51 protein-coding genes and 2 tRNA genes (2 of these 53 running past the window's edge) are annotated in these 57671 nt (G+C 55.4%); 17 read left to right on the forward strand and 36 right to left on the reverse strand.

What is annotated here, in order from left to right:
- From ACFPM8_RS09505 to ACFPM8_RS09525, 5 genes are all read right to left on the reverse strand, one after another.
- Positions 1 to 2001 carry the 5' portion of a putative bifunctional diguanylate cyclase/phosphodiesterase gene (locus ACFPM8_RS09505; RefSeq protein WP_378997262.1) on the reverse strand. The gene continues 975 nt to the left of window position 1, outside the view, so only the first 2001 of its 2976 coding nucleotides appear in the window; the start codon lies at positions 1999 to 2001; the stop codon falls past the left edge of the window.
- A gap of 238 nt (positions 2002 to 2239) precedes the next feature.
- Entirely contained in the window at positions 2240 to 3631 is a 1392-nt protein-coding gene (locus tag ACFPM8_RS09510; protein ID WP_378997263.1) for a 4Fe-4S binding protein, read from the reverse strand.
- Positions 3632 to 3635: 4 nt separating this feature from the next.
- Complete coding sequence (locus tag ACFPM8_RS09515) at positions 3636 to 4466, reverse strand: FTR1 family iron permease (protein WP_378997264.1); 831 nt, start codon at positions 4464 to 4466, stop codon at positions 3636 to 3638.
- Between the two features lie 136 nt (positions 4467 to 4602).
- Complete coding sequence (locus ACFPM8_RS09520) at positions 4603 to 4926, reverse strand: cupredoxin domain-containing protein (RefSeq protein WP_378997446.1); 324 nt, start codon at positions 4924 to 4926, stop codon at positions 4603 to 4605.
- Between the two features lie 75 nt (positions 4927 to 5001).
- Positions 5002 to 5544 carry an iron transporter gene (locus tag ACFPM8_RS09525; protein ID WP_378997265.1) on the reverse strand — a complete coding sequence of 181 codons (543 nt, stop codon included), beginning with the start codon at positions 5542 to 5544 and terminating at the stop codon, positions 5002 to 5004.
- A 174-nt stretch (positions 5545 to 5718) separates the two neighbouring features.
- Between ACFPM8_RS09525 and ACFPM8_RS09530 the strand changes: the two genes are divergently transcribed.
- Together ACFPM8_RS09530 and ACFPM8_RS09535 are read left to right on the forward strand one after the other, a co-directional pair.
- Positions 5719 to 5795 (forward strand) — tRNA-Arg (locus ACFPM8_RS09530).
- A 212-nt stretch (positions 5796 to 6007) separates the two neighbouring features.
- A tRNA-Arg gene (locus ACFPM8_RS09535) sits at positions 6008 to 6084 on the forward strand.
- Between the two features lie 204 nt (positions 6085 to 6288).
- On the opposite strand, the gene ACFPM8_RS09540 is transcribed toward ACFPM8_RS09535, so the two are convergent.
- On the reverse strand, positions 6289 to 6588 hold the full coding sequence (locus ACFPM8_RS09540) for a hypothetical protein (RefSeq protein WP_378997266.1): 300 nt from the start codon (positions 6586 to 6588) through the stop codon (positions 6289 to 6291).
- A gap of 170 nt (positions 6589 to 6758) precedes the next feature.
- Here ACFPM8_RS09540 and ompR point away from each other — a divergent pair, with 170 nt between their 5' ends.
- Together ompR and ACFPM8_RS09550 are read left to right on the forward strand one after the other, a co-directional pair.
- Positions 6759 to 7514 (forward strand): osmolarity response regulator transcription factor OmpR, encoded by a 756-nt coding sequence (gene ompR / locus ACFPM8_RS09545; RefSeq protein ID WP_378997267.1) that lies wholly within the window; start codon positions 6759 to 6761, stop codon positions 7512 to 7514.
- Between the two features lie 55 nt (positions 7515 to 7569).
- Positions 7570 to 8922, forward strand: a complete 1353-nt coding sequence (locus ACFPM8_RS09550) for a sensor histidine kinase (RefSeq protein WP_378997268.1) — start codon at positions 7570 to 7572, stop codon at positions 8920 to 8922.
- A gap of 108 nt (positions 8923 to 9030) precedes the next feature.
- Here ACFPM8_RS09550 and ispF read toward each other — a convergent pair whose 3' ends face one another.
- Entirely contained in the window at positions 9031 to 9522 is a 492-nt protein-coding gene (ispF, locus tag ACFPM8_RS09555; protein WP_378997269.1) for a 2-C-methyl-D-erythritol 2,4-cyclodiphosphate synthase, read from the reverse strand.
- Complete coding sequence (gene ispD, locus ACFPM8_RS09560) at positions 9519 to 10217, reverse strand: 2-C-methyl-D-erythritol 4-phosphate cytidylyltransferase (RefSeq protein ID WP_378997270.1); 699 nt, start codon at positions 10215 to 10217, stop codon at positions 9519 to 9521. Before ispD ends, ispF begins: the two co-directional genes overlap by 4 nt.
- A 254-nt stretch (positions 10218 to 10471) precedes the next feature.
- On the opposite strand from ispD, the gene mfd reads away from it, so the two are divergent.
- From mfd to ACFPM8_RS09580, 4 genes are read left to right on the forward strand one after another with little or no spacing between them, the layout of a single operon-like run.
- Positions 10472 to 13918, forward strand: a complete 3447-nt coding sequence (gene mfd / locus ACFPM8_RS09565) for a transcription-repair coupling factor (RefSeq protein ID WP_378997271.1) — start codon at positions 10472 to 10474, stop codon at positions 13916 to 13918.
- Between the two features lie 47 nt (positions 13919 to 13965).
- The gene (gene serB / locus ACFPM8_RS09570; protein ID WP_378997272.1) at positions 13966 to 14814 is read left to right on the forward strand and encodes a phosphoserine phosphatase SerB; all 849 of its coding nucleotides are present in this window, start codon (positions 13966 to 13968) and stop codon (positions 14812 to 14814) included.
- Positions 14815 to 14865: 51 nt separating this feature from the next.
- Positions 14866 to 15228: a DUF4870 family protein gene (locus ACFPM8_RS09575; RefSeq protein ID WP_378997273.1), complete on the forward strand. Its 363-nt coding sequence runs from the start codon at positions 14866 to 14868 to the stop codon at positions 15226 to 15228.
- A complete protein-coding gene (locus ACFPM8_RS09580) occupies positions 15225 to 15815 on the forward strand; it encodes a GNAT family N-acetyltransferase (RefSeq protein WP_378997274.1) in 591 nt (196 codons plus the stop codon). Before ACFPM8_RS09575 ends, ACFPM8_RS09580 begins: the two co-directional genes overlap by 4 nt.
- An 84-nt stretch (positions 15816 to 15899) precedes the next feature.
- Here ACFPM8_RS09580 and ACFPM8_RS09585 read toward each other — a convergent pair whose 3' ends face one another.
- The 6 genes from ACFPM8_RS09585 to ACFPM8_RS09610 form a co-directional block, all read right to left on the reverse strand.
- Positions 15900 to 17063 (reverse strand): cystathionine beta-lyase, encoded by a 1164-nt coding sequence (locus ACFPM8_RS09585; protein WP_378997275.1) that lies wholly within the window; start codon positions 17061 to 17063, stop codon positions 15900 to 15902.
- 103 nt (positions 17064 to 17166) lie between these two features.
- Complete coding sequence (locus ACFPM8_RS09590; RefSeq protein ID WP_378997277.1) at positions 17167 to 17622, reverse strand: hypothetical protein; 456 nt, start codon at positions 17620 to 17622, stop codon at positions 17167 to 17169.
- Complete coding sequence (rimO, locus tag ACFPM8_RS09595; RefSeq protein ID WP_378997278.1) at positions 17619 to 19001, reverse strand: 30S ribosomal protein S12 methylthiotransferase RimO; 1383 nt, start codon at positions 18999 to 19001, stop codon at positions 17619 to 17621. The genes ACFPM8_RS09590 and rimO overlap by 4 nt, the downstream gene beginning before the upstream one ends.
- 206 nt (positions 19002 to 19207) lie before the next feature.
- Positions 19208 to 19768 (reverse strand): polyhydroxyalkanoate synthesis repressor PhaR, encoded by a 561-nt coding sequence (gene phaR, locus ACFPM8_RS09600; RefSeq protein ID WP_378997279.1) that lies wholly within the window; start codon positions 19766 to 19768, stop codon positions 19208 to 19210.
- A 260-nt stretch (positions 19769 to 20028) separates the two neighbouring features.
- Positions 20029 to 20769: a 3-ketoacyl-ACP reductase gene (locus ACFPM8_RS09605; RefSeq protein WP_378997280.1), complete on the reverse strand. Its 741-nt coding sequence runs from the start codon at positions 20767 to 20769 to the stop codon at positions 20029 to 20031.
- Positions 20770 to 20844: 75 nt separating this feature from the next.
- Complete coding sequence (locus tag ACFPM8_RS09610; protein ID WP_378997281.1) at positions 20845 to 22515, reverse strand: PHA/PHB synthase family protein; 1671 nt, start codon at positions 22513 to 22515, stop codon at positions 20845 to 20847.
- A gap of 163 nt (positions 22516 to 22678) precedes the next feature.
- Between ACFPM8_RS09610 and ACFPM8_RS09615 the strand changes: the two genes are divergently transcribed.
- The gene (locus tag ACFPM8_RS09615; RefSeq protein WP_378997282.1) at positions 22679 to 22936 is read left to right on the forward strand and encodes a hypothetical protein; all 258 of its coding nucleotides are present in this window, start codon (positions 22679 to 22681) and stop codon (positions 22934 to 22936) included.
- A gap of 16 nt (positions 22937 to 22952) precedes the next feature.
- On the opposite strand, the gene pgeF is transcribed toward ACFPM8_RS09615, so the two are convergent.
- Both pgeF and ACFPM8_RS09625 read right to left on the reverse strand, forming a co-directional pair.
- Positions 22953 to 23732, reverse strand: a complete 780-nt coding sequence (gene pgeF, locus ACFPM8_RS09620) for a peptidoglycan editing factor PgeF (RefSeq protein WP_378997283.1) — start codon at positions 23730 to 23732, stop codon at positions 22953 to 22955.
- A gap of 69 nt (positions 23733 to 23801) precedes the next feature.
- Positions 23802 to 24842, reverse strand: coding sequence for an RluA family pseudouridine synthase (locus ACFPM8_RS09625; RefSeq protein WP_378997284.1), 1041 nt, complete (start codon positions 24840 to 24842; stop codon positions 23802 to 23804).
- 45 nt (positions 24843 to 24887) lie between these two features.
- On the opposite strand from ACFPM8_RS09625, the gene ACFPM8_RS09630 reads away from it, so the two are divergent.
- Positions 24888 to 25685 (forward strand): outer membrane protein assembly factor BamD, encoded by a 798-nt coding sequence (locus ACFPM8_RS09630; protein WP_378997285.1) that lies wholly within the window; start codon positions 24888 to 24890, stop codon positions 25683 to 25685.
- A 73-nt stretch (positions 25686 to 25758) separates the two neighbouring features.
- Here ACFPM8_RS09630 and ACFPM8_RS09635 read toward each other — a convergent pair whose 3' ends face one another.
- The 4 genes from ACFPM8_RS09635 to ACFPM8_RS09650 form a co-directional block, all read right to left on the reverse strand.
- Entirely contained in the window at positions 25759 to 26796 is a 1038-nt protein-coding gene (locus ACFPM8_RS09635; RefSeq protein ID WP_378997286.1) for a glycosyltransferase family 4 protein, read from the reverse strand.
- On the reverse strand, positions 26778 to 27638 hold the full coding sequence (locus tag ACFPM8_RS09640; protein ID WP_378997287.1) for a UDP-2,3-diacylglucosamine diphosphatase: 861 nt from the start codon (positions 27636 to 27638) through the stop codon (positions 26778 to 26780). The genes ACFPM8_RS09635 and ACFPM8_RS09640 overlap by 19 nt, the downstream gene beginning before the upstream one ends.
- Entirely contained in the window at positions 27635 to 28402 is a 768-nt protein-coding gene (locus ACFPM8_RS09645) for a GNAT family N-acetyltransferase (protein ID WP_378997288.1), read from the reverse strand. Before ACFPM8_RS09645 ends, ACFPM8_RS09640 begins: the two co-directional genes overlap by 4 nt.
- 195 nt (positions 28403 to 28597) lie before the next feature.
- Positions 28598 to 29056 carry a hypothetical protein gene (locus ACFPM8_RS09650; protein ID WP_378997289.1) on the reverse strand — a complete coding sequence of 153 codons (459 nt, stop codon included), beginning with the start codon at positions 29054 to 29056 and terminating at the stop codon, positions 28598 to 28600.
- A gap of 153 nt (positions 29057 to 29209) precedes the next feature.
- Between ACFPM8_RS09650 and ACFPM8_RS09655 the strand changes: the two genes are divergently transcribed.
- A complete protein-coding gene (locus ACFPM8_RS09655) occupies positions 29210 to 30334 on the forward strand; it encodes an ABC transporter substrate-binding protein (RefSeq protein WP_378997290.1) in 1125 nt (374 codons plus the stop codon).
- 23 nt (positions 30335 to 30357) lie between these two features.
- Here ACFPM8_RS09655 and ACFPM8_RS09660 read toward each other — a convergent pair whose 3' ends face one another.
- From ACFPM8_RS09660 to ACFPM8_RS09670, 3 genes are all read right to left on the reverse strand, one after another.
- Entirely contained in the window at positions 30358 to 31812 is a 1455-nt protein-coding gene (locus ACFPM8_RS09660; protein WP_378997291.1) for a Ppx/GppA phosphatase family protein, read from the reverse strand.
- A gap of 287 nt (positions 31813 to 32099) precedes the next feature.
- Complete coding sequence (locus tag ACFPM8_RS09665) at positions 32100 to 34145, reverse strand: ATP-dependent DNA helicase (RefSeq protein WP_378997292.1); 2046 nt, start codon at positions 34143 to 34145, stop codon at positions 32100 to 32102.
- 190 nt (positions 34146 to 34335) lie between these two features.
- Positions 34336 to 34542 carry a YdcH family protein gene (locus tag ACFPM8_RS09670; protein ID WP_378997293.1) on the reverse strand — a complete coding sequence of 69 codons (207 nt, stop codon included), beginning with the start codon at positions 34540 to 34542 and terminating at the stop codon, positions 34336 to 34338.
- Between the two features lie 239 nt (positions 34543 to 34781).
- On the opposite strand from ACFPM8_RS09670, the gene ACFPM8_RS09675 reads away from it, so the two are divergent.
- Positions 34782 to 35588, forward strand: coding sequence for a PP2C family protein-serine/threonine phosphatase (locus ACFPM8_RS09675; protein WP_378997294.1), 807 nt, complete (start codon positions 34782 to 34784; stop codon positions 35586 to 35588).
- Positions 35589 to 35647: 59 nt separating this feature from the next.
- On the opposite strand, the gene ACFPM8_RS09680 is transcribed toward ACFPM8_RS09675, so the two are convergent.
- The 13 genes from ACFPM8_RS09680 to ACFPM8_RS09740 form a co-directional block, all read right to left on the reverse strand.
- On the reverse strand, positions 35648 to 36502 hold the full coding sequence (locus ACFPM8_RS09680) for a hypothetical protein (RefSeq protein ID WP_378997296.1): 855 nt from the start codon (positions 36500 to 36502) through the stop codon (positions 35648 to 35650).
- Between the two features lie 66 nt (positions 36503 to 36568).
- Entirely contained in the window at positions 36569 to 37666 is a 1098-nt protein-coding gene (zapE, locus tag ACFPM8_RS09685) for a cell division protein ZapE (RefSeq protein WP_378997297.1), read from the reverse strand.
- 258 nt (positions 37667 to 37924) lie between these two features.
- The gene (locus ACFPM8_RS09690) at positions 37925 to 38329 is read right to left on the reverse strand and encodes a hypothetical protein (protein ID WP_378997298.1); all 405 of its coding nucleotides are present in this window, start codon (positions 38327 to 38329) and stop codon (positions 37925 to 37927) included.
- 12 nt (positions 38330 to 38341) lie between these two features.
- Positions 38342 to 39769, reverse strand: a complete 1428-nt coding sequence (gene lpdA, locus ACFPM8_RS09695) for a dihydrolipoyl dehydrogenase (RefSeq protein ID WP_378997299.1) — start codon at positions 39767 to 39769, stop codon at positions 38342 to 38344.
- A gap of 197 nt (positions 39770 to 39966) precedes the next feature.
- Positions 39967 to 41229 (reverse strand): 2-oxoglutarate dehydrogenase complex dihydrolipoyllysine-residue succinyltransferase, encoded by a 1263-nt coding sequence (odhB, locus tag ACFPM8_RS09700; RefSeq protein ID WP_378997300.1) that lies wholly within the window; start codon positions 41227 to 41229, stop codon positions 39967 to 39969.
- Between the two features lie 102 nt (positions 41230 to 41331).
- On the reverse strand, positions 41332 to 44187 hold the full coding sequence (locus ACFPM8_RS09705; protein ID WP_378997301.1) for a 2-oxoglutarate dehydrogenase E1 component: 2856 nt from the start codon (positions 44185 to 44187) through the stop codon (positions 41332 to 41334).
- A 325-nt stretch (positions 44188 to 44512) separates the two neighbouring features.
- The gene (gene gltA / locus ACFPM8_RS09710) at positions 44513 to 45817 is read right to left on the reverse strand and encodes a citrate synthase (protein WP_378997302.1); all 1305 of its coding nucleotides are present in this window, start codon (positions 45815 to 45817) and stop codon (positions 44513 to 44515) included.
- A 133-nt stretch (positions 45818 to 45950) separates the two neighbouring features.
- Entirely contained in the window at positions 45951 to 46220 is a 270-nt protein-coding gene (locus ACFPM8_RS09715; protein WP_378997303.1) for an FAD assembly factor SdhE, read from the reverse strand.
- A gap of 177 nt (positions 46221 to 46397) precedes the next feature.
- Positions 46398 to 47108 carry a succinate dehydrogenase iron-sulfur subunit gene (locus tag ACFPM8_RS09720; protein WP_378997304.1) on the reverse strand — a complete coding sequence of 237 codons (711 nt, stop codon included), beginning with the start codon at positions 47106 to 47108 and terminating at the stop codon, positions 46398 to 46400.
- 108 nt (positions 47109 to 47216) lie between these two features.
- Complete coding sequence (gene sdhA / locus ACFPM8_RS09725) at positions 47217 to 48995, reverse strand: succinate dehydrogenase flavoprotein subunit (RefSeq protein WP_378997305.1); 1779 nt, start codon at positions 48993 to 48995, stop codon at positions 47217 to 47219.
- A 2-nt stretch (positions 48996 to 48997) separates the two neighbouring features.
- The gene (sdhD, locus tag ACFPM8_RS09730; protein WP_378997306.1) at positions 48998 to 49366 is read right to left on the reverse strand and encodes a succinate dehydrogenase, hydrophobic membrane anchor protein; all 369 of its coding nucleotides are present in this window, start codon (positions 49364 to 49366) and stop codon (positions 48998 to 49000) included.
- Positions 49367 to 49777: a succinate dehydrogenase, cytochrome b556 subunit gene (gene sdhC / locus ACFPM8_RS09735; RefSeq protein WP_378997307.1), complete on the reverse strand. Its 411-nt coding sequence runs from the start codon at positions 49775 to 49777 to the stop codon at positions 49367 to 49369.
- Between the two features lie 158 nt (positions 49778 to 49935).
- A complete protein-coding gene (locus ACFPM8_RS09740; protein WP_378997308.1) occupies positions 49936 to 50718 on the reverse strand; it encodes a GntR family transcriptional regulator in 783 nt (260 codons plus the stop codon).
- A gap of 318 nt (positions 50719 to 51036) precedes the next feature.
- Here ACFPM8_RS09740 and ACFPM8_RS09745 point away from each other — a divergent pair, with 318 nt between their 5' ends.
- The 5 genes from ACFPM8_RS09745 to ACFPM8_RS09765 form a co-directional block, all read left to right on the forward strand.
- A complete protein-coding gene (locus ACFPM8_RS09745) occupies positions 51037 to 52026 on the forward strand; it encodes a malate dehydrogenase (RefSeq protein ID WP_378997309.1) in 990 nt (329 codons plus the stop codon).
- A 219-nt stretch (positions 52027 to 52245) separates the two neighbouring features.
- Complete coding sequence (locus ACFPM8_RS09750) at positions 52246 to 53217, forward strand: HpcH/HpaI aldolase/citrate lyase family protein (RefSeq protein ID WP_378997310.1); 972 nt, start codon at positions 52246 to 52248, stop codon at positions 53215 to 53217.
- A gap of 65 nt (positions 53218 to 53282) precedes the next feature.
- Entirely contained in the window at positions 53283 to 53783 is a 501-nt protein-coding gene (locus ACFPM8_RS09755) for a hypothetical protein (RefSeq protein ID WP_378997311.1), read from the forward strand.
- Between the two features lie 188 nt (positions 53784 to 53971).
- Positions 53972 to 56707: an aconitate hydratase AcnA gene (acnA, locus tag ACFPM8_RS09760; protein WP_378997312.1), complete on the forward strand. Its 2736-nt coding sequence runs from the start codon at positions 53972 to 53974 to the stop codon at positions 56705 to 56707.
- Between the two features lie 266 nt (positions 56708 to 56973).
- On the forward strand, positions 56974 to 57671 hold the 5' portion of the coding sequence (locus ACFPM8_RS09765; protein ID WP_378997313.1) for a DUF2863 family protein. Its footprint extends 553 nt past the window's final position; only the first 698 of its 1251 coding nucleotides appear in the window; its start codon is at positions 56974 to 56976; its stop codon lies beyond the right edge, outside the window.

The following is a 57671-nucleotide window of genomic DNA, read 5'->3' on the forward strand; positions in this document are numbered from 1 at the left end:
GGCGTCTTGCGCACGCATCCCTGCGTCCACTTCAATCAGGCCGATCGAACCCTTTACATGAAATGCGCGGGTCCCGATGTGATACGGCTGGCTGCTTATTTGCTGAATGATGGCACTGCAGATATCGGTGGCATCGGCGATCTCGACGTCCTGGAACAGGATGATGAATTCGTCGCCGCCAATCCGGCCAATTTGCTTGTTGTCGGCCAGGAACGACTGAATGCGGGCACAGAGTTGCTTCAACACTTCGTCGCCGGATTGATGCCCGAACAAGTCATTGATCAATTTGAAGCGATCCAGGTCGAGATAGGCCAGCGCCAGGGGCCGGCTGTCGCTTTGTTGCTGAATCGCCTGCTCCAGCATTTTCTCTATGCCGCGCCGATTCAACACTTCCGTCAGCGGGTCATTCTCCGCCAAAAACTGCAGCCGTTGCAGCGCCTTCGAGCGATCGGTTATATCTTGCAGCGAGCCTTCGATGCGGCCATGGGCTTTGGTCGCCGTGACCAGGTAAAAATTCGGCTCGCCATCGCCGGTGTCTATCCCCCTCAGCTCTGCTTCGTTGCCTCCTTTGCCTGACACAATATGCAGCAACTTGGCCCAAGCGCCGGATTCAAAGTAAGCACTCCATTTTTTCATCTGGCAGGTCACAGGATCGAGCCCCAGAATTTTCTCCAGTGCGGGATTGGTCCGGACAAAGCTGCCGTCGGCATCAAGGGTAAACAAGCCGATCGGCGTCACTTCATAGGTACTTCGCAGCTCGGCCTGAACCAGTGCCAGCTCTTTCCTTTCCGCCCGCATCTGCTCGGCGAAAGCCAACGACGCCATCAAGCTCGCCAGCAAAGCCGCAGTCACGCTGTTGAACACATTGTTCAAGGCCTTGAAGCCAAATGCGGCAGCAATCACTTCATCGAAAGTCGCCAGCAGCACGATGACCAAAGAAGCGCAGTACCAGAGCGCGACTCGGGTTTGCGTCAACACCAGGATACGCACCAGCAAAAACACGACAATCACCATCCCGACCGGGGCCACACACCATAAGACAGGGAGGAAGCGGGCATACGGCAGCAGCAGCGCGGCGCCGAGCAGAAACAGTCCTAGCCATTGCAGCAACTTGAGCATCCAGCCGAACCCGATCAGTTTCAACTCATTCTTGAACAGCGCACCGAACAAGGCATACGTCACGATGTAGTAGGTTGCGAACGTCAGCTTGCGCAGTAAAGGCATCCACTGATACGGGATGGTCAATGACAGCCAATGATCGTCCCATCCCATCGAATTGGCGCCCAGACGCAAGTTGCCCAGCAGCCAGACCGCGAATAACACGTACATCCATTCGCGATTGATCAGCGCCGCTACCAGCACGAACAAGGTCAGTATCAGCAACCCGCCTTCCAGCAAACCGATACCGCGCTGAAATTCGTCTATCGAGCGATCGAGATCGGCGCTGCGCCATTGTTGGCCCGAAATCCGCGCCGGCCCGGAGTAGGTCCCCTTGCACACCACCGTCATTGGCGCGGCAAGGGTTCCCGGCGACAAGGTAAAACCTGTCTTTTCCGCACTCAGAAGCCCTTCTTCCTTATTGCGGCTGGCAGCACCCAGCAAGCGTTTGCCGGCGCCCTCCCAACACATGACCTGTTGTGCATGACGCGACGGCAACTCGATTTCGGTACGGTCATTCTTGACAGTTGCCGGCACCACAAATGAAAACCAGAATGGCGTTTCCAGCAAATGGGTATCGCGATATATGGTCAGCGGGGTCGCAGCCAGCTCCCGAAATGCCTGGGCGGGAGTCAGGCGTTGTTCAGGATCACTGAGGACATGCAATTGCAGCGGTACCGGATAGCCTCGCGATTCGTCGCGCTTGAGCATGGCGAACGCGCTTATCGTCAACACGATAATCAGCAAAGGCACCAATCCGATCGAAAAGCAAAACAATAACCAGCCTAGAAAATCCGGGCCATTGATACGGCCTTTCGGCTTATTTGCATGAAACCACGACATGAGTGCCGATCCATAAATACGATGTGGAGGCTCTACTGTACTGTAAAAAAATGCAAACTACATTTCCAATAATCAATATTATTGGTCTTGACGCGCAGATATTCTCGCCCCGACCTTGGGCTGCTCGCTGCGGTTTTTAGAGGCGCCCTGAATTAAGGCGATGGAGAACAGCGCCGCTTTCCCGGAAACCGGTCAAGTGACGCTGCAATGAAGGAATGAAAACCAGGGAAAGGTGGACTTACCACCGCCAGAACATTAGCAGCCACGCATAGTTGACCAGCCCCAAGCCTGCAATAACGGGCGCCATGCCTGATAAGCGACGGCCAAACGACGGCGTATGACGCCCGGTGACGCGCCAGGCCAGCCAGACACTCCACAAGCTGGTGCCGATCAGAAGTATGGCGCGCAAATCGTTCGCCCAAAATACCGGCAAATGTTCACCGCGCAGCAGGCTGACGGTGGTGGCAGACAGGCCCACGAATACGCCGCAACCAGCCAGCGGGATCGTTGCCTGCACCAAATGATTAAAACGCTTGCGGTCCCATCCGCCAAGCAGACGGCTGCTCAAGGCGAACAACACGGTCAGCGCCGTCCCCAATACCAGGCCTGTGGTCAGGATATAGGCGATCACCAAGCCGCCATCGAGCCAGCTGAACACATCGTTCTGCGCCGGATAATTGGTAAATATCCACCACGGCGCCTGGGTGCCGAATGGCCACATGATGTCGCGCTCGATCAACCAGGTCGCAAGCGCCTGCTTGATTTGAATAAACCAGGGACTGGCCGACCAATGGAATGCGCCGATCGCGATTCCCATCAATCCATATAAAGCCAGTGCGCTTTCCCACAGACTATTGTGCTGCTGACCGTGCTCGACAATTTCCTGGGTCGGCGCGCGCCAGGTCAATTCAATCGCATCGCGATGACCGCTGCAACGCCCGCACATGTGGCAATCGGCAGCGCCCTTCATTGCTCGCAAAGGTACCAGCGGCGCGCAATTGATCGCAATCGTCTTGCGCCCGCCAGTGTTGTAGGAGGCACGCCACGCGTTCTCATTCACTTTGTAATGGAATGGTGCCAGCTTCGCCAGCAAGCCGAACACGCCATTGACGGGACACAGATATTTGCACCAGACCCGTTTGTCGCGGCCGTAAAGATAACCGACGATCATCGCTCCAACAGTAGAGCCGCCCAACACCAGCAGCACCGCTTTCGGATATTGATAGACGCTGACCATCTGGCCGTAAATCGTGGTCAGCGCGAACGCCACAAAAGGCCAGCCGCCCCAACGCATCCAATGCGGAATAGCCTTGCCCAGACCATGCCGGCTGGCGAATTCGGTCAACGCTCCTTCAGGACACAACACCCCGCACCAGACGCGCCCCATCAGCACCATGCTGATCAACACAAACGGCCACCATATGCCCCAGAACGCAAACTGGGCAATCAGCGTCAGGTTCGACCAGATATGCGCCGTCTCATCCGGCAGCGGCAAAAAAATCGGCACCAGAATCAGGAAGCCGTATAACAGCACGATCCCCCATTGCACCCAGCGAATCAGCCTGGCGTGATCCCGCATCCAATCGGCGGCGCGGGAAAGTCGCGTCTGTGGAACAGCACAAGTATTCATTGGATTATGCCGCTGGCTTTGCCTGCGGTTTGGCTCGTTTCAGGAACAACAAGACGCACGTCCAATATCCAGCATAGACCAGCAAGCTCATCAGTGCAGGCTGCGCACGATAGCCGGTCAGCACGGAGACCAGATTGCCAAACGAAGTCGTGTCATCCAGCAAGCGCGAGCTATCCCAGATTGGATCGACCAGTGTTGGCACGATATCCAGCGACATCAGGCGTTCAATGCCGGTCAGCAGCAGGCCCGCCGCCAGGAATAGCAAAATAATTTCGGTGACTTGAAAAAAGCGGCGCCAGGAGAAAAACTTGCCGCCGAGTTGCAATAGATAAAAGGTCAGGAACGCCAGCGCAAAGCCGATCGCTACGACCAATGTCATCGAACCCATGCTGCCGTCTTGCTGCCCCAAACCGAGACCATAAAGGAAGATCACGGTTTCACTGCCCTCGCGCGCGATCGCCAGCGCAGCCAATGCAAATACGCCCCACCAGTTGGCGCTCTGCAGATTGCTGTTCAACGAGGTTTCCATTTCGCGCTTGAGCGTGCGGCCGTGTTTGCGCATCCAGAACACCATCTGTACGATCAATACGGCTGCCAGCAGCACCATCACGATTTGAAAGTAATCTTGCGCGTTGCCGGACAACAGCTCGCTGAAGCCAAGTAGCGCGCCACCCAGGCCAATGGCTGCCAGCACGCCCACCCCGACGCCGCCCCACAGATAAGGCAAGCCGCGACGGGCAGCTTCACCGCCGTTCTTTAACCATGCGTGCAAAATACCGACTACTAGCAAAGCCTCGACGCTCTCGCGCCAGACGATGAACAAAACCTGACCCATCGCTTATCTCTCCGTCACTGCGTTTCTATTATTCTTTTCCGGATCAATCGTGAACACGAAGGTGGATCGCAAACAGTACCCGATGCAGGTCCTGCGGGCGAAGTCGACACAGTGCACGTTTGATTTGGACATGGAATTATTTGGCGACAATCACACCCTGTGCTGTGTCGATATGGAAATCATCAAAAAACTTGTATTCACCCGGCTCTAGCGGAGCAATCACGACAAATGACTGCGCACCCGGGCCCAGCACCTTTTCTTTGCGGAACTGGACGCTCTCGAACTCGGCTGCAGACTTACCGACATTGTAAATTTCAATTTTTATTTTCCGGCCCGCCGGCACCTCGATCCGTGCCGGATTAAGGACGCCGTCTTTCATTTCGAGCCTGAAAGTAGGCAGGTCGGCGGCGAACGACGTGGCTGCCACAAAAAACAATCCCACACTAAACAAGCCACGCATTTTACGTACACCCATCAATCCTGCTCCCAAGCATCAATCCGAAATAAAATCTGCACGCGCAACGCCACAGAGAATTTAATACCCGCCCTTTTTACCGACACCGGCGAAAACAAATTCATTGACGACCTCAAACGGCTTGAACCACGCGCCGACACCGGTTTCCTTGTCCACATGGCGACCGAAATGTGTCGCGGCATTGGCGGAAGGTGGGGAGATCATCAATTTCAATGTGTATTTACCCGGACCGGCCAACTTGACGTTGTCGCCATAATGCGGACCGTCGCTCGCCACCATAGGCATCATGTCGCCCTTGATGACTTGTTTGGAGCCGGCTTTGGTCAATTGGTAAGAGACCACCAGATTCGGCATCCAGTCGCCTTCGGCAAAGCCGTTCGGATTGTTTTTTACTGCACGGATATCGGCTTCGATATGAATGTCGGACTCTTCCGCCTTGCGCATCATCCCTTCGGGTTCCATCTTTACTGGCTGCAAGTAAACCGCAGCAATTTCAAGACCGTTCATGATTTGTTGCTTCCCGATCGGATACTCGGCCGCCAACGCATTGCCCGCAAAACCTAACGCCAAAATCGCGGACATCGCGAATACTTTTACATTCATGTCATCAACCTCTCTCAAGCTACAAATGATAATGATTACTGTTTGATTGTATCATTGCAGACCTTCCTGACCAGCACAAACTTGCCGACAACCCCCTACCGCCCAAGGCAAAACTAAAATGCGAATTAATACTTCCAAATTAAAAATAGTTATGTCAGAATAGCGGCCTTGTTCGCGGCTGTAGCTCAGCTGGATAGAGTACTTGGCTACGAACCAAGGGGTCGTGGGTTCGATTCCTGCCAGCCGCACCAGTGTTACAAGGGGTTGCAAGAGAAATCTTGCAACCCCTTTCTGGTTTACGTCGTGGAATTTTACAAGCAGCGCAAAGTCGTCAAAATGCCCTGCAACGCAGCCGCAATAAAACAGGAGAGGCAATTAGCTTCTGCCCGAAATAAGAAATATTAATGCATTACATATTTCCCTCTTCCAAATTTAACAAAGCTCAGATATAATTTTGTTTTTCGCGGCTGTAGCTCAGCTGGATAGAGTACTTGGCTACGAACCAAGGGGTCGTGGGTTCGATTCCTGCCAGCCGCACCAGTGTTACGAGGGGTTGCAAGAGAAATCTTGCAACCCCTTTCTGGTTTACGTCGCCGAATTAACAGCTCACATTGAATAGCCCACATAAAATTTAACGACTCGCACAAAGTCGTCAAATATCCTGCAACGCAAATCCTGACGCTCAATAAAAAAAACCGGGATCTTCATCGCCGGTTTTTCTTTAACGTTACACACCTTGAGTCATCAACGCCGAGGCGGATAAATATCTCGACCGGCCTCATTGATTTGCTGCCGCAGCGCTCGCCGTTCATCCGGCGACATTTTCCCGCGACCATTTCCTTCGCTTTGCTCAACGTTGCGGCCGCGGTTATTTTGCCAGTCCTGATTAGGTGCCCCGCCGCCACGTCGCGCATCATATTGAGACGGCGGAGGCGCCTCGCGCTCCGGACGCTCTTCACGCACACGATCGGACCGAGCGTATACGCTCATCATTGTTGCCAGCAACAACAGACAGACACTGATTTTCCGGAACATCATAATCATAAGGACTTCTTCTGTGATTTCAGGATAGCGGTTAAGATTTAACAGCCTCGAATTAAGTGTAAGCCGCACCACTTATCGCCATAAGACGTTTTTGGTAAAGTTTGTAACACTTTGTAATCCAACCACGTCAACTATATTTTTGATGTGCACTCTGAAGTTACCATACGACTATGAACACGATCAACACCCCAACACAATCAACCAATGTCCATCAACATAAAATCCTGGTGGTGGATGACGACATTCGGCTGAGAGATCTACTTAGACGTTATTTGACCGAGCAAGGCTTCCAGGTTGTCACAGCGGAAAATGCCCAGGCGATGAATAAGCTGTGGATTCGCGAACGTTACGATCTATTGGTGCTCGATCTGATGTTGCCGGGTGAAGATGGTCTGGCGATCTGCCGACGATTGCGCGGCGCCGGCGACCAGACGCCGATCATCATGCTGACCGCCAAAGGCGAAGATGTTGATCGTATCGTCGGCCTGGAAATGGGCGCCGACGATTATTTGCCCAAGCCATTCAATCCGCGCGAACTGGTGGCACGCATCGGTGCGGTGCTACGCCGCAAGGGACCCGACGAATTGCCTGGCGCGCCGTCGGAAACGCCGCAGACTTTCGAGTTCGGCGAATTCATACTCGACCTCGGCACACGCACGCTGAAAAAAAACGGCGAGTCGATTCCACTGACTACCGGCGAATTTTCCGTGCTCAAGGTATTTGCCCGCCATGCGCGACAACCATTGTCCCGTGAAAAATTGATGGAACTGGCACGCGGCAGGGAATATGAAGTATTCGATCGCAGCCTGGACGTACAGATTTCGCGTCTGCGCAAACTGATCGAACCCGATCCGGCCAGCCCGCTGTATATCCAGACCGTGTGGGGACTCGGTTACGTGTTCATTCCGGAAGGTCAGCCGCGTTGATGCCCGTCACTGTATCGCTAGCCTTTTTTAGCGTAACGCATTGCATCGTAATTCTATGACCGCAGCCAACCGCCTGGCATGGCTGAAAAGCGGCCTGCTGTGGCGGACGTTTTTTCTACTGGCATTCCTGATCACCGTCAGCATGGGAACCTGGGTCGCCAGCTTCAGAATCGTCGAGCGCGGCCCGCGCGCGCAACAAGTTGCCGCGCAAATCATCTCAATCGTCGCCATCACGCGCGCCGCCCTGACCCACTCGGCACCGGACTTAAGGCGGGAATTGCTGTTTGACCTGGCCAGTGACGAGGGCATCCGCATTTACCCACTGGAAGACACAGATAAAATCGAGCCGCCGCCCGACACCGCGCTGATGCCAGAACTGGAAAAAGAAGTGCGCGCGCGGCTCGGCAACAACACCAAATTTTCGTCGAAGGTCAATGACATAGGCGGCTTCTGGGTGAGTTTCAAGATCGATGGCGATGAATATTGGCTGATGCTGGATCGCGATCGGGTTGATCGCAATTCCGGCATTCAATGGCTGCAATGGGCCAGCGTCGCGCTGCTGTTGTCGCTGCTGGGAGCCATGTTTATCTCGACGCTGATCAATCAGCCGCTCGCGCGCCTGACCGCTGCCACGCGCGCCGTCGCGAAAGGCCAGCAACCTGAGCCGTTGCCGGAAACCGGACCGACCGAGATCGAAGAAGCCAATCGCAGCTTCAACCAGATGGTGAGCGATTTGCAGCGCATCGAATCTGATCGGGCGATTATTCTGGCGGGCATCTCGCATGATCTGCGCACACCGTTGGCGCGCATGCTGCTCGAAGTCGAAATGGCGAAGTTATCGGATGAAGCCCGGATCGGCATGCAATCCGACCTGGCCCAAATGGATGCCATCATCGGTCAATTTTTACACTACGCAAAACCCAGCGACACCAGCAGTTTTTTACCGATCAATCTGAGCGATCTGATCCATAACATCGCGCAGAACGCAGCACGTCAAAGCGATGTGCTGATTCAAACGGATATTGCGCCGGATGTGTACGTATCCGGCAACGAAACCGAGCTGATACGGGTATTCGACAACTTGCTCGAGAACGCCCGTCGCTATGGGAAAAAGGACGACGCCGACATCGTCGAGATCGACCTCGATTGCCACGTCCGGCAAGACAAGGTCCTGATCGAGGTGGCCGATCGCGGCCCGGGCGTACCTGACAGCGAAATGGATCGATTGTTGCGACCATTCACGCGCCTGGATGTGGCTCGTGGGCAAGCCAACGGCTCAGGCCTGGGACTCGCCATCATCAGCCGAATCATCAAACAGCATGGCGGCAAACTGCGCCTGCGCAATCGCGAAGGCGGCGGCTTGGCGGTGCAAATTGCATTGTCGGCGAGCCGCGATATCGGTAGATAGATATCAGCAAATAAGCTGACGACGACAGCGGGGCACCTCTAAAAACCTACTGCGCGTCCCAATCTCGGAGCTGCGATGCTCGCTACGTTTTTTAGAGGTGCCCGTGAATTACAGGTGGAACAGCAAGGCCACGGCTTCCGCCGCGATCCCCTCTTCCCTTCCCAAGTAACCGAGTTTTTCGTTGGTCTTGGCTTTGACATTCACCTGGCCGACGGCAATTCCGCAGTCGGCGGCAATGTGCTCGACCATCTGCTGAATATGCGGCGCCATTTTCGGTGCTTGCGCAATGATGGTTGAATCGATATTCCCTATGCCGTAACCAGCCGCGCCAAGCAACCTGACTGCCTCGCGCAATAACTTCCGTGAATTCGCGCCGGCGAACTGCGCATCCGTATCGGAGAAATGGCGGCCGATATCTCCCAGGCCGGCAGCGCCGAACAGGGCGTCGATAATCGCATGCAACAATACGTCCGCATCCGAATGCCCCAGCAAACCGGTGGCGTGAGGAATCGTCACTCCGCCAATAATCAATGGCCGGCCCGATACCAGCGCGTGGCAATCGTAACCCTGGCCGATACGAATTCCTGGATGTTTGTTCATGAATAGTCCTTCAAAAAAATCTCTGCCAATGCGACGTCATGTGGCAAGGTCACCTTGAAATTACGCGGGCTGCCTTCGACCAGACGCGGCTGCAAGCCCAGCATCTCAATCGCGCTAGCCTCATCGGTAACAGATTCCGCGCGCGTCAATCCAGTTTGCAATAAGCCATAGCGGAACATCTGAGGCGTCTGCGCGGCCCACAATGCTGTGCGCGGAACGGTTTCCGCCACCCGCTGATTCTGATCGCAGCGCTTCAGCGTATCCACCACCGGCAACGCCAGCAGCCCTCCCACGGCGTCGTCTCGCAGTGCCTCAATCAAATGTTCGATCAAGCCGCTGGTCAAACCCGGCCGTGCCGCATCGTGCACCAGCACCCAGTCGTCGTCCCCGACTTGATCTCGCATTGCATGCAAGCCGTTCAACACCGATTCATGACGGCTCGCGCCTCCGCAATACAGCAGCGTTACCCGGCCTTGCAACTGCGGCGCCGCAGTCATCAACTCGCCGATATAAGAGTCATCGGCGCTGATCACGACGAAGGTATGCGCGATAGCAGCGGTCGCGGCAAAGGTGTCCAGTACGTGCATCAGCATCGGCTTGCCGGCAAGCGGCATATATTGCTTGGGGAACTCGGCTCCCATCCGGGCGCCAATGCCGGCGGCGGGAATCAGGGCGAAATGACGTGGGGGATTCATGCGTTGCTACTCGGCAGAAAACTTTGAGAAAAAATCATGGCGGGCTTATGAAAATTTGCTGCATGCATCCTGCAGCGCTTGACCAAACAAAATCATGCAATTCGGCACTTAAGCTCGTAGTTTATAATGTTGCTCCGGATTTTAACTGTCAAATCAGGCGCTTTGCAGCTTTTTTACCTCCCATCGGATGCCGCCGACCAGGACCGGTTGTAAGATCTGGCACAGACTCTCACACATTGATGCACCACACCTTAATGTCCTTTGATCTAGAAAAATCTCTTCCCAAGCCGGGATTGCGTTTTGCGCTGCCTGCCGTGCATGGTTCAGCCGATGCCTATGCGCTGGCGCAGGCCGCACTTGCGTTGAAGTCGCGGCGGCAAATGCTGGTGGTGGTGGTTGCCAATGCCACCGATGCGCAACGGCTGCTGGCTGAAATCCCCTGGTTTCAAGCCAAGCAACAAGATGACAAGCAGGATATGCTGCGCTGCCATTTGCTGCCCGACTGGGAAACCCTGCCCTACGACGCCTTCTCGCCGCATCAGGATCTGGTGTCGGAACGGCTGGCTACCTTGTATGAAGTGCAGAACGGCCAGTGCGACGTGTTGCTGGTGCCGGCCACCACCGCGCTGGTACGGATGGCGCCGCCGTCGTTCCTGGCTGGCTATACCTTCTTTTTCAAGCAAGGCGAGACGCTGGATGAAGCGCGCCTGAAGTCGCAATTGACGCTGGCCGGTTACAGTCACGTCAATCAAGTCATGTCGCCTGGCGAATATTCGGTGCGGGGTGGCCTGATCGATATTTTCCCTATGGGTTCGGTGCTGCCGTACCGTCTCGATCTGTTCGGCGACACCATCGAAACGATACGCACCTTCGACGCCGATACCCAGCGCTCTTTATACCCGGTCAAGGAAGTCCGCTTGCTGCCCGGCCGCGAGTTCCCGATGGACGAGGCGGCGCGCTCGGCCTTTCGCAGCCGCTGGCGCGAAATGTTCGAAGGCGATCCGTCGCGCTCGGCGATTTATAAAGACATCGGCAACGGCATCGCCTCGGCCGGCATCGAGTATTACCTGCCGCTTTTTTTTGACGAAACCGCCACCCTGTTCCAGTATCTGCCGGCCGACACCACGTTCGCGCTGGTCGGCGATATTGAGGGCGCCATCCAGCGCTTCTGGAGCGACACCAAATCCCGCTATAAATTTTTAAGAGCGGATCGGGAACGCCCATTGCTGGCGCCGGAAGCCTTGTTCCTGACCGACGAAGATTTTTTTACCCTTGCCAAGCCGCACGGCCGCTGGATCATTCAAAGCAGCGATGCAGCATCTGAATTGTCGGCACCGATTCCCAACATCGCGGTCAATCGACGGGTCGAAGACCCGCTGACGAATTTACGCTCCTACCTGCTGCAAACCGATCGCCGCGTCATGATTTGCGCCGAATCAAACGGCCGCCGCGAAACCTTGCAGCAATATTTCAGCGAATACGATCTGCCGCTCGCCCTGTGCGACGGCTACACGGATTTTGCCACCTCGACGGCAAAATTGATGCTGGGCGTAGCGCCGTTGCACGCCGGGTTTGAATTGACGCAATTTGTCTTCATCACTGAAACCGAATTGTATGCAGGCACCGGCCGCCGCATAGGCAAGAAGAAGCAGGAAGGCGCGACCCAGGTCGAGTCGATGGTGCGCGACCTGTCCGAACTCAAGATCGGCGACCCGGTGGTGCACGTCAACCATGGCATCGGTCGCTACATGGGCTTGCTCAGCATGGATCTGGGTGAAGGCGAAACGGAATTCCTGCATCTTGAATACGCCAAGGACACCAAGCTATATGTACCGGTTTCGCAGCTGCATGTGATCTCGCGTTATTCCGGCGCGTCGCCGGAGGATGCGCCGCTGCACGCGCTCGGCTCAGGGCAATGGGAAAAAGCCAAACGCAAGGCCGCGCAACAGGTGCGCGACACCGCCGCCGAATTATTGAATCTGTATGCGCGGCGCGCGCTGCGGCAAGGGCATGCTTTCGAGTATTCCGCGCGTGATTATGAAGCGTTCGCCGACAGTTTCGGCTTTGAGGAAACCGCCGACCAAGCCGCCGCCATCAACGCCGTCATCAAGGACATGACCGGCGGCAAACCGATGGATCGCCTGATCTGCGGCGATGTCGGCTTCGGCAAGACCGAGGTCGCGTTGCGCGCCGCGTTTGTCGCCGTCATGGGCGGCAAACAGGTCGCGATCCTGGCCCCGACCACTTTGCTGGCAGAGCAGCATGCGCAGACTTTCGCCGACCGTTTTGCCGACTGGCCGGTCAAGATTGCCGAACTGTCGCGCTTCCGCTCCGGCAAGGAAATCACGCAAGCAATCAAGGGCATGGCCGACGGCACCCTGGATATCGTGATCGGCACCCACAAATTATTGTCCGATGACATCAAGTTTTCTCGTCTCGGCCTGGTGATTATTGATGAGGAACATCGCTTTGGCGTGCGCCAAAAAGAAGCGCTCAAAGCCTTGCGCTCCGAAGTCGACGTTCTGACGCTGACCGCCACGCCGATCCCGCGCACGCTGGGCATGGCGCTGGAAGGATTGCGCGAATTTTCCATCATTGCCACCGCGCCGCAAAAACGACTGGCCATCAAAACCTTCGTCCGCAGCGAAGGAGAATCCACCATCCGCGAGGCTTGCCTGCGCGAGTTGAAGCGCGGCGGTCAAGTCTACTTCCTGCACAACGAAGTGGAGACCATCCAGAACCGCAAAGCCATGCTGGAAGCGTTGCTGCCGGAGGCCCGCATCGCCGTCGCCCACGGCCAGATGCACGAGCGCGATCTGGAAAAAGTGATGCGCGATTTTGTCGCACAGCGCTTCAACATCCTGCTGTGCACCACCATTATCGAAACCGGGATCGACGTCCCGACCGCCAATACCATCATCATGCATCGCGCCGACAAGTTCGGCCTGGCGCAGCTGCACCAGTTGCGCGGCCGGGTCGGTCGCTCGCATCATCAGGCTTATGCCTATTTGCTGGTGCATGACGTGCAGGGATTGAGCAAGCTGGCGCAGCGCCGCCTCGACGCGATTCAGCAGATGGAAGAACTCGGCAGCGGCTTCTATCTCGCCATGCATGACCTGGAAATCCGCGGCGCCGGCGAAGTGCTGGGCGAAAATCAATCCGGCGAAATGCAGGAGATCGGCTTCCAACTGTATTCCGACATGCTGAACGAAGCCGTCCGCTCATTGAAAAACGGCAAGGAACCTGACCTGGCCGCACCGCTGTCGACCACTACCGAAATCAACCTGCATGTCCCGGCCCTGCTGCCCAACGAATATTGCGGCGATGTGCATGAGAGACTGTCACTGTATAAGCGACTGGCCAACTGCAAAGCGCAGGACAAGATTGACGACTTACAGGAAGAATTGATCGACCGTTTTGGCAAATTGCCCGATCCCGCCAAGGCACTGATTGAAACTCACCGCCTGCGGATTGCGGCGGACCCGGTCGGCATCATCAAGATCGACGCTCATGCCGAAGCGGCGCTATTGCAATTCATCCCCAATCCACCGATCGATGCGATGCGCATCATCGAACTAATTCAAAAGAATCGCCACATCAAATTAAACGGCCAGGACAAGCTGCGCATCACCGTCAACATGCCCGATCTGGCGGCGCGCCTGACCCAGATCAAAGCCACGATCAAAGCCTTGGCCGGATAATATCGCGGCGCTACTGACTACAACCTTCAATAAAAGATTACCGACTCATGAATCTCACCCTGCAAAGCCTGAACGCAGAACGCAGCACTGTTGACCGCATTGCCCTGATGGTCGGCGCCCCGGCGATCGACATCGGCGACGCCGACCACTATGCTTGGCGCTGCCGGGGGATCAGCTATTCCGAAGCACTGAAAGTCGAACTTGATCGCATCTGTTATGAGGCGGGAATCGACTATGCATTCAGCGCGCCCTCCGCCGCATTGAGCGACTTCAAGCTGCTTGCGATGGATATGGATTCAACCCTGATCACGATCGAATGCATCGACGAAATCGCCGATATGCAAGGATTGAAACCGCAGGTCGCGGCGATTACGGAAGCCGCAATGCGCGGCGAACTGGAGTTCGATGAAAGCCTGATCCAGCGCGTGGCCTTGTTAAAAGGCCTGGATGCGAGCGCGCTGCAACGGGTCTACGACGAAAGAGTGCAATTGTCGCCGGGCGCCGAAAACATGCTGACGGCAATCAAGGCTGCCGGGCTCAAGACCTTGCTGGTGTCCGGCGGTTTTACCTTTTTTACCGATCGCATCAAAACTCGACTTGGACTCGATGTCACGCACGCCAATGAGCTCGAGATTGTCGACGGCAAACTGACCGGCAAGGTACTGGGCGGCATCGTCAACGCCGAAGAAAAGAAACTCACCGTCCAGCGTGTCTGCGCCGACCTCGGCATCAGCCCTGCCCAAGCCATTGTCATGGGCGATGGCGCCAACGACTTGAAAATGATGGATATCGCCGGCCTGTCAGTCGCCTTCCGCGCCAAACCCATCGTCCGCGCACAAGCCGGCGTGGCCTTGAATTTTGTTGGATTGGATGGCATCTTGCCGATATTCGCCTGAGGGTGCCCCTGAAATCAACACCAATTTTTCCTCAACCCCTGAAGGATATTCATGACACAAGAACTGGTTTTCGATAGCAAACTGCACTCACTCAAAAACCTCGCCTGGTGGCTGTATCTTTTTCATGGCGCCAGCCTGGTATTTTCTCTGGGCGCGTTTTCCTGGATTCCGCTGATCATCAGCTATCTGAAGCGAGAAGATGCGTCCGGCACTTTCGTTTATAGCCATCACACTTGGCAAATTACGTCGTTCTGGTGGTATCTGCTCTGGATGGTTGTCGGCGGCGCCTTGTTTGTGACGGTCATCGGCATTCCCCTCGCATTTTTGGTGTGGGGTGTTGCCTGGCTCTGGAAAGCCTATCGTTTGATCAAAGGCTTGGTGGACTTGAACGACAACAAGGCGATGCCGGTTTGATTGGACAGATTCAAGCAATCTCGCCGGCAAACCACTCGGGCATCAGCGCTACCCACGCCGCGCATTCAATCCGGTTGATGTCCGGCGACGACATACCAGTGCTGATGACCATTCAGGCCGAATGCTATCCGCCGCACATGCTGGAGTCTGAGGCCGTGTTCCGCAGCCGCCTGGATGCCGCACCGAGTACCTGCTGGGTATTGACTGAACATCAAGACCAGGATCAGCGCCCTGCCGCTTATCTATTCAGTTATCCATCAAGCAAAGGTGCGATAACGGCGCTCGACGCGCCATTTAAGATTGCGTCGACGCCGGATTGTTTGTATTTGCATGATCTTGCCGTCGCACCGCATATGCGCGGCAAAAAGGCCGCCAATGCACTGGTTTCCGCCGCTCTGAAGCGTGCACGTGAAGACGGTCTGGGCTGGAGCGCTTTGGTATCCGTCCAGCACTCCCAGCCATTCTGGATGGCACAAGGTTATGTGCCGGTCGAGATTCAGCATTCCCCTGCCAGGGAAAATCTCGACAGCTACCAGGCGTCAGCCAATCACGGGCCAGCGATTTACATGCTGCAGCGCCTGATTTGAGTCGCTCTTTGCCAATAAAAAACGCCGATCTTTTTGGATCGGCGTTTTTTTTCGGAAGCTTTCGGCCGCGACTGATATCGACAACTACATGGCAGCGAAGGCTTGTTCGATATCCGCGATCAGGTCCTGCGGATCTTCCAGGCCGATATTGAAACGCACCAGCGTGCCTTTGTCCTGCCAGTTCTTGCGGATCGCCTGGATGCGGTAAGGAACGCACAGACTATTCGTGCCGCCCCAGCTGTAACCGATCTTGAACAATTTCAGGCTATCGACGAAGCGATCGGTTTGTTCCTCGCTGTAGCGTGCATCGAACAGCACCGAGAACAAGCCGGCCGCACCGGTAAAATCGCGTTTCCAGATCTCGTGCCCAGGACAATCGGCAAATGCCGGATGCAGCACTTTGGCAATTTCCGGCCGCCCTTTCAGCCAAGCGGCGACGCTGCGAGCGGCAGCATCATGCGCTTCAAAGCGCAGCTTCATCGTCGGCAAGCTGCGCAGCACAAGATAGGCATCGTCCATGCCAACGCCGAATCCAAGCCGCATGTGCGCCTTTTGCAGCCTGGCGTTCAATTCCTTGTCCCGCGTAATCACCGCTCCCATCAGCACATCGGAGCCGCCCGATTGATATTTGGTCAGCGCCTGCATCACGATATCGACGCCAAGATCGAAGGCCCGCAATGCCAGGCCTGCCGACCAGGTATTGTCGATTGCGACCAGCACGTCTTTGGCGTGTGCGGCCGCGCAAATTGCCGGAAGATCCGGCACTTCCATCGACACCGAACCCGGCGCTTCGGTCCAGATCAATCGCGTATTGGGCTGAATCAGATCAGCGATTCCGGCACCGATCAACGGATCGTAATAGCGCGCCGTGATGCCGAAATCCTTGCTCAGCCAATCACCCAAATCACGGTTCGGGTTATACACATTATCAGGAAGCAGTACATCGTCGCCGCTTTTCAGCAACGCAAAATCAACCATGGCGATTGCCGCCAAGCCGCTCGGCGCCAATAGGCAATATTGGCCGCCCTCGATCTCGGCCAGCCGTGCTTCCAGCGTGAAGCTGGTCGGGGTGCCGTGCAGGCCGTAGGTGTAGCCGCTCTTTTCCTGCCAAGTGCGGGCCCGCATCGCGGCTACGTTGTTGAACAATACGGTCGAGGCATGATGGATCGCGACCGGAAACGCGTCAAAACCCTTTGGCGCCGTGTAATCACTGTGCATCAATGCAGTTTGAGGATTCTTTTTCTTCATCTTGCGTCGCCTATTCAGTGTGTTCAGTCCGTATCCAAACTTAGCACGGCAATCCGACGGCTTATCGCGTGCTTGACGACATGCCGCCGGGTATCCTTGCTGATTACTTGGCCGATTTGATTGCCCGTACTTTTAGTACGAATGGCTTGGTCACCGCATCGTCGGTGGTGGACCAAGTGCCGCTAAATGTATCGCCGACCAATTTCCCCGCCCATTCGCCAGAAACATCCTTGCCGTTGATGGACTCTTCCAGCAAGACGTCGGTATTTTCCGACTCGCCGGCCAGCAGGATTTTGGCGGTCTGGCCAGCGAAAGAATAAGTGCCCTGAATACCTTCGGTAGGATCGGCCTTGAGTTGCAAGTGCATTTCAATCCGCGCATCGCCCAGCGTGCCGCTTAAGGTCATTGGCTTGACAAACAAATTGACCGTCGTCGCGGCGATCCCGCCAGCAACAGTTTCATGATCAGCGGCAGATGCCGCCGTGCCTGGACCCGAGGCAAGTGCAAGGCAAACGCCAGACAGCAGCGCCAGCGCAATAACGCGTTTTCGCAGCATCATGCGGCAGCCCACAAATCATGTGCATCGGAGGCGGTAATCGTGACATCGACGAACTGGCCCACGACCAATTTCTTGTGCGGCTCATACGGCGGCTTGACATACACGACGCCATCGATTTCTGGCGCATCGGCGCTGGAACGAGCAACGCCGCCATTGCGATCGACCGAATCGATCAGGACGCGCATGGTTTTGCCGACCTTGGCTTGCAAGCGTTTCTTCGAAATTTCTTCCTGCAGTTGCATGACGCGGCCACGCCGCTCTTCGCGCAGCTCTTCAGGCACCGGATTGTCCAATGCATTGGCAGTCGCGCCCTCCACCGGAGAATAGGCGAAGCAACCCAGGCGGTCGATTTGAGCTTCTTTCAGGAAATCCAGCAGATATTCGAATTCCGCTTCGGTTTCGCCAGGGAAGCCGGCGATGAAGGTCGAACGAATCGTCAGGTCGGGACACATCGCGCGCCAGGCTTGAATCCGTTCGATATTCTTTTCGCCGCTGGCCGGACGCTTCATCCGCTTCAGCACGTCGGGGTGAGCGTGTTGCAGCGGAACGTCCAGATATGGCAGCACCTTGCCTTCCGCCATCAGCGGAATGATCTGATCGACGTGCGGATAAGGATAAACGTAGTGCAAGCGGACCCATGCGCCATATTGCGCGGCCAGTTCGCCCAGCGCCGTCACCAGCTGCGTCATGTGCGTCTTGACCGGCTTGCCATTCCAGAAGCCCATGCGGAACTTGACATCCACGCCGTAGGCGCTGGTATCTTGTGAAATAACCAGCAATTCCTTGACCCCGGCCTTGAACAGATTTTCTGCTTCCAGCATCACGTCAGCGATCGGACGGGAAACCAGATCGCCGCGCATCGAAGGAATAATGCAAAAGCTGCAACGGTGATTGCAGCCTTCGGAGATTTTCAGGTAAGCGAAATGTTTGGGCGTCAGTTTGATGCCCTGCGCCGGGATCAGGTCGATGAACGGCGCATGTGGCTTCGGCAGATGTTTATGCACTTCGAACATGACTTCGCCGACGGCATGCGGGCCTGTGACGGCCAATACCTTAGGGTGAACTTTTTGGATAATGTCGTCGCCGGCGGCATCTTTTTTCGCGCCCAGGCAACCGGTTACGATGACCTTGCCGTTCTCGTTGAGCGCCTCGCCGATTGCATCCAGCGACTCTTGCACGGCGGCATCAATAAAACCGCAGGTATTGACGATCACCAGGTCGGCGCCGTCATAGGATTTGGCGGTTTCGTATCCTTCGGCGCGCAGTTGGGTCAGGATTTGCTCGGAATCGACCAGTGCCTTGGGGCAACCCAAGGAGACGAAGCCGACTTTAGGTGCAGGAGTTGTTGCGGCAGGCGCTACAGGAGAGACATTGGACATGGCGGAATAGAGGGGGACAAAGCAAAGCCGCTATTGTACCCCCTCCGCTGCCATGGTTACCTTGTAGGCACCTCGAAAAACCTACTGCGCATCCCAATCTCAGGGCTGCGATGCTCGCCGTACCTCCGTACGGCTGCGCTTCTCTCCCTGACCTTGGGCCGCTCGCTACAGTTTTTCGAGGTGCCCTGGCGTTGCACGGTGAAGGATTATTTTTTGGTTTTATCGAACGGTGGAGCAAATGGGAATGTGCCGAACATGTTCTTGGTCTGGCTCTGCATTTGTTCCTGCATCTGGATGAAGAGACCTTTACTTTGCTCGATGTAATTACTCATCATGCCCTGCATCATCGGCCCCTGGACGTTCATGAACTGAGTCCACATTTCCGGGCTGAACGGTTTTCCTTCGTAAAAGCCTTTTGAGTTTTCTGCGAGCTTGTTCTGGATGTCGATGAAAGCCTGGATATTTTTCTCCAGGTAGGAACCCATCATCCCCTGCATGGTGTGACCGTAGTAGCGAATAATCTGCGACAGCGCTGCGCTGGAAAACATCGGCGTACCGTTGGATTCCTCTTCCAGAATGATTTGCAACAGAATGCTGCGGGTCAGGTCCTCGTCGGTCTTGGCATCGAACACCACGAATTCTTCATTCTCCAATACCAATTGCTTGACATCGGTTAACGTGATGTAAGAGCTAGTCTGAGTATCGTACAAGCGACGATTCGGATATTTTTTGATCAAACGCTCAGAATTTTTTTTTGTAGTAGTCATTTCAGTCCCAGGTAACTGCACCGTAACGCATTCTAAGCGGTTGCATTACGAATCTCCATTCGCTACGGTACGTCCCATTATATTGCGCATTGTGGTCAACAAACAATTCAGACAATGAATAGATGCATTGCAATTAAAACCACAAACATCATCTGCAAAATAGCATGGGTAGCTCTTGATAATCGTCCATGAGCCGCCCATGCTATCGCGCCTGTGCTACTAGTGTCCTAAGTTAGTAACTCAGGACACTAGATAATCACTTACCCCATGTGCAGACCGCCATTCAGCGAGAAGTCCGAGCCGGTTGCATAACCGCCCTCTTCCGACGCGATCCAGGAGATGATCGAGGCAATCTCTTCCGGCTGGCCAAGGCGTTTTACCGGAATCTCGGCGATAATTTTTTCCAGCACTTCCGGCCTGATCGCGCGCACCATTTCCGTTCCAACATAGCCGGGCGAAACCGTATTGACGGTAACGCCTTTGGTCGCGACTTCCTGCGCCAGCGCCATCGTAAAGCCGTGAATCCCGGCCTTGGCTGTCGAGTAATTGGTCTGCCCGAACTGCCCCTTTTGGCCATTCACTGAGGAAATATTGACGATCCTGCCCCAACCGCGATCAGCCATGCCATCGATCACCTGCTTGGTGACGTTGAACAGGGAATTCAGATTGGTATCGATCACCGCATCCCAATCGGCTTTGGACATCTTGCGAAACTGACAGTCGCGGGTAATCCCGGCGTTGTTGATCAGGATATCAATTTCGCCGATTTCGGCCTTCACTTTATCGAAGGCAGATTTTGTCGATTCCCAGTCCGCCACGTTTCCTTCCGACGCATGAATATCAAAACCCTTCGCACGCATGTCGGCCAGCCATTTATCTTTACGCGCCGAATTCGGCCCGCAACCTGCCACAACGGTGAAACCATCGGTGCAAAGACGAGTACAAATTGGGGTGCCGATTCCACCCATGCCGCCTGTCACATAAACGATACGCTTTGCCATCTCTTGTCTCCTTAAAAAAACAATGCAAAAAATCGATACGTTATTTGTCCATTTACTTCAAGCAGTCTGCCAATTTCATTCAGCTCTTACCTTGACATAGCTTCCAGGCGCCGGCTCGATCATTTTACGCGTCGCACTCCCCAATTTACGTGGCGCCGCCACTTGCTTGCCCGCGTGCTCCGACAGAAACGCCGTCCATTCGGACCACCAGCTTCCAGGGTGTTCAACCGCGCCGGCGAGCCAGGTCTCGGCATCCACTCCCGACTGTTGATTGAGCCAGTAACTGCGTTTGTTCTTTGACGGCGGATTAATAACGCCCGCGATATGGCCGGAAGCTCCGAGCACAAAGCGATTGCGTTCCGGCTTTTTCGGGTTGAGCAAGGAAGTCGAAGCATAGGCCGAAGTCCATGGGACGATATGATCTTCGCGCGAGGCATATATGAAGGTCGGCGCTTCGATCTTGCCGAGATCGATTTCCTGACCGGCCACGGCCAACTTTCCGGGCTCCTTCAATGCATTGTCGAGGTACATATTGCGCAGGTAATAGCAAAACATCGGCCCCGGCAAATTGGTGCTGTCGGCGTTCCAATACAGCAGATCGAAAGGAGTCGGATCCTCGCCTTTCAGGTAATTCGATTCGACGTAATTCCATAAAAGATCGTTCGGACGCAAGCTCGAAAATGCCGAAGCAAATTCACGTGCCGGCATCAAGCCGCCGCGCCCGATCGCCTGCTCGCGAAGCCGGATCTGCATATCGTCGATATACACGTCCAAAATGCCAGTGTCGGTAAAATCCAAAAATGAAGTCAGCAAAGTCAGGCTGGCAACCGGATGCACTCCCGCTCCGGCCATTTTTGCCAACGCTGTCGACAACAAGGTGCCGCCGACGCAGAAGCCAAGCGCATTGATCTTGTCCTGCTTGGAAATCTCCTGAACGAGGTCGATTGCTTGAATCACCGCCTCGTCAATATATTGATCCCAGGTGGCGTGCGCCATTGACTCATCGGCATTGCGCCACGAAATCAAGAACACGGTATGCCCTTGTTCCACCGCATAACGCACCACAGAATTTTGCGGCTGCAAATCCAGGATGTAATACTTGTTGATACACGGCGGCACGAACAGTAACGGTCGCTGATAAGTCGTTTTGGTGAGCGGCTTATATTGGATCAGCTGGAACAATGCGTTTTCAAATACGACTGCGCCCTCGGTAATTGCAACGTCCTTGCCGACTTCAAACGCCGATTCATCGGTCTGGGAAACCCGGCCTTTTTGCATGTCGGCGATCAGGTGCGCGATTCCTTTGGTAAGGCTTTCGCCATGGGTTTCAACAATTTTTTGTTGAGCGACAGGATTGGTTGCCAAGAAATTGGCGGGCGACATGGCGTCGACCATTTGTTGAATCGCAAAACCAATTTTCCGCTTCATTTTAGGCGGCGCATCCACGGCATCCACCAACGCATTCAAGAATCGCGCATTCAATAAATATGCCGCCGCATTGAATGCATATAGCGGGTTGGCTTGCCATGCCGAAGCGTTAAACCGTTTGTCCGCTATGGCCGGGATCCGCGATCCGAGCAAGTCTTGCCACAAGACCGACAACTGCTCCGCATACTCCCTCTGCAGCTTCTCAACCACTGCCCGGTTAAGTGAAACACCGGCGCCATCAAGACTTGCACCGCTTGAACCGGCGCTCCTTTGACCGGCGGCATTCATCCAGGAAAGCAGAACATTGGGATCGGCCATGTGACTGAATTGTTGGGCGAATGGCTGCGAGAATTGCTGAATGAGTTGCTGCGAAAGTTGTGACAGCGCGGCAGAATCAAAAACGGAAGAATTCGACGTATTCATGCTGTGACCGTTGTTTTAGCGTATCGTGTTGGGGTTGTCTTTTAGCTTAACCATTTATATGTATATCATCGCCATCGCATGGATTTATGTCGTCTTCATGATGGCTATCACAGAGCAGTCGGTCGTTGCTGCTTTGATGACATTTCTACTGTACGGTGTTTTCCCTTTGACAATTGTTTTATACCTGATGGGCACTCCGCAACGCAAGAGAAATCGGCAACAAAGGGAAAAATTAAAACAGCTTTCCGATCGACAAGATCCGCCCTCGACTGAGGCTGCAACGCCAGAACAGCCACACATCGGTCCAGACAAGTGATCGCAGAAACGGTTGGCTATTTAAGCCATATCAGCGAAACCATCCGACCGGTTGTTTTGTCCCTGCGATAGGAATAGAACCGCCGATCGGTCACGGTGCACAAGCCGCCGCCATCAATGCGCTGCACGCCAGCCTGTTGCAGCGCAATGCGCGCCAGCTGGTAAATATCCGCCAGATATTTACCCGGTCGATCAGCAATCGGCGCAAAGCATGCCTGGGTTTGAGCCAGAATTTGGTGCGACATTTGCGTCGACTCGGCTCGCTCGACAAATCGCTCAAGAACATCGCCACCGACTTCGAATTGATCGCGACCAATTGCCGGCCCTAGCCACGCCACGATGTCGCCGGCCCCAGCCGCTTTCATGCGTTCAACCGTATTTTGCAGCACGCCGGCAACCAGCCCTCGCCAGCCAGCATGGGCAGCGCCAACCACACGCCCGTCGAGATCGGCAAACAATACCGGCAAACAATCCGCAGTCTGAATCGCACAGACCATGCCGGGCTGCGTCGCAATAACGGCATCGGCTTCGACACCGGTACTGACAGCAGCGACATCAACCACATCGGCGCTATGTACCTGGCTCAACCAGATCGGCGATGCCGGCAGCAAGGTCTCCAGCAACGCACGATTGCGCGCGACCGCTTCCAGCTTGTCGCCGACATGTGTTCCAAGATTAAGACCGCCGCCACCGCTGCCGTCATCGTAAGGAGCGGCACTCACACCGCCCTCACGCAACGTCGAAAAAGCGCTGATATTACGCGGCACATTTACCCAGTTTGGAATAATTAATTGCATGTGGCTAGCTGTCTTAGTTAGCAGTCTGATCCTAGCCATATTAAAAATTTATGGCTGGTCCCATCGGCCTTACTCCGGCGCGGTCATTCCAGCGCGCGCTATCAACGCCGCAAAATCATCCGGCAACGGGGTGAACCATTCGCAGACTTCGCCACTGCTTGGATGAATCAATCCAAGGCGCGATGCCTGCAATGCCTGACGTGGAAACGCCGGCATCAGATGCTGCTTGCCGTAGAGCGCATCGCCGACCAGCGGGAAGCCGATCGACTGCATGTGCACGCGAATCTGGTGAGTGCGCCCTGTCTCCAGCTGACAGCGCATCAAGCTCACCGGACGCCCATCCAGCAAGCCGGTCGCCAGGCGCTGATAGTGGGTGATCGCAGGCTTGGCGCTCATGCTTTCCGATACCGCCATCTTGATGCGATCGCGCGGATGCCGCGCCATTGCGCTGTCCACGGTGCCATTCAGTTGCGGCGAACCCCAGACCAAGGCCAGATATTGACGTTTGACGGTACGTGCCTGTAGCTGACGCACCAGATCGGTTTGTGCCTCCAGCGTCTTGGCGACCACCATCAAGCCGCTGGTGTCCTTATCCAGGCGATGGACGATGCCGGCGCGCGGCACGCCGATCAATGTCGGCCACCGGTACAGCAAGCCATTCAATAATGTTCCCGACCAGTTGCCGGCCGCCGGATGAACCACCAGCCCGGCGGGTTTGTCGATGACGATAATCGCGGCATCTTCATGCACGATCGACAGCGCCATTTCCTCCGCTTTGAATGCTTGCTCGTCAGGTGCCGGCTGCGGCAGGACGATGACGGTTTCGTCGCCGAACGTCGTCATCTTGGTCGTCCCGGGCTTGCCGTCTACCGTGACATGGCCCGCCTCTATCCATTGCTGGATACGGCTACGCGAGTATTGCGGAACAAGGGTTGACACAACCTTGTCGAGACGTGTCCCGCAAACGTCGGGCGTTAATTGCAACACGATCGGCGCGGTCGTGCTTGCCGCGTCGCCGTCTTCGATATATTCAATATCGGCATCAAATTCAGCGTCAGGCAGACTTTCAGCCAAATTTGGCTTGGTAAATGACATCACAGGAAGTCCCATCAGCTATAATCCATCAATTGTTTACACGCATTCTTGCAAACCACTATGCAAAAAAGACTATCCAGACTAGCTGCAGTTGCATTCGCTCTCTCCCTTTCGGCGTGTGGCTTGTTGCCAGATAAAGTTGATGAAACTGCAAACTGGTCTGCGCCCAGATTATACTCGGAGGCCAAGGACGAATTGAATAGCGGCGGCTACGATAAGGCAATTAAGTACTTTGAAAAGCTGGAATCGCGCTATCCATTCGGCACTTACGCCCAACAGGCGCAAATGGATATCGCTTACGCCCATTATCGGCAAGGCGAGCAGCCTGAAGCGTTGGCTGCCATCGACCGCTTCATCAAGCTGCATCCAAATCATCCAAACGTCGACTACATGTATTACCTGCGTGGCCTGGTCAATTTCAACGACAAGGTCAGCATATTCGATTTCCTGTCGAGCGAAGATGCGACTGAGCGCGATCCGAAAGCAGCCCGCGATGCATTTGATGCGTTCAAGCAAGTGGTGACGCGCTTCCCCGACAGCACCTACGCAGCCGACTCATTGGCGCGCATGAAATACCTGGTCAATGCATTGGCTCAATACGACGTCCACGTCGCCAGCTATTACTACCGCCGCGGTGCCTATGTTGCTGCCGCCAATCGCGCACAAAACGCGATCCAGGAATATCGCGATGCGCCGGCGGTCGAAGAAGCGCTATTTGTCATGGTGCGCTCTTACGATGCTTTGGGCCTCAAGGAATTACGCGATGACTCCGAACGCGTCTTACAGAAAAACTATCCGAATAGCCGTTTTTATCATAACGGCGAAATTCAAAAAAAACCTTGGTGGAAATTCTGGTAAGTCTTGTATGTACAAAAAAGCCTCGCATTTGCGAGGCTTTTTTTATGGCAATTAGTTAAGCGTCAAAACAAACTCAGGCAATCGAAGACTGCGCCACCCGCGTTGCGTTAGCCCGCGGAATTTGATGCAAATGATGCTGAAACTGCTGTGTCGCCACATCCCAGGAATACTCCAACGCGTGTTCCCGCACCCGCTGCCGATCCAGGTCAAGCGCCCTGGAACAGGCTGATGCCAGGTCCGAGTCCAATATCCCCGAACGTCCGTGCGCGACAACATCGACTGGTCCGGCGACCGGATACGCGGCAATCGGCACGCCGCACGCCATGGCCTCCACCATCACCAACCCGAATGTATCGGTATGACTGGGAAACACCAGCACATCGGCACAGTTGTAATAGGAGGCCAGTTCATGGTGCGGCTTGGCGCCCAGGAATTGCACTTGCGGATAGCGCTGCTGGAGTTCTTCGCGCAACGGTCCGTCGCCGATTACCCACTTGGCGCCAGGCAGATCAAGCTGCAAAAAAGCCTCGACATTCTTTTCGACCGCCACTCTGCCGACATACAAATACAACGGCCGCTGAATGCAGGCATGGTCTTGTTCGACCGGTTGAAAACGCTCGGTGTCGACCCCTCTGCCCCATAACACCAGATGCCGAAAGCCACGCTGCTCAAGCTCCTGCCGGATATGTTGAGTCGGCACCATGACTGCCTTGGAGGGGCCATGAAACCAACGCAACCAACGGTAAGTCACGGCCTTCGGCAGCATCGAACGGGCGCTCAGATACTCCGGAAAACGCGTGTGGTATGCGGTGGTAAAGCCGATCCGGTGACGCAGGCAAAAGCGGCGCGCCGCCAAGCCCATCGGCCCTTCTGTCGAAATGTGAATGCAATCCGCTTGAAACGCCCGCAACGCCGCCGCTACTCTGGCATAAGGTTTGTAGGCGAGCCGGATTTCAGGATAAGTCGGGCACGCGAAAGTAGGAGAACCATCGGGACTAAGCAGCAACACGTCGTGCTCGCTATTGCGCAAGCAGCGGCTGGTTGCCTGCAAGGTGTTGACTACGCCATTGATTTGGGACTGTCCGGCATCGGTTACGATGGCAATTCGCATAGCTCGCGGACCTCGGTGCTGGATATTGTATTTTTCTGCCGCATGATTTCCTGCCAGGTCACCAGGCGCAACTCGCCGCTAGCATCTTCCACCAGGGCAGACAAACTCTCGACCCAGTCGCCGTCATTGCAATAAGTGATGCCTTTGATATCGCGAATTTCCGGTTTATGTATATGACCGCAAATGACGCCATCCAGCCCTTTCTTTTGCGCTTCCGCCGCTAATGCATCCTCAAACGACGAAATGTAATTCACTGCGTTTTTCACCTTCAGCTTCAGGTATTGCGACAGCGACCAATAGGGCAAGCCTGCGCGCGCACGCCAGCCGTTGAACCATTGATTGAATTTCAGGATGACCGTGTACAGACTGTCGCCGACATAAGCCAGCCATTTGGCGCAGGCAATCACGCCGTCGAAGCGGTCGCCGTGCAATACCAGCATGCGCTTGCCGTTGGCAGTGGTATGCACCAACTCATCGCGAATCCGGATACCGCCGAAATCCAGATCAATAAATTGGCGCACGGCCTCATCGTGGTTGCCGGGAACAAAAATCACTTCGGTTCCCTTGCGCGCCTTTTTCAATACTGTTTGCACCACATTGTTATGGGTCTGATCCCAATACCAGCGGCGCTTTAACTGCCAGCCGTCGATAATGTCGCCGACCAGATAAAGCGTGTCCGATTCAGTCGCCCGCAGGAATTCCAGCAAGCGGCCGGCCTGGCAACCGGTCGTTCCCAAATGGATATCGGAAATCCAGATGGTCCGGAAATGAATCGGCTCGCGCTTCAATCCAGGGCCGGCGCCCAAAAAACCGGCATCCAGGAACTGCTCGCTTGGTTTCATGCGGCTCTCGTTTCTTTCAGATAGTGACGCGCATAACGATTGTCCAGCTTGGACAAGGGCAGCAACAGGAAAAAATCCGCGGAGTGAAAATCGGGATCCCAGGCCGGTTCGCCGCAAACCCAGGCGCCGCTGCGCAGATAACCTTTTAGTAACGGCGGCATTTGCGGCACGTGACCGGCTTCCCGCTCATACACGGGAAACGGCACATGCGGCGTCACGCGATACTCGGCCGGTGCAAAATTTTGTTGATCCAGTGCGTGATACAAAGCGGCGGCGTTATGTCCGCCATCCGCCAGGCTGACGCTGGCACAACCCATCAAATAGTCGCAACGCTCGCGCCGCATATAGGCTGCCAGTCCAGCCCATAGCAGCATGATGACGCCGCCGCTGCGATAGTCCGGGTGAATACAGGCGCGTCCGGCCTCTGCAATACTGCTGCGCAGATTGTCCAGGCGGCTAAGATCGAATTCTTGTTCGGAATAATAACGGCCCATGCGGCGTGCCGCGTGCGGACTCATGACGCGATAGGTGCCGACCACACACAGGGTCTTGGTATCGCGCACGATCAGATGATCGCAGTAGGAATCAAACTCGTCGCTGTCCAGAGCGTCTGGATTGGCCAGCGCTGACAGGTTCATCGCCTCGATAAAAACTTTATAGCGCAGGCGCTGTACTTCGCGTACTTCTTCCGGCGTGCTAGCCAGACTAATCGTTAATTTGGAAAAGTTCGGACTCGCATCGGCGGGGATCGTTAGCAGTCGCATTCATCGTCCTTTCAGATTGTGACGATGACAGCCTAACGCCCGATTACTTCAAGAAAATGACAGATTTATTTCCGTTCTATGACATTGCAACAGTGGCGCAGCAAGCAAACCTGATCCGAAAATTGCGTGTTGCTTGAGCAGGCGCCGCGCCACGCATCTATGACAGGTCGATACGTGCGCGGCTCCGCTGTACGCTTATTTTTCTTTCTTTGGGCGACCAGCTTTGACTGGCGGCAGACTGGCCACTGCAAGCTTCAAATCATCCAGATCCAGCTTGCGGATCAAGGCAACGCCGACGCGCAGCAACTCACTCTTTTTAACTGCCAGGCCAGCCTTCAGAAAGGTCTTTTTGACCTCGCCCAGAACCTGGTATTCATCCGCAGGCATCGTAAAGCTGTCGCGGACCAATTTTTCTTTCTTGATTTTCACCTTTTGCTCTGGCTGCGGCTTGATGCTTAACGCCGGCTTCGGCGCGGGCAGGACCGGCTTCGCTACGACACTCTTGGCGGGACTTGCCGGCGCTGAGGCCGGCTTTGCTTTCGGGGCCGGCTTCGATATCGGTTTCAATGCCGCCTTGGGAGCGCTCTTGACTAGCTTGGCGCTCACATCGGCAGTTTTCTTGATGACGCGTTTAACAGGCTTCTTGGTTACCATTTCATTCCCCTTGAAATAAATCGTATAAATAATATATGCAATTACTGAACCAACAGCAAGAACCAGGCTTTGTTTGCCGCAACAAGTTCATCAAGCGGTCACAATTTGCACGGAAAATCGCCACTGCAGATTTCCCCTATTTTGATCGTTTTCATGAAATTAAACTTGATTTTGTGCAAGTCTCTGAGCAGCATCGTGCTGTGCCTCCTGTTGACTATCAATGCAACCGCAGCCGACACCATCATCGTCGGCCAGGCGATTGACCTTTCCGGCCCCAACGCCGATCTGGGGCGCGATTACGTGGCCGGCATCAAAACGTATTTTGACGTTATCAATGCAAGAGGCGGCATCAACGGCCGCCGCATTCAATACCTGGTGCGCGACGACCGTGGTCAATCCGGTCAGGCAGCCAAGGCGGTCACTCAACTCATTGAACAAGACCACATCAATTATTTGTTTGGCGGTATCGGCGACGATGCCACTCAGACGGTCCTGAACGCGCCGGCATTCAAGCGCAGCGGCTTGACCTTGTACGCGCCACTAGCCGGCGCCGACTATCAAAAAGAGCCAAGAATCCTGTTGTGGCGTCCCAGTTACCTGCAAGAAGTCCGCTATATTTTTTCCCATTTCGGCAAACTTGGGATCAAGGATATCGGCGTCGTTTATCAAGAGTCGGCAGCAACCGCCGACGCCTATCGCAGCCTGACTGCGCAGATGCAAGAAAGCGGCGTCAAGTTAAGCGCGATAGTTCGCTTGACCAACGGCAGTACGCAAATGAGCGCAGAAGCAGCGCGCCTGGCACTCGCCAAACCGGGGTTCGTCCTGATGATTGCGGACACGGTGAATGCCGGCTTATTTCTGAAGGAATTTCGCAAATATGCGCCGCAAACCTTTGTCGCCGGCTCCTCGCTCACCAATCTGACGACATTGCGTCAGTTAGCCGGGATCAAAGCGGTCGAGTGGACTGTATTTTCGCAAGTGGTGCCGAATCCGAACGTTGGCAGCTCAGCTATCCAGCTAGAGCATGTGAACACGATGAAAAAGTATCGCGATGAGCCGGTATCGGCATTAACGCTGGAGGGATTTATAGCCGCCAAATCCTGGACCCGCCTGCTGCAAACCGTCAAACGTGGCAATCAAGGGCAAGCGGATTATTCGGTACCAGATGCTGGTTTCGATGTCGGCGGCTATGTGGTCGGCGCCACACCCAACAGTCGCCACCTATCCAACTATATTGATATAGCCTTGTTTAACAAGGCCAATGGTCTGACGTTTTAAGGTCGCCTTAAGAAGTCGCAGACTCAACTGCGACGGATAGCGAAATCCACCCCGATCTCGCGCCACCACTCCTGCTCTTTTTCCATCCAGTAAGACGCGGTCGGATGATCCGTGATCCAGTCGCGTTTGATGTCGAGCTCGATTTTGCTCTTCATCTTCAGGCGCAATTCATCGAGATCGACTTCGATCCGCGAGTGCAGGAACATGACGGCCAAACGCAACGCCAGCACCGCCTTGGAAAAATCCGGGTCAAGCAACACCTCGCCGATCTTGCGCAGATTGCCTTTCTGCCCAAGGATCAGCATGCTCATCGCGCGCTGTTCACGCGTGGTAAATCCGGATAGATCGGCATTCGCAATCAGGTAGGCGGCATGCTTGTGATAGCCGCTTTGCGACACCACCAGGCCGACTTCATGCAGCAAGGCGCTCCAATGCAAATACTGCGTCAAGCCATCGCTACTCGGCTTTAGCATATCGAACAAGGAGGTTGCCGTATCGGCGACGCGATTTGCCCGCAACTGATCGACATGAAAGCGCTGCGAAAAATCGTGCACCGACTGATCGCGACGATCCATGCGCGTACCGCGCAACTGTAGGTCCCACATGACGCCCATCCTTAGTCCAGCCTCGATCGGCTGGATTTCTTCGATGCCGAGTTCCTGCATCAAACCGATCAATACCGCCAAGCCGCCGGCAATCACCGCCGCACGCTCCGGCTTCATGCCCAGCAGGTTGATGCGGCTGACATGGCCAAATTCGATAAAGCGTGCCTTCAAGGCTTCCATGCTGGTGTACGACAGGCGCTGATCGCCCAGCGCATTCTTCTCGATCGCTTCGGCAATCGCGCGTATCGTGCCGGAGGAGCCATAGGCGTGGCTCCAGTTTTGCGGGCGATACGCTGGCGCCGCGTCTTCGAAGTGACTGCGCGCTGAAAGAATTGCCGCACCGAAGGCAGCAGCGTCGATCCGGCCGTCGGCAAAAAATATCAGGCTTTGATTGACGGTTCCGATGCCGAACGACTCAACCCGTTCGATCTGCTGACCGCGCCCCAGGATCAGTTCGGTCGAACCGCCGCCGATGTCGAGAACCAAGCGTTTTTCGTTCGGCAAGCGAAGCATGCTGGAGACGCCCATATAGATCAGTCGCCCCTCTTCTTCTCCGGAAATGATTTCGATTGGATAGCCGATGACCTGTTCTGCCATCGGCAAAAAATCTGCTGTGTTTTTTGCAACGCGCAGCGTATTGGTCGCGACCACACGCACCGCTTCCAATTGATAGGCAGCGAGGATATTGCGGAAGCGGGATAGCGAGTCCAGTGCAATCTGCATCGCCTGCTCTGTGAGGTGACCGTTGCTGTCGAGGCCGGCTGCCAGCCGAATCGGATCGCGCGCACTCTTGATGACTCGGATTGCATCGCCATTGTATTTGCCGATATGCAAGCGAAAACTGTTTGATCCCAAATCCACCGCTGCAAACATTACGTCCTCTCATTCCAACCAAGGTTCCACAAAATACCGATTACTCAATCAGGCTATCGAGCTTGTTGCGCCGCAGTCGGCAGGCAAGCTGGCAAAAACAGCGCCAAGCTGCGCCACAGTCTCTTGGCGGGACAAGCTTCGACGATAAAGCCAGATTATTACCGCTTGATGACAAAGCAAGGGGAGCGACAGAGAGCTATTTTTGTATGGCCGGACAGCTCGAAATTTTAAGAAGTCTACAACAATGTACTGCACGATCTCCGGCCCCACAAGCTCCGCAATCGAGGTCAATTAGTTGCCGCGTCGCTATGCCAAAATGCCCGCACCACGTCCAACTCGCGGGTCCGCTTGAACGGCGGCAGGCTCTGCCATATGCGGCGGCCATAGCCCTTTGAAATCAGGCGCGGATCGCAAATCATCAGGACGCCGCGATCGCTTTCGTCGCGTATCAGGCGCCCTGCCCCCTGCTTTAGATTGATGATCGCAGCCGGCAATTGATGGTGCATGAAACCATTCAAGCCCTTCTCTTCCAGCGCCTCGATGCGTGCCGCCAATACCGGATCGTCCGGTGGTGAAAACGGCAATTTATCGATAATCACCAGCGACAATGCCTCGCCACGCACGTCGACCCCCTCCCAGAAGCTTTGGCTGCCGATCAACACCGCATTGCCGGCTGCGCGGAAACGATCCAATAACTCGGTGCGACCGGCCTCTCCCTGCACCATCAAGGGGAACGGCAGATTGCGCGCCTCGAATTCAGCGCGCAATCTTTCAGCGGCGCGATTGACCGCGCGTATCGTCGTGCACAGCAGAAAGGCACGCCCGCCTGAAGCCTCGATCACCGGCAAGGCGGCATCGATCACTGCGTCCGTGTAATCCGGCGAATTCGGCTGCGGCAGGTTGTGCGGCACGTAGAGCAGGCCTTGCTCGCCATAGTCGAATGGGCTGGGCCAGGACTGCGCCGGCTCGTCCCACAAACCCATTTGCGAGGCGTAATGCTGAAAATCATTTTTTACCGCCAATGTGGCCGAAGTAAAGATCCAGGAGCGCGCCACGCCTTCGCGTTGCTTGTTGAAGATCGGTGCGATCGACAGCGGGGTTTGATGCAACTGCAGCGAGGTCGAAAATGCCTCTACCCATAGCACCCGCCCCTGATCGGCGTCAGCCTCGGCAGCCTTGGCGTTCTTGCCACTTTTTGCAGGAGTCGGACTATTCCAGGCGTCCAGCTTGAAACCCAGCTCAATCGCGCGCGCTCTGCACTGTTCGATGGTTTCTGCGCGCTCGGCCTGTTTCTCCAAGACCGCAATCATTCCGTGAAACTCTTGCCGCAGGGTTTCCAGCGCGGGAAAGAACACACTGGACGGTGCGATCTGGTTGACCGCCAGCCTCACCACGTCCTGCGGGAACGCCAGCCGCAAATCGCGCGCCGCGCGCTCAACCGGCAGCACCACTTGCGCCCAATCGGCACCATCGCGCGCATGCGACAGCCCTTCTGCCAGCACATCCCGGCACAGCTCCAATATTTGAGAAGTCGATACGGTGTCGCCAAAAAACAGCGTGGCGACTTCCGGCAGTTGATGCGCCTCGTCGAAGATGATGGTATTGGCTGATGGCAGCAACTCCGCCACGCCGGTGTCTTTCAGCGCCACATCGGCAAAAAACAAGTGATGATTAACCACCACCACATCGGCCTGCTGCGCCTCCTTGCGCGCCTTCATCACGAAGCAGTCCTGGTAATACTGGCATTCGGCTCCCAGACAGGTATCGCGGGTCGAGGTCACCAGATTCCAGATCGGCGCGGTTTCAGGTACTTTCGACAGCTCGGCTTTGTCTCCCGATCCGGTGGTCTTCATGAAACGCGAAATCTCGCGCAAATAGCCGACGTCTTCGCGCGATGTCATCCGGCCGTTTTGCAATGTGCGCTCCAGATGGAAATGGCACACATAGTTGGCGCGCCCCTTCAGCAGCGCAACCGAAACCGGCGCGCTGAGCGCTTTGCGCACGGTCGGGATATCGCGCAAATAAAGCTGGTCCTGCAAATTCTTGGTCCCGGTCGAGATAATCACCTTGCCGCCCCACAGCAAGGCGGGCACCAGATAGGCAAAAGTCTTGCCAGTGCCGGTGCCGGCCTCGGCAATCAGTGTTTTTTGCTGGGCGATGGCCTCGGCAATGGCTTTTGCCATTTCGGTTTGCGACTGGCGTGGACGAAAGCCGCCAATCGCCTGCCCGAGCGGCCCTGCATTGCCAAACAAGCGGTCAATATCGGCATCGTGCGTACCGCTGGCGGGGACGGTTGCGGAGTCGGCGGTAGAGGGGGATGTATCTTCGGTCAAGGTAACTTCTATGAGCAGGCTGGGGTTGGGTAATTTAACGCAGTTCAACCTGTGGCACCTCTAAAAACCTACTGCGCGGCCCAATCTCGGGGCTGCGATGCTCGTCGTACAACCGTACGACTCCGCTTCTCGCCCCGACCTTGGGCCGCTCGCTACGGATTTTGAAGGTGCCCCGTGGTGTGCGGAAACACTAGGCAGGAATATCGGGAATCAATTGCATCTTTAAAAGCGTAATCTGGTCTTTCAGCTGCAATTTGCGCTTCTTCAAACGTCGCAATTGCAGTTCTTCATGCAGCACTTCACGCGTCAGCACCTCAATCACGGCATCCAGATCGCGATGCTCCACTTCCAGTTCTATAATGCGGCGGAGTATCTCTTCGCGATCAGTCATGGTCATTTTCCGGCATTGAGGTACGTTAACATCTGGAAACACTTTTGAAATAATTCGTGCGTATAATATTTCGCGCGAGCTTTAGCAATTTGACCGTAAATGCAATGAAATTAACATGATATGCAGACAGATCAAGATGCTTTAAGATGCGCCACAAGACGATCACGAGTCAATCAAAAATCGGCACACACAGTAGTTTTTCAACATCCTGTTAGAACAAGACGCAGTTTAATCTACCTAGACGAATGAGCCAATACAAGATCGAAGCCGGCACCGGCCAACACATCGGCGACCGCCAGGAACAACAGGACCGCGCCGCATTATTTACAGCGCCCAAGGCCCCAGGCTACATGATGGCGGTAGTTGCTGACGGCATGGGTGGCCGGAGCGGCGGCGCGCTGGCAGCCGAACAGGTGATTTGCACCGCAAAACAAATTTTCGACGGTTTCTCGCCATTGACCGACAATGTCGAGCAGATGCTGCACAACATCGCGCATGAAACCCACACCGTCATCAAGCTAAGCGGTTTTTCGAGCGACAAGGATCCTCATACGACGATGGTGGTATTGGTGCTGTCGCCGGATGGGACCGCCACCTGGGGCCATGTTGGCGATTCCCGCCTGTACCGTTTCGAGGGGCCCAATTTTGTCGAACATACGATCGATCATTCGTATGTTGAGCAACTGGTCGGGGAAGGAAAGCTTTCGCGCGCGCAAGCGAAATCCCATAACCTGTCCAATATCCTGCTGAATGCGCTCGGCTCCAGCACTGGGACGCCCAAAGTCACCATCAAGCACTATACCGGCTTAAAGGCCGGAGATGCCTTTTTGCTATGCTCCGATGGTCTCTGGCACTATTTCACAGAGGACGAACTCGGTGCGGCGATTGCGATGAACAAACCTCGCGACGCGGCCGAAATGCTGATCAACAAAACCCGCAAACGGTCCGAAGGTCACGCTGCCGACAACTGCACCTTTGCGATTGTCAAACTGGTTGCGCCACCCAAAGAGAAGCCAAACTATACCGTCAAGAAAATGCGGCGCGCGGTTTGATTGAATTCGCGCGGGCTATCGTTTTATGACAGTGATTCGACAATACTAATCTGATGGAATTACGGTGTCGAAGCCGGTGAGGTCGGCGTAGTTGCTGCGCCACCGGCTGGAGTTGCTGCCGGCACCGGCGCCTGAGTTGACGCCTTCTTGTTTGCCAGTGCGCGTGCTTTCTCCGCTTTTTTTGCAGCAATTTCACGCTGGCGTGCCGCCGACTCCTGTGCTTTCTTTTCGAACGCAGCAACATTGGCAGCACGTTGCTGTGCTTTAGCGGCCCGCTCTTGCTCGGCTTTTTGCAGTCGTGCATTGTGTTCCGCGGCGCGCTTGTCGGCCTCCCCGGCATGCAAGCGACTGTTGGCTTCAACTTCCTTGTTTTTGTCGGCGCCTTGCTTCATTTTTTCGACATTCGCCAACTCTTTTTCTTTCTGCTCCTGAGCCCGCTTCGGCATTTCGACTTCATCTTTGGCACGCTGTTCCTCCAGCGCCTTGTCGCGTTCGTCGGCGCGAGCGCGGCGCTTGAAAGCATTCGCCGCAACGTCAACCGGACGGATTGCCTTCATCGCCAGGCGGCGACGCTCTTTCGACACATCCAGGCAATCATTCACAAAAAACTTTTCATAGCAAACGCGTTGCTCTTCAAGACTGCGCGCCTCGACTGCAGCACGTGCTTTGACGACATCCGTCAAAGCCTGGTCCGCCTTTTCCACCGACGTGATCGAACCAGCCGGATAGCGCGCCGTCAATGCAGCTGCCGGATCAGCGTCGACAGATTCCGGGCTCGGGTCCGGCGCATTCTGAGCGTAGGCAGAAGTACCGGCCAACAGCGCCATCGCGACCACCAATGCTGCTGGCCGGAGCGTCCCGACAAGCGTCAGCGCACGTCCCAGCGGGGTCAAAATCAAAGAGGAAAATTCCACGTGATGTTATCCATTTCCATACGTTATTCAGTCATTCAGCTGCGCCGTATACATCGCTGAAGCCGCTCACACTATCGAGTCAGCCTCGTTACGCCGCTCGGCATCCATATATTCGCGCGATTGCATTTCGATGATACGGGACACGGTGCGATGAAATTCATTTGCCAGCATGCCCTGCATATATAACTCTTCCGGCTCCACTGCGGCGGACATGATCAGCTTGATTTTGTGATCATAAAATACGTCAATCAACCAGGTAAAACGGCGCGCCTCGGACGACATTGCAGCCGACATCTGCGGGATACCGGACAATATCACCGTATGGAAGCGGCTGGCAATTTCGAGGTAATCATTTTGCGAACGCGGGCCTCCGCACAAAGTATTGAAATCAAACCAGATCACCCCGCCGGCTTTACGCAATGCCTTGATTTGACGCGCTTCGATATCGACCCGAGGATCTTCGTCGGCGATGTCCGCGACTCCCGCAAACGCATGCCGCAACGCACGATCGGTTTCCGCATTCAGCGGCGTATGGTAAATCTGTACTTGCGCCAAGGCCCGTTTGCGATAATCGATGCCGGCATCAATGTTCATCACATCCAGATTGTCCTGCAACAATTTGATCGTCGGCAGCATCCGATCCCGATGCAAGCCATCGGGATAGAGCGTACTCGGCTCATAATTCGACGTCATGATGAATGAAACACCGTTATCAAACAACGCCTTGAGCAGATTGTAGAGAATCATGGCGTCGGCGATATCGGATACATGAAATTCATCAAAACAAATCAGCCGATATTTCTTCGCCACCCGCTTTGCCACTTCATCCAACGGGTCGGCCACCCCTTTCAGTTCATCCAGTTGAGTATGTACGGCCCGCATGAATTCATGAAAATGCAAACGTGTTTTTCGCACTAGCGGCACGACCGAATAGAAGCTGTCCATCAGAAAGGACTTGCCGCGCCCGACGCCACCCCACATGTATACGCCGCGCGGTATGTCAGGCCGATTGATCAAGCGTTTGAATGAGTTCGAACGTTGCGCCTTGAATCCAAGCCATTCATCGTAGGACCGCTGCAGGCGCTCGACAGCGCGACGCTGTGCATCATCGGACTGGAATCCGCGCTGAGACAAGGCTTGTTCGTAAAATTCTAAAACATTCATGGTTTCATCAATTCTTGATATGTAGCGCCCTGAGTGACCAAATCATCAAAATCCGATTCTGATTTGAGCAAAAACAAAAATGGGCGAGCTTGCGCCCGCCCACCTCGAACCGACATTCACGGAAACCTCGAAAAACCGTAGCGAGCGGCCCAAGGTCGGGGAGAGAAGCGCAGCCGTACGGAGGTACGGTGAGCATCACAGCCCCGAGATTGGGACGCGCAGTAGGTTTTTAGAGGTTCCCTAACAACTAAAGGGCACCTATAACCGCTCCATCTCAACCAGGACGCGGCTTGGATAGACTTTGTCTTTAGCGCTGAAATTAACCGGGAAATTCAATCCCAGTCCAACACCGCCGCCGCTGCCGCCTACCGCCCCAATCCCGACCCCAGGGGAGTTCAGGCCGGACGGAGCACGATAAACCATTTCGGAAGCGCGATAACCCGCCTTGTTACAGGCCACGCGCAAATTGCCGTCTGCCGCCGTAATCAGCACGTCGGCAGGGGTTACCACACTCCAGCTGCTGCTATCGGTTTTAACCACACAACGCGCGCCCGACAATTGCTCGTTCTGAGAGACAGTCTCGATCAAGACATGGCCGTTACCCGAATCCACGGTGGCACAGCCGGCAAGTGCGACGCTCAGCACCGAGATCAGGTAACGCATGCTCGCCGCCTCTTAGAAGTTCAACGAGCGCTTATCGACGGCCAACGCAGCTTCTTTGGTCGCTTCCGACAAGGATGGGTGCGCGTGGCAGATACGCGCGATATCTTCCGCCGAGGCGCGGAATTCCATCGCCACCACGGCTTCCGAAATCAGCTCGGAGGCCATTGGTCCAACAATGTGGACGCCCAGGATTTCATCTGTTTTGGCATCGGCCAAAAATTTCACCATGCCCGAGGTATCGCCCAGTGCGCGTGCACGGCCGTTTGCCAGGAATGGGAAGCTACCTGCCTTGTAGGCAATCCCGGCGGCTTTCAATTGCTGTTCGGTTTGACCAACCCAGGCGATTTCCGGCGAGGTGTAGATCACCCAAGGGATCGTGTTGAAATTGACGTGCCCGTGTTGGCCGGCAATGCGCTCAGCCACGGCCACGCCTTCTTCCTCAGCCTTGTGCGCCAGCATCGGGCCGCGCACGACGTCGCCCACCGCCCAGACGTTAGGCAGATTGGTTTTGCAATCGCCATCGACCGCGATAAAGCCGCGCTCATCCAGCTGCAAGCCGACGCCTTCGGCATTCAGGCCTATCGTATTCGGAGTACGGCCGATCGAAACGATCAATTTATCGAACACGGCTTTTTGCGCTGCGCCGGTGGCATCGACGTACTCGACGGTGACGTCTTTTTTACCGGCAGTGACCGCGCCGATCTTGACCCCGAGACTGATTTTCAATCCCTGTTTTGCAAACAGTTTGCCGGCTTCCTTGGCGATCTGTTCGTCCACTGCACCGAGGAAAGCCGGCAGCGCTTCCAGCACCGTCACTTCGGAACCCAGGCGACGCCAGACGCTGCCCATTTCCAGGCCGATCACGCCAGCGCCGATCACGCCCAGTTTGGCTGGCACGCTGTCGATCGCGAGTGCGCCGGTATTCGACAGAATCAGTTTTTCGTCGAATGGCGCGCCTGGCAGTTCGCGGGCATTGGAGCCGGTTGCCAACACAATATGCTTGCCTGTGATGGTTTCTTCGGTAGCGCCTGCGACCTTGATTTCATAGCCGTTGGCATCGCCTTTGACGAACGAACCGCGGCCGTGGAAGAAAGTAACCTTGTTCTTTTTAAACAAGTACAAGATACCTTCGTTATTTTGCTTGATGATGGATTCCTTGCGCGCCAGCATCTGGCCCAGGTTCAGGCCCAAGCCCTTGACCTCGATACCATGGTCGGCGAACGCATGACCGGCATGTTCGTAATGCTCGGACGATTGCAGCAATGCTTTCGACGGGATGCAACCGACATTGGTGCAGGTGCCGCCTGGTGCAGGACCGTTCTTGGCATTCTTCCATTCATCGATACAGGCAGTATTGAAACCAAGCTGGGCAGCGCGAATTGCTGCGATATAGCCGCCGGGACCGCCACCGATGACGACGACGTCAAATTGTTTGCTCATTGCTTTCCTTCGAATTATTTCTAGCGCAACTCAACTAATGCAGCGCTACCAAAACGCCCAGCGATTTAGTTGAGTCATCAGGCGCTCATGATTTTCCGTAGCCAATTAAACGATGCGCCCTGCCCTGACTTCCAGTCCTAAAAATCAGGGCAGGAAGAACAGAAATCAGGGCGCTTTCATTTAGCTGATTTGGCTGATTACAGATCCAGCAACAGACGGGCGGGATCTTCCAGTGCTTCTTTCATTGCCACCAGGCCCAATACCGCCTCGCGGCCATCGATGATGCGATGGTCGTAAGACATGGCCAGGTAGTTCATCGGACGAATCACGATTTGACCGTTTTCGACAACTGCGCGGTCTTTGGTCGCATGCACGCCAAGGATCGCGGATTGCGGTGGGTTGATGATCGGCGTCGACAACATCGAGCCGAAAGTACCGCCATTGGAAATCGAGAACGTGCCGCCGCTCAGATCGTCCAGCGTCAGCTTGCCTTCCTTGGCCTTGGCGCCGAATTCGCCGATTTTCTTTTCAATCGCGGCGATCGACATCTGATCGGCATCGCGCAACACCGGTACGACCAGACCACGTGGCGAACCGACAGCGATACCGATATCGAAATAACCGTGATAAACGATGTCGTTGCCATCAACCGATGCGTTGATGATCGGATACTTCTTCAATGCGGCAACTGCGGCCTTGACGAAGAAGGACATGAAGCCGAGCTTGACGCCGTGTTCTTTCTCGAATTTGTCTTTGTACTTGTTACGCAGATCGATCACCGGCTGCATATTGACTTCGTTGAAAGTCGTCAAGATGGCATTGGTCGATTGCGATTGCACCAGACGCTCTGCGATACGCGCACGCAAACGGCTCATCGGCACGCGCTCTTCCGGACGCTCATCCAGCTTGGCGCCAGTTGAGGCCGCTACCAGTTGCAGAGCAGGTTTTGCCGGGGCAGCTGCGACCGGGGCAGGAGCAGCTGGTTTGGTTGCCAGCGCGCCGAGTACGTCACCCTTGGTCACGCGGCCGTCTTTACCGCTGCCGGCGACCTGGCTTGCTGCCATGCTATTTTCTGCCAGCAGTTTGGCAGCGGCCGGCATCGCAATGCCGGCTGCCGATTGGTTGGAAGCCAGTTCAGGCGCAGCGATCGGTGTCGGCGCATTGCCGCTTTGTGGAACCGACAACGCCGACACTTCCATTGGGCTGACCTTGGCCGACGCATCGGTGTCGATCACCGCGATGACTTCATCGGCGACAACGGTACTGCCGTCGGTTTTGATGATTTGCGTAATCACGCCGGCTGCTGGCGACGGCAACTCGAGCACCACTTTATCTGTTTCGATGTCAATCAGGTTTTCATCGCGGGCAACAGAGTCACCCACTTTTTTATGCCATGTCAACATAGTCGCTTCGGCGACGGATTCCGATAATTGCGGAACTTTTACTTCAAGAAGTGCCATTTATTTCTCCATATTCCATGATTGCGGGACAGAGTTTACGAGCCGCCTGGTCTGATCCTGCGGCGAATTACTCTGTCCTCGACTAATTAGATAAGACGCGGATTATTTCGTAAGAACAAAGCCTTTGAGCTTGGAAAATGCGGTATCCAACAATGCTTTTTGCTGCGCATAGTGCTTGTCGTAGTAACCGACCGCTGGCGATGCGCTGGCTGGACGGCCTGCATAGGCAAGCTTTTGACCATCTTCCAGATTTTCAAAAATATTGTGCTGGATCTGCAGCCACGGCCCCTGATTTTGCGGCTCATCCTGCGTCCACATCAATTCAGTAAAGTTAGGGAACTGCTTGAGTTCAGCAGCGAACGCCTTATGCGGGAATGGATACAGTTGTTCCAGACGGATAATTGCGACGTCGGTCTGACCGCGCTCTTTACGTGCATTGACCAGATCGTAATAAACCTTGCCCGAGCAAGCGATGACGCGCTTGACCTTCTTGGCGTCGATCTTGTCATCGACTTCACCGATGACGGTCTGGAAAGTGCCCTTGGTAAAGTCGGACAACGGCGAGCCGGCATCCTTGTTACGCAGCAGCGATTTCGGCGTCATGATGACCAGCGGCTTGCGGAACAAACGGATCATCTGACGGCGCAGCAGATGGAAAATCTGCGCCGCGGTGGTCGGTTGCACCACTTGCATATTGTTGTCCGCGCACAGCTGCAGATAGCGTTCGAGACGCGCCGATGAGTGCTCCGGGCCTTGGCCTTCGTAACCGTGCGGCAGCATCATGACCAGGCCGGAAGCGCGACCCCACTTCACTTCGCCGGAGCTGATGAATTGGTCGATCACCACTTGCGCGCCGTTGGCAAAGTCGCCGAACTGCGCTTCCCAGATCGTCAAGGTGTTCGGTTCGGCGGTCGAATAACCGTATTCGAAACCGAGCACGGCTTCTTCCGACAATACCGAGTCGATGACGTTAAATGGCGCCTGTTGATCGGAAACATTTTGCAGCGGAATGTAGCTGCCGGCATCCCAGCGTTCGCGATTTTGATCATGCAAAACTGCATGACGGTGAACGAAGGTGCCGCGACCTGCGTCCTGACCGGTAATCCGGATTGCGTAGCCGGACGATACCAGCGATGCATAAGCCAGATGTTCGCCCATGCCCCAGTCAAGATTGAGCTCACCGCGGCCCATGGCAGCGCGATCGTTCAATACTTTTTCGACCAGCGCATGCACTTTGAAGTTTTCCGGCACAGTCGTGATGCGTGTGGCCAGACGTTTCAATTCCGTCACCGGCACTGACGTGTCGGCGGCATCGGTCCATTTGCGGTTCAGGAATGGCAGCCAGTCGACTGCGTACTTGCTCTTGAAGTTGGAGATGACCGGGTCAACCGTATGCTTGCCAGCATCCATCGCATCGCGGAAGGCCTTGACCATCGCATCGCCATCGTCGGCGCCAATCGTGCCTTGCGCAGACAGCTTGTCCGCGTACAGTTTGCGGGTGCCTGGATGCTTGCCGATTTTTTTGTACATCAGCGGTTGAGTCAGCGCCGGCGTATCTTGTTCGTTATGACCCAATTTACGGAAGCAGATGATATCGACGACGACATCTTTCTTGAATTCCATCCGGTAGTCGAGCGCGATTTGGGTCGCGAACGCCACGGCTTCAGGATCGTCGCCGTTGACGTGCAATACCGGTGCTTCGATCATCTTGACGACGTCGGAGCAATACAAGGTGGAGCGGGAATCGCGCGGGTCGGAAGTGGTGAAACCGATCTGGTTGTTGATCACGATATGCACGGTGCCGCCAGTGCCATAGCCGCGGGTCTGCGCCAGATTCAAGGTTTCCATCACTACGCCCTGGCCGGCAAACGCGGCGTCGCCGTGCACCAGGATAGGCAATACTTGCGAGCCATCCTTGTCGCCGCGCCGTTCCATGCGGGCCTTGACCGAACCTTCGACCACCGGGTTGACGATTTCCAGGTGGGATGGGTTGAATGCCAGCGACAAATGCACCGGGCCGCCTGGGCTGGTGATATCGGAAGAAAACCCTTGGTGATATTTGACGTCGCCGGCAGGCAGATCGTCAGCGTGCTTGCCTTCGAATTCGGCAAACAACTCTTGCGGCATCTTGCCCAGCGTATTGACCAGGACGTTCAGGCGGCCGCGATGCGCCATGCCGATAACGATTTCCTGGACGCCTTTTTCACCGGCGCGTTGAATCGTCTCATCCAGCGACACGATGAAGCTTTCGCCGCCTTCCAGCGAGAAGCGCTTCTGGCCGACGTATCTGGTGTGCAGATAGCGCTCGAGACCTTCGGCAGCGGTCAGGCGGTCCAGGATGTGTTTCTTCTTTTCGGTGGAGAATACCGGTGCCGAGCGGGTTGATTCCAGGCGTTCTTGCATCCAGCGCTTTTCGGTCGGATCGCTGATGTACATGTATTCGGCGCCGATCGAGCGGCAGTACGTGTCGCGCAGCGAATTCAGCAGATCGCGCAGCGTCGATGTTTCGGTACCGAAATAGGTATTGCTGATATTGAACACGATGTCCATGTCGGCATCGGTGAAGCCATAGAAACTTGGCTCCAGTTCAGGTATGACGGAACGTTCCTGGCGTTGCAGCGGGTCCAGATTGGCCCAGCGTGATCCCAGATAGCGGTAGGCGGAGATCAACTGCGTTGCAGCGACACGCTTGCGGCCCATTTCGGCGTCGGCCGAAGCGGATATTGTGCGTATTGGACCTTGCTTGGCGCGCTCGGCGAACGAGGCGATGACGGAAGCGTGGCCCACGTCAGGTTTGTCGGTGCCATCGACTGCAGGCACATGTTGCATGGCGTCAAAATAAGCACGCCAGTTGTCGGAGACAGATCCGGGATTGTCGAGGTAGGACTCGTACAGCTCTTCAATGTACGGTGCATTACCTCCGAAGAGATATGAATTAGAGCGGTATTGTTGCATCATCTTGCTCACCTTTCTTCGCGTTTCGCGAGATTAGCGGGTTAACATAACCTTCCGCGACACGGCCTGACCGGTTAGCGGATTGCACATCAAGTTGTGGGGAAGGGCTCTAAATTTACTGCTTATTAAATCAATTTCAACCACTTGTTTGTTCATTCGTTTTAACCGTATGTTTTTATGCCGACAGCAATTTTAATTTTATCCAGTCGACCTAAAAATCGGTAACCAACCGCCACTACGACTAACACGAATTGGAGTAGGAGCATAGCATAACTACCTTGACACAAACAAAAAAGCGAATCATCAGATTCGCTTTTTTGCTGCTTGCTTAACCGCGCTGTGACATTGATGGTACATCGCGAGTTGGCGAACCGACAAACAACTGTCGTGGACGGCCAATTTTTTGTTCCGGATCGGAAATCATTTCGTTCCATTGAGCGATCCAGCCGACGGTGCGCGCCATGGCGAAGATACCGGTGAACAACGAAACAGGAATACCCAGTGCCGATTGCACGATACCCGAATAGAAGTCGACGTTCGGGTACAGCTTGCGGGAAACGAAGTATTCGTCTTCCAGCGCGACTTTTTCCAAAGCCATCGCCAGCTTGAACAGCGGATCGTTTTCCAGACCGAGTTCATTCAGCACTTCATAGCAAGTTTCGCGCATCAATTTGGCGCGCGGGTCATAGTTCTTGTAGACGCGATGACCGAAGCCCATCAGCTTGACGCCGGAATTCTTGTCCTTGACCTGCGCGACGAACTCAGGAATCTTGTCGACAGAACCGATTTCCTTCAGCATGTTCAATGCCGCTTCGTTGGCGCCGCCGTGAGCCGGACCCCACAGGCAGGCGATGCCGGCAGCAATACAGGCGAATGGATTGGCGCCGCTGGAACCGGCCAGACGCACGGTCGAAGTCGATGCGTTTTGCTCGTGGTCCGCATGCAGAGTCAGGATGCGGTCGAGCGCGCGCACCAGCACGTCATTGATCTTGTACTCTTCGCACGGGGTCGAGAACATCATGTGCAGGAAGTTGGCGCTATACGACAAATCGTTGCGCGGATAAACAAACGGCTGCCCGATATTGTATTTGTACGCCATGGCGACCAGGGTCGGCAATTTGGCGATCAAACGAATCGCCGAAACTTCGCGATGATGCGGGTCGGTGATATCCAGCGAGTCATGGTAGAACGACGACAGCGCGCCGACGGTTCCAACCAGCACCGCCATTGGATGCGCATCGCGACGGAAACCGCGGAAGAAGAATTGCATTTGTTCGTGGACCATGGTGTGCTGCGTCACGGTCGCATCAAATTTCTTTTTCTCCGCTTCGTTCGGCAGTTCGCCGTTCAGCAGCAAATAGCAGGTTTCCAGAAAATCACATTTACTCGCCAGCTGTTCAATCGGATAACCGCGATAAAGCAGTTCGCCTTTGTCGCCATCGATATAGGTAATCGACGAATTGCAAGATGCGGTCGACAGGAAACCCGGATCGTAAGTGAATTTGCCGGTAGCGCCGTACAGTTTGCGAATGTCGATGACTTCTGGGCCGATTGTCCCCTTATAAATAGGAAACTCTACGGATGGGCTGCCATCGGAAAACGATAGCGTTGCTTTTGTATCAGCGTTGGTCATGGCTCTTCCCTCAATTAAAAGGTGAATCTTGAATCAAAAAAATAAAAGGCGTGCGCCCCATTGCTCAATTTGAAACCTGTTCAATATCCTTGGCAAGCGCTCATTAAGTTTGCAGCAGGATATCAAGCAGGATTTACGCGCTGCGCAATCTGGCTAACAAAGCGTGAACCTGCGGCAAGTCCAGCAAGCCGTCCGGTTCTTTGCGCACCAATAGCAAATCCATCAGTTCATTGTCGGACAACTCCATCAAGCGAGAAAACGCGTCGACATCATCGTCCGTCATGGTGGCCTCATGCGCATCCAGAAACCGGGTCAGGATCAAATCATTTTCAAGCAAGCCGCGTCGTGCACGCCAGCGCAGCCGAGCTCGGTTTGCAGGATCGGCTTGATGAGTGATGGTCATGGATTATAGGTACTCAATTTAACGGGCACCTCGAAAAACCTACTGCAGGGTTTTGCAAGCTCGCCAATCTCTGGGCCGCTCGCTACAGTTTTCGAGGTCCCCTAACATCGTCGACCGACCTATCATTTGGCCGGCCGGCGACTTAACACAAAGCATGGGCAGACTCGCCCTATGCGCTTATACAGCGCGACGCACCATCAGTTCCTTGATCTTGCCGATGGCCGCGTTAGGATTCAATCCCTTCGGGCAAACATCGACGCAATTCATGATCGAACGGCAACGGAACAGGCGATACGGGTCTTCCAGGTTATCCAGACGCGCGCCAGTTGCTTCATCGCGGCTATCGGCGATGAAGCGGTAGGCTTGCAACAAGCCGGCCGGGCCGACGAATTTGTCCGGGTTCCACCAGAACGACGGGCAGGAAGTCGAGCAGCAAGCGCACAGAATGCACTCGTACAGGCCGTCCAGCTCTTCCCGTTGCGCCGGAGTTTGCAGACGTTCTTTTTCCGGCGGAATATTGTCGTTGATCAGGAATGGCTTGATCGACTCGTATTGCTTGAAGAATTGCGTCATGTCGACGATCAGGTCGCGGATCACCGGCAAACCCGGCAATGGCTTCAAGACGATAGGCTCGGACAATTCATTCAGGTTGGTGGTGCACGCCAGACCGTTCTTGCCATTGATATTCATGGCATCGGAACCGCAGACGCCCTCGCGGCAGGAGCGGCGCAACGCCAGCGAATCGTCGACATCGGCCTTGATCCGTTGCAGGGCGTCCAGCAACATTTTGTCGGTTGGCAGCAGCTCCACCGTCAAGTCTTGCATATACGGCTTGGCATCCTTGTCCGGATCGTAACGATAGATTTTGAACTTCAAAGTGCGTGACATGGCTATATACCTTTGTGTGTGGGACAGAGTTCAACAGGCAGCGAAGGCTGACGCATCTCTCTGTCCCCAACTAATCGAAAACGACGCGTAAATTGCAACGAAGAGCAATTAAAACGTCCGTGGTTTTGGCTTGAACGTATCAACCGTCAGCGGCTTGGTCACCACCGGCTTGTAGTCGAGGCGATTGCCTTCGGAGTACCACAAGGTGTGCTTCATCCAGTTTTCATCGTCGCGCGCTTCGTAGTCGCGATGCGCATGCGCACCGCGCGACTCTTTGCGTGCGGCAGCCGAAGTGATGGTGGCCTTGGCGGTTTCGATCAGGTTGTCCAGTTCCAGCGCCTCGACCCGCGCGGTATTGAAGACCTTGGACTTATCCTTGAACGAGACGTGCTTGCGACGCTCGTCCAGCACCATGATTTCCTTGTAGCCCTGTTGCAGCAACTCATCGGTACGGAACACGCCACAATAATGCTGCATGGTCTTGCGGATATCGCCGGCGACATCCTGCACGCGCTCGGAACCGGTGCTGGCTTCCAGTCTGGCCAGGCGCGCCAACGCGACATCGGCAGCATCCGCAGGCAAGGCTTTATTGCTGCGCTCCTTGAGCTTGCTGTCGACAATGTGATTGCCGGCCGCACGGCCAAACACCACCAGGTCCAGCAGCGAATTGGTGCCGAGACGATTGGCGCCATGCACCGATACGCAGGCGCATTCGCCGATTGCGTACAGGCCGTTGACGACCGCGTTGGGAATGCCGTTCTTCGGCACCACAACCTGACCGTAAACATTGGTCGGGATACCGCCCATTTGGTAATGGATGGTTGGCACGACCGGGATCGGTTCTTTCAGCGCATCGACGTTAGCGAACTTGTGACCGATTTCCAGAATCGATGGCAGACGCTTCATGATGGTCTCGGCGCCGATGTGGCGCAGATCCAGCATCACGTGATCCTTGTTCGGACCGCAGCCGCGGCCTTCCTTGATTTCCTGGTCCATCGAACGCGACACGAAATCGCGCGGCGCCAGATCTTTCAAGGTAGGCGCATAACGCTCCATGAAACGCTCGCCGTTGGCATTGATCAGAATCCCGCCCTCGCCGCGCACGCCTTCGGTAATCAGCACGCCGGCGCCAGCCACGCCAGTCGGGTGGAACTGCCAGAATTCCATGTCTTCCAGCGGCAAGCCGGCACGCGCCGCCATCCCCATGCCGTCACCGGTATTGATGAAGGCATTGGTCGATGCGGCCCAGATACGACCGGCACCGCCAGTCGCCATGACCGTGGTCTTGGCTTCCAGGATCATCACATCGCCGGTTTCCATTTCCAGCGCAACCACGCCGATCACGTCGCCTTCGGCATCGCGCACCAGATCGATTGCCATCCACTCGACAAAGAAGTGGGTCTTGGCGCGCACGTTGCGCTGATACAGCGTATGCAACAGCGCGTGGCCGGTACGGTCGGCAGCGGCGCAAGCGCGCGCTACAGGCTTCTCGCCGAAATTGGCGGAGTGACCGCCGAACGGACGCTGATAAATGGTGCCGTCGGCATTGCGGTCGAACGGCATGCCGAAATGCTCCAGCTCATACACAGCTTTCGGCGCTTCGCGGCACATGAATTCGATCGCATCCTGGTCGCCCAGATAGTCCGAACCCTTGACCGTGTCAAACATGTGCCAGTACCAGCTGTCCTCGGACATATTGCCCAACGAGGCGCCGATACCGCCCTGCGCGGCGACCGTGTGCGAACGGGTCGGGAACACCTTCGACAGCACCGCAACATTCAAACCAGCTTCTGCCAATTGCAGCGAAGCACGCATACCGGAGCCACCGGCTCCAACGATTACCGCATCAAAGCGGCGTGTAGGAATTGTGGATTTGATAGCAGCCACGATTACACTCTCCACAAAATCTGCGCCGCCCATCCGGCACAAGCGACCAACCACAGGATTGTGGCAATTTGCAAGACCAGGCGCACAGCGACCGGCTTGACGTAATCCATCCAGATATCACGCACGCCTATCCATGCATGAAAAAACAGCGACATCAACGCGGCAAAGGTCGCGAGCTTGAACCACTGATGCGCGAACAAGCCGGCCCAGCCTTCGTAGCTGAAATTATTGCCGGTCAAAAAACAGACCAGCAAAATGACGGTGTAGATTGCCATGACCACGGCGGTAGCGCGTTGCGCCAGCCAGTCCCTGAGACCGTAATGCGCACCGACCACCAGGCGCTTTGATCCGATATTGTTATTGTTTGCCATTTAGAATGCTCCGAACAATTTCAACGCAACGATAAAGGCCAGCGGCAGGCTAACCACCAGAACACCCGCAGCCGATTTGCGTGCGCTGTCCTTATCCAGACCGATATGGTTATCCATGATCAGGTGGCGAATGCCGGCGCAGAAATGATGCAGGTAGGCCCATGACAGAGCCAGGATGACGAGCTTGACGAACCAGTTCGACGTAAAGCCGCGGAAGTAGTCGAAAGAGCTCTCGGAAATCAGGCTTTGATCCAGCAAGAACAGGATGAAAGGCAGCAGCAAAAACATCAGCAATCCGCTAATGCGGTGCAAAATCGATATCACGCCTGCCAGCGGCAAGCGGTAGCCGATAATTTGGGTAATGTTTATGTTACGAATTTGTGGCCGATTGGGTTTCGCGGCTTCAGACATAACAGGGTTCTCCTCAGTTTTAAAACAATCCCGCAATTTTCGCCGATTTCTGTGCGGCACACCAATAGTTATTATTCAATATTGCGAATAAGCCTTGGCAACGGCAACGTACTTTTTGCTACTTTTGCACTTAATTGGTGCGCGACCAGTCGACGCACTCAGCTCAGCTCATTCTGATAATGATGCCGGCTGGTCACATACAAACCTCGCCGCACCTCTACCGGCTTATCGCCATAGGTAAACGACACGCGTTCGACGCACAGCAGCGGCGACAGCTTTTCGACACCCAGCAATTCCACCGCCTCATCGTCGGCAGCAGCAGCCCGAATCTGCTCGCTGGCACGAATCATACGCGTGCCGAATTCGGTTTCAAACAAGCCATACATCGGCCCCTTGTATTCCACCAGACGCTCCAGCGTCAACGCCTTGAATAAGGCACCCGGCAACCATAATTCTTCAAGAATCGTCGGCACGCCGTCGAACGACATGACGCGCTTGACAAACACCACCGAATCGCCGGATTTCATCCCTAGCAGGCGCGCAATCTCGGCCGGCGCCCGCAGCCGCTTCAACTCAATGATTTTTTTATCGATGGTTTGCGGCTGCTCACTATCCGGCATCAAGCGCAAAAACCGGAATTGCGAGCGCGCCTCATGATGGGTCGCGACAAAAGTCCCCTTACCCTGACGCCGCACCAGCAAATTTTCCGCCGCCAATTCGTCGATGGCCTTGCGCACCGTCCCCTGACTCACCTTGAAACGGTTGCCCAGCTCGACTTCGCTCGGAATCAACTCGCCCGGCTTCCACTCGCCGGATTGCAGGCGTTGCATGATCAGCGCCTTGATTTGCTTATAGAGGGGACTGAACGTCGGAGATGTTCCGGAAGCAGCACCTTGGCTGGCGGGATCGCTACTGGCTGGATTGGACGGGATGGAGCTCATAGCCTCGGATTTCACCATAAAACCTCGGTTTCCGTCCAGTAAAAATTAACAGGTGATATGTCTTATATAAGACATAAGATATTGATTGACACGCCATGTTGGCGCGCCTACACTCGCGGGCAATAACACGGACCATGATAGCCGCCGCCAGCAAACCGGCAGGCATGCAACTGAACGGATTACCCAGGATGCATGCACCGCCGCAACAGCTCTGCTCTATGTAAAACAAACTGACGGGCAGGGTTTTCGACGGTATCATGAACGGTTTCATAAACGTATTTCAGACATCGCTTTCTATCACCTATCTGGAGATTCAACATGGCTAAATCCCCTCTGCGTGTTGCCGTTACCGGCGCCGCTGGTCAAATCGGTTACTCCCTGCTATTCCGCATCGCCAATGGCGACATGCTCGGCAAAGACCAACCGGTCATTTTGCAATTGCTCGAAATCCCTGATGAGAAGGCACAGAAAGCGCTGAAAGGCGTGATCATGGAAATCGACGACTGCGCATTTCCATTGCTGGCAGGCGTCACCGCCCACAGCGACCCGATGACCGCATTCAAGGATGTTGACGTGGCCCTGCTGGTTGGCGCCCGTCCTCGCGGCCCAGGCATGGAGCGTAAAGACCTGCTGGAAGCCAATGCCCAAATTTTCACCGTGCAAGGCAAGGCGCTCGACGCCGTCGCTTCGCGCAACGTCAAAGTACTGGTGGTCGGCAACCCAGCCAACACCAACGCCTACATCGCGATGAAGTCGGCACCGAACCTGCCTGCCAAGAACTTCACCGCGATGCTGCGCCTGGATCACAACCGCGCTCTGTCGCAAGTTGCCGCCAAAACCGGCAAGCCGGTGGCAGCTATTGAAAAGCTGTGCGTCTGGGGCAATCACTCGCCGACCATGTACGCCGACTATCGCTTTGCGACAGCTGACGGCCAATCGGTCAAGGACCTGATCAACGATCAAGAATGGAACAAGAACGTGTTCCTGCCAACCGTCGGCAAACGCGGCGCGGCGATCATCGAAGCGCGCGGCTTGTCGTCGGCAGCATCGGCCGCCAACGCCGCCATCGATCACGTGCGCGACTGGGTACTGGGCACCAACGGCAAGTGGACCACCATGGGCGTGCCTTCGGACGGTTCTTACGGCATCCCGGAAGGCACCATGTTCGGCTTCCCGGTAACCACCGAAAACGGCGAATACAAAATCGTCCAAGGTCTGGAAATCGACGAATTCTCGCAAGAGCGCATCAACATCACGCTGAATGAATTGCAAGAAGAGCGCGATGGCGTAAAACACCTGGTCGGCTAATATTGACCAGCGGGCAAGCGATCCGAAAAATGTTTCAAATACCACGCGGTACCGACGACATCGAAGGACGCTTGCCCGACTTGCATTGCAATACTCATTGCGAATGCAGCGGCTCACAGTATCGCAATCAGTATCACCAGTTAGCTTGTTGAGGACAGAGTAATTCGGCACGCTACGATGCCTGTTAAACTCTTTCCCGCAATTATTGAAAAATTCGCAATGCACCCTACCCAGGTCTTATTCCTAGGCAAGCAACAACCGATCTCGCTACCGGTCTGCGACCATTACGCCGGCGCCGAAAAGCTGATGCGCAAGTCGGTCGCCCTGCAACAGGAATTGGGTCCGGTATTCGACATTACCTGCGATTGCGAAGATGGCGCCAGCGCCGGCAATGAGGCCGCGCATGCGCAACTGGTCGCCTCCATCATCGCCGGCGACGACAATCGCTTCGGCCGTATCGGCGCCCGCGTGCATGACATCGGCAGCACTTTCTTTGAGCAAGACGTTGAGATCATCTGCAAAACCGCAGCGACCCGCCTGGCTTATTTGATGCTGCCCAAGGCCGAGAGCCTGGCCGACGTCAAAGCCGCGATCGACCTCATCAATCACCACAGCAATCAGGCCGGACGCCAGGCCTTGCCGGTCCATGTATTGATCGAGACTCATGGCGCACTGGCCGAGGTTGCTGCGATCGCCGCACTGCCGCAAGTGCAGTCGCTATCGTTCGGCATTATGGATTTTGTTTCGGCGCACTACGGCGCAATTCCTAGCACTGCGATGCGCTCACCCGGACAATTCAGTCATCCGCTGGTGGTGCGCGCCAAGCTGGAAATTGCCGCAGCCTGCCACGCACACGGCAAGGTGCCATCGCATAACGTGACCACCGATATCAAGGATATGTCGACCGTCGCTGCCGATGCCCGGCGCGCCATGGCTGAATTTGGCTACAGCCGGATGTGGAGCATCCATCCGGACCAGATCAAACCGATTTTGAGAGCATTTACCCCGCAGCAATCGGAAATCGATGACGCCGCGCAAATCCTGCTGGCGGCGCAAAAGGCTGACTGGGGGCCAATCCAACACAACGGTATCTTGCACGATCGTGCCAGCTATCGTTATTACTGGACCGTTTTACAACGTGCCAAATTAAACGGCGTGGCGATACCCGAACTCGCCACAGCCTTGTTATAACCGCGCCCTGCTTCCGTAAAGACACTAGAACGCAATACGGCAGTGCGCACCATGGAGCAATAAAGATGAAGAAAAGTCTGTCGATTTTCGTACTGCTGTGCGCCAGCCTGGCAGTTGCAGCACCGCAGGTGCAAGCACAAACCAGCGCCAAGAAAACAGTAAAAAGAGCAGCTAAAAAAGCCGCCCCTCAAGCAGCGGCGGCAGCAACCGTGGATGACGGCGAAGACGAAGGCACACCGGATACCAAAACTTCGGTAGCCGTCGAATACAAATGCGAACTCGGCAATCAGCTGACGATTTTCACCAATGCCGAAGATGAGAAGCATATCGCCCTGCGTTGGGGCAAAACGCTGCACCGCCTGAGCCGCGTGGCAACCACCACCGGCGCCAACCGCTTTGAGAATCGCAAGTACGGTTTGGTCTGGATCGGCATTCCAAGCAAAGGCATTTTGCTGGACTCGAAAAAAGGCCAGCAATTAGCCAACGAATGCAAATCTGCTGCACAAGAACAAGCAGAAGTTCCGGCAGCAGTAGCTCCGGCAGCAGCGGATCCTGCACATAGCTAAGTCATCGAAGCAGCGAACTGGCAGCATCGGGAAATTCAACTTACTCCCCGTGAGTATTTTAAAAAATCCCACCCGGCGGTGTGCAGCATGCGATGTATTCTGCACACCGTCGTTTAACAAAAACTAGGGAAGTAACCGGTTGTTTACCTGAATACCGCTTTACTCGCATCGTCATTTAAGGAGAAATCATGTCCCGCAACACGTTGAATACACTCAAGGAATTCAAGATTTCCGACTCCAAGAAAGGCAAGTTCTATTCACTGCCTGCACTGGAGAAAAAACTCGGCATCAACATCTCGCGCCTGCCGATTTCAATTCGCGTCGTACTGGAATCGGTACTGCGTAACTGCGACGGCAAAAAGGTCACTGAAGAGCACGTCAAACAGCTCGCCAACTGGGGCGCGACCGCTGCCCGCGTCGACGAAATTCCTTTTGTCGTAGCCCGCGTCGTATTGCAGGACTTTACCGGCGTGCCTCTGCTGGCCGACCTCGCCGCAATGCGCAACGTCGCCGCACAACTGGGCAAGAACGCCAAGAACATCGAGCCGCTGGTGCCGGTTGACCTGGTGGTCGACCACTCGATCCAGATCGATCATTTCCGTGAAAAGAAAGCGCTCGACCTCAACATGAAACTGGAATTCCAGCGCAACAACGAGCGCTATCAGTTCATGAAATGGGGCATGCAGGCATTCGATACTTTCGGCGTGGTGCCGCCGGGCTTCGGCATCGTGCACCAAGTCAACCTGGAGTACCTGGCACGTGGCGTACACAAGAAAGACAGCGACAAGGGCGCAATCTACTACCCTGACACATTGGTCGGCACCGATTCCCACACCACCATGATCAACGGCATCGGCGTGGTCGGCTGGGGTGTTGGCGGGATCGAAGCCGAAGCCGGCATGCTGGGCCAGCCGGTGTACTTCCTGACGCCAGACGTGGTCGGCGTCAACCTGACCGGTCAATTGCGTGAAGGCGTCACCGCAACCGACCTGGTATTGACCATCACCGAACTGCTGCGCAAAGCAAAAGTGGTCGGCAAGTTTGTCGAATTCTTCGGCGAAGGCACCGCCTCGCTGAGCCTGACCGACCGCGCCACGATCGCCAACATGGCACCGGAATACGGTGCCACCATGGGCTTCTTCCCGGTTGACGACGCCACCATCGACTACTTCAAGGGCACTGGCCGCAGCAAAGCAGAAATCGACGCTTTCCAAGGCTATTTCAAGGCCCAGAACCTGTACGGCATCCCGAAAGAAGGCGACATCGACTACACCAATGTCGTCACGCTCGACCTGGGCACTGTTGCTCCTTCGCTGGCAGGCCCGAAACGTCCGCAAGACCGCATCGAAATCGGCAATGTCAAAGCCAACTTTGCCGAACTGTTCAGCAAGCCGGTGGCAGAAAACGGTTTCAACAAGAAAGCGGAAGATCTGGATGCGACTTACGTCAATGCCGACGGCGTCAACGTCAAGAACGGCGACGTGCTGATTGCTGCGATCACTTCCTGCACCAACACCTCCAACCCAAGCGTGCTGCTGACCGCCGGTCTGTTGGCGAAAAAAGCGGTTGAAGCCGGCCTCAAAGTGGCGCCGCACATCAAGACTTCGCTGGCGCCCGGATCGCGCGTGGTCACCAAGTACCTGGAAGCGGCCGGCCTGCTGCCCTACCTGGAAAAACTCGGCTTTGGCGTCACTGCCTACGGTTGCACCACCTGTATCGGCAACGCAGGCGACCTGACCCCGGCCATGAACGAAGCCATCGTCAAGAACGACATCGTGGCATCCGCCGTATTGTCCGGCAATCGCAACTTTGAAGCACGGATCCATCCGAACATCCGCTCCAACTTCCTGGCATCGCCGCCATTGGTGGTCGCCTACGCGATCGCCGGCAACATGAGCCGCGATCTGATGACCGAGCCGGTTGGCAAGGGCAAAGGCAAGGATGGCAAATCCCGTGACATCTATCTGGGCGACATCTGGCCGACTTCGCAAGAAGTCGCCAAGCTGATGAAGTTTGCGATGAATGCCAAGACATTCAAAGAGAACTACGCCGACGTCAAAGGCGCACCAGGCAAACTGTGGGAAGCCATCAAAGGCACCGCCAAGGGCGAAGTCTACAACTGGCCGAAATCGACTTACATCGCTGAGCCGCCTTTCTTCCAGGACTTCACGATGGAGCCGAAAGCTGCTGCCACCGGCATCACCGGCGCGCGTGCATTGGGCGTGTTCGGCGATTCGATCACCACCGACCACATTTCGCCAGCCGGCTCGATCAAGGAATCCAGCCCGGCCGGCAAATGGCTGATCGAAAACGGCGTGTTGAAGGCTGACTTCAACTCCTACGGTTCGCGCCGCGGCAACCACGAAATCATGATGCGCGGCACCTTCGCCAACGTCCGCATCAAGAACCTGATGATCCCGACCACACCGGACGGCTCACGAGTTGAAGGCGGCATCACCATCCACCAGCCGACTGGCGAGCAGACCTCGATCTATGACGCCGCCATGCAGTACGTCAAAGACGGCGTACCGACCATGGTGTTTGCCGGTGAAGAGTACGGCACAGGTTCGTCGCGCGACTGGGCAGCCAAGGGTACGCAATTGCTCGGCGTGAAAGCCGTGTTCGCGCGTTCGTTTGAGCGTATTCATCGCTCCAACCTGGTCGGCATGGGCGTGTTGCCGCTGCAATTCATCGGCAACGACAGCGTGCAAACCCTGGGCATTACAGGCAATGAAACCTTCGACCTGAAAGGTATCGAAGGCGACATCAAGCCACAACAGGATGCGACGCTGGTGATCCATCGTGCCGACGGCGAAACCAAGGAAGTCAAGGTTCTGCTGCGCATCGATACGCCGATCGAAGTCGACTACTACAAACACGGCGGCATTCTGCCGTTCGTGCTGCGTCAATTGCTAGCCGCGTAACAATCTGCGCGCTCGCCGCGGTCATTGACAAGATGACCGTCATGAGCGCGCAGTTGCTGCAACGCTAGTTGCAGCATACTTGCATCAATAACAAACGCCGGCATTGCCCGGCGTTTGTTATTTCAGCGGCCGAATCCACTACAATGCAAGTACGCAGCCTCCCGGTTCAGGGCCTGCGCAAGAATCTGTGGCAAATGGTCGGGCAGCAAGCGAAGCTCGACCGCTGCGGAGCAAGATGTTGAACACGTTTTCACACCCCTACTACTATGCGACGTCCGTCAAAAAGTCCTTCCCGCAAACTCTCCAGCGACAGCCAACGCCTGGTCGAACTGGCGCAGGCGTTGGTACAAGCCTCCAGCCGACTTGAAGAGCGTGCATGGGAACGCACCATCGAAACCGTACTCATCAAGCACTTTAAAGCGCATCACCAGGAACCGATCGACAGCGCACTGGAACAGCTGTTCCCGGAGCAGCCGGATGCCTACGATGCCTTGATGGATGTGGTCGAAGCTTGCAGCGAATCAAGCACCATAGAATACGCGGGACACCATTACGACTGCTTGCTGATCGCGATTCCATTCCTGGCCTGGACCCGCTTCTCGATCGGCTCCGGGCCGATTCCAGCCGACGTGATGATGACCTTGAACGCACATTTGCATGGTCATATCCTGGCGCCTGAAGTACGCGTCGGCATGGTGCCTACCTTGTATGCGATCGACCAATTGCCGCGCAGCCACGCCGACACCTATACGTTGCTGCAACAATTGGCCCATGCAGCGCTGAGCGACAGTCCTGTCCCGCGCACCGCCAATCAAGCGCCAACCGCACCATTCCTGGCGGATACCCGTTACCTGCTGGCCGCGCTGGTCGTACCCACCGGCATGCCGCTATTCCACTGGCAGCTGACGCGCGGACACAACGGACATCTGGCAGATAAAGCGCAAGCGTTCGAACAATGGAGCAA

This window comes from Paraherbaspirillum soli (assembly GCF_042654985.1).
Lineage (GTDB): Bacteria > Pseudomonadota > Gammaproteobacteria > Burkholderiales > Burkholderiaceae_D > Paraherbaspirillum > Paraherbaspirillum soli.

What these genes read in the sequence shown, in the direction of transcription:
- ACFPM8_RS09605 (WP_378997280.1), bottom strand. Translation starts at nt 20,769, where the DNA reads ATGGCAAAGCGTATCGTTTATGTGACAGGCGGCATGGGTGGAATCGGC.
- ACFPM8_RS09625 (WP_378997284.1), bottom strand. Translation starts at nt 24,842, where the DNA reads ATGGGACTTCCTGTGATGTCATTTACCAAGCCAAATTTGGCTGAAAGT.
- mfd (WP_378997271.1), top strand. Translation starts at nt 10,472, where the DNA reads ATGTCCTTTGATCTAGAAAAATCTCTTCCCAAGCCGGGATTGCGTTTT.
- rimO (WP_378997278.1), bottom strand. Translation starts at nt 19,001, where the DNA reads ATGTCCAATGTCTCTCCTGTAGCGCCTGCCGCAACAACTCCTGCACCT.
- sdhD (WP_378997306.1), bottom strand. Translation starts at nt 49,366, where the DNA reads ATGGCAAACAATAACAATATCGGATCAAAGCGCCTGGTGGTCGGTGCG.
- ACFPM8_RS09615 (WP_378997282.1), top strand. Translation starts at nt 22,679, where the DNA reads ATGTATATCATCGCCATCGCATGGATTTATGTCGTCTTCATGATGGCT.
- ACFPM8_RS09630 (WP_378997285.1), top strand. Translation starts at nt 24,888, where the DNA reads ATGCAAAAAAGACTATCCAGACTAGCTGCAGTTGCATTCGCTCTCTCC.
- ispF (WP_378997269.1), bottom strand. Translation starts at nt 9,522, where the DNA reads ATGAACAAACATCCAGGAATTCGTATCGGCCAGGGTTACGATTGCCAC.
- ACFPM8_RS09750 (WP_378997310.1), top strand. Translation starts at nt 52,246, where the DNA reads ATGCACCCTACCCAGGTCTTATTCCTAGGCAAGCAACAACCGATCTCG.
- ACFPM8_RS09715 (WP_378997303.1), bottom strand. Translation starts at nt 46,220, where the DNA reads ATGACCATCACTCATCAAGCCGATCCTGCAAACCGAGCTCGGCTGCGC.
- ACFPM8_RS09655 (WP_378997290.1), top strand. Translation starts at nt 29,210, where the DNA reads ATGAAATTAAACTTGATTTTGTGCAAGTCTCTGAGCAGCATCGTGCTG.
- ACFPM8_RS09645 (WP_378997288.1), bottom strand. Translation starts at nt 28,402, where the DNA reads ATGCGACTGCTAACGATCCCCGCCGATGCGAGTCCGAACTTTTCCAAA.
- ACFPM8_RS09670 (WP_378997293.1), bottom strand. Translation starts at nt 34,542, where the DNA reads ATGACCATGACTGATCGCGAAGAGATACTCCGCCGCATTATAGAACTG.
- serB (WP_378997272.1), top strand. Translation starts at nt 13,966, where the DNA reads ATGAATCTCACCCTGCAAAGCCTGAACGCAGAACGCAGCACTGTTGAC.
- ompR (WP_378997267.1), top strand. Translation starts at nt 6,759, where the DNA reads ATGAACACGATCAACACCCCAACACAATCAACCAATGTCCATCAACAT.
- sdhC (WP_378997307.1), bottom strand. Translation starts at nt 49,777, where the DNA reads ATGTCTGAAGCCGCGAAACCCAATCGGCCACAAATTCGTAACATAAAC.
- ACFPM8_RS09520 (WP_378997446.1), bottom strand. Translation starts at nt 4,926, where the DNA reads ATGCGTGGCTTGTTTAGTGTGGGATTGTTTTTTGTGGCAGCCACGTCG.
- odhB (WP_378997300.1), bottom strand. Translation starts at nt 41,229, where the DNA reads ATGGCACTTCTTGAAGTAAAAGTTCCGCAATTATCGGAATCCGTCGCC.
- gltA (WP_378997302.1), bottom strand. Translation starts at nt 45,817, where the DNA reads ATGACCAACGCTGATACAAAAGCAACGCTATCGTTTTCCGATGGCAGC.
- ACFPM8_RS09525 (WP_378997265.1), bottom strand. Translation starts at nt 5,544, where the DNA reads ATGAATGTAAAAGTATTCGCGATGTCCGCGATTTTGGCGTTAGGTTTT.
- ACFPM8_RS09740 (WP_378997308.1), bottom strand. Translation starts at nt 50,718, where the DNA reads ATGAGCTCCATCCCGTCCAATCCAGCCAGTAGCGATCCCGCCAGCCAA.
- ACFPM8_RS09635 (WP_378997286.1), bottom strand. Translation starts at nt 26,796, where the DNA reads ATGCGAATTGCCATCGTAACCGATGCCGGACAGTCCCAAATCAATGGC.
- ACFPM8_RS09660 (WP_378997291.1), bottom strand. Translation starts at nt 31,812, where the DNA reads ATGTTTGCAGCGGTGGATTTGGGATCAAACAGTTTTCGCTTGCATATC.
- phaR (WP_378997279.1), bottom strand. Translation starts at nt 19,768, where the DNA reads ATGACTACTACAAAAAAAAATTCTGAGCGTTTGATCAAAAAATATCCG.
- ACFPM8_RS09690 (WP_378997298.1), bottom strand. Translation starts at nt 38,329, where the DNA reads ATGCGTTACCTGATCTCGGTGCTGAGCGTCGCACTTGCCGGCTGTGCC.
- ACFPM8_RS09590 (WP_378997277.1), bottom strand. Translation starts at nt 17,622, where the DNA reads ATGATGCTGCGAAAACGCGTTATTGCGCTGGCGCTGCTGTCTGGCGTT.
- ACFPM8_RS09510 (WP_378997263.1), bottom strand. Translation starts at nt 3,631, where the DNA reads ATGAATACTTGTGCTGTTCCACAGACGCGACTTTCCCGCGCCGCCGAT.
- ispD (WP_378997270.1), bottom strand. Translation starts at nt 10,217, where the DNA reads ATGAATCCCCCACGTCATTTCGCCCTGATTCCCGCCGCCGGCATTGGC.
- zapE (WP_378997297.1), bottom strand. Translation starts at nt 37,666, where the DNA reads ATGAATGTTTTAGAATTTTACGAACAAGCCTTGTCTCAGCGCGGATTC.
- ACFPM8_RS09540 (WP_378997266.1), bottom strand. Translation starts at nt 6,588, where the DNA reads ATGATTATGATGTTCCGGAAAATCAGTGTCTGTCTGTTGTTGCTGGCA.
- ACFPM8_RS09585 (WP_378997275.1), bottom strand. Translation starts at nt 17,063, where the DNA reads ATGAAGAAAAAGAATCCTCAAACTGCATTGATGCACAGTGATTACACG.
- pgeF (WP_378997283.1), bottom strand. Translation starts at nt 23,732, where the DNA reads ATGCAATTAATTATTCCAAACTGGGTAAATGTGCCGCGTAATATCAGC.
- ACFPM8_RS09675 (WP_378997294.1), top strand. Translation starts at nt 34,782, where the DNA reads ATGAGCCAATACAAGATCGAAGCCGGCACCGGCCAACACATCGGCGAC.
- ACFPM8_RS09515 (WP_378997264.1), bottom strand. Translation starts at nt 4,466, where the DNA reads ATGGGTCAGGTTTTGTTCATCGTCTGGCGCGAGAGCGTCGAGGCTTTG.
- ACFPM8_RS09610 (WP_378997281.1), bottom strand. Translation starts at nt 22,515, where the DNA reads ATGGCCGATCCCAATGTTCTGCTTTCCTGGATGAATGCCGCCGGTCAA.
- ACFPM8_RS09575 (WP_378997273.1), top strand. Translation starts at nt 14,866, where the DNA reads ATGACACAAGAACTGGTTTTCGATAGCAAACTGCACTCACTCAAAAAC.
- ACFPM8_RS09755 (WP_378997311.1), top strand. Translation starts at nt 53,283, where the DNA reads ATGAAGAAAAGTCTGTCGATTTTCGTACTGCTGTGCGCCAGCCTGGCA.
- ACFPM8_RS09745 (WP_378997309.1), top strand. Translation starts at nt 51,037, where the DNA reads ATGGCTAAATCCCCTCTGCGTGTTGCCGTTACCGGCGCCGCTGGTCAA.
- ACFPM8_RS09640 (WP_378997287.1), bottom strand. Translation starts at nt 27,638, where the DNA reads ATGAAACCAAGCGAGCAGTTCCTGGATGCCGGTTTTTTGGGCGCCGGC.
- acnA (WP_378997312.1), top strand. Translation starts at nt 53,972, where the DNA reads ATGTCCCGCAACACGTTGAATACACTCAAGGAATTCAAGATTTCCGAC.
- ACFPM8_RS09650 (WP_378997289.1), bottom strand. Translation starts at nt 29,056, where the DNA reads ATGGTAACCAAGAAGCCTGTTAAACGCGTCATCAAGAAAACTGCCGAT.
- ACFPM8_RS09550 (WP_378997268.1), top strand. Translation starts at nt 7,570, where the DNA reads ATGACCGCAGCCAACCGCCTGGCATGGCTGAAAAGCGGCCTGCTGTGG.
- ACFPM8_RS09705 (WP_378997301.1), bottom strand. Translation starts at nt 44,187, where the DNA reads ATGATGCAACAATACCGCTCTAATTCATATCTCTTCGGAGGTAATGCA.
- lpdA (WP_378997299.1), bottom strand. Translation starts at nt 39,769, where the DNA reads ATGAGCAAACAATTTGACGTCGTCGTCATCGGTGGCGGTCCCGGCGGC.
- ACFPM8_RS09720 (WP_378997304.1), bottom strand. Translation starts at nt 47,108, where the DNA reads ATGTCACGCACTTTGAAGTTCAAAATCTATCGTTACGATCCGGACAAG.